General features: G+C 69.5%; 40 protein-coding genes and 1 pseudogene. 25 read left to right on the top strand and 16 right to left on the bottom strand.

The window, feature by feature from the left end; genetic code table 11:
* Positions 1 to 563 precede the first annotated feature (563 nt).
* Both HV826_RS15510 and HV826_RS37215 read left to right on the top strand, forming a co-directional pair.
* On the top strand, positions 564 to 1,145 hold the full coding sequence (locus tag HV826_RS15510) for an imm11 family protein (protein ID WP_176417789.1): 582 nt from the start codon (positions 564 to 566) through the stop codon (positions 1,143 to 1,145).
* Positions 1,146 to 1,266: 121 nt separating this feature from the next.
* Positions 1,267 to 1,515: a hypothetical protein gene (locus HV826_RS37215; protein ID WP_255217244.1), complete on the top strand. Its 249-nt coding sequence runs from the start codon at positions 1,267 to 1,269 to the stop codon at positions 1,513 to 1,515.
* A gap of 110 nt (positions 1,516 to 1,625) precedes the next feature.
* Here the strand turns inward: HV826_RS37215 and HV826_RS37210 are convergent, their stop codons facing one another.
* Complete coding sequence (locus HV826_RS37210) at positions 1,626 to 1,979, bottom strand: hypothetical protein (protein ID WP_255217243.1); 354 nt, start codon at positions 1,977 to 1,979, stop codon at positions 1,626 to 1,628.
* Between the two features lie 964 nt (positions 1,980 to 2,943).
* Between HV826_RS37210 and HV826_RS15500 the strand changes: the two genes are divergently transcribed.
* The 9 genes from HV826_RS15500 (at position 2,944) to HV826_RS15460 (ending at position 24,499) form a co-directional block, all read left to right on the top strand.
* Positions 2,944 to 3,357: a PaaI family thioesterase gene (locus tag HV826_RS15500; RefSeq protein WP_163778356.1), complete on the top strand. Its 414-nt coding sequence runs from the start codon at positions 2,944 to 2,946 to the stop codon at positions 3,355 to 3,357.
* A gap of 172 nt (positions 3,358 to 3,529) precedes the next feature.
* Positions 3,530 to 7,162 carry an AMP-binding protein gene (locus HV826_RS15495; RefSeq protein ID WP_176417788.1) on the top strand — a complete coding sequence of 1,211 codons (3,633 nt, stop codon included), beginning with the start codon at positions 3,530 to 3,532 and terminating at the stop codon, positions 7,160 to 7,162.
* A 66-nt stretch (positions 7,163 to 7,228) separates the two neighbouring features.
* Positions 7,229 to 8,047 carry a fatty acid desaturase gene (locus tag HV826_RS15490; protein ID WP_176417786.1) on the top strand — a complete coding sequence of 273 codons (819 nt, stop codon included), beginning with the start codon at positions 7,229 to 7,231 and terminating at the stop codon, positions 8,045 to 8,047.
* Positions 8,048 to 8,094: 47 nt separating this feature from the next.
* A complete protein-coding gene (locus tag HV826_RS15485; RefSeq protein WP_176417784.1) occupies positions 8,095 to 8,937 on the top strand; it encodes a hypothetical protein in 843 nt (280 codons plus the stop codon).
* 81 nt (positions 8,938 to 9,018) lie between these two features.
* On the top strand, positions 9,019 to 11,772 hold the full coding sequence (locus tag HV826_RS15480) for a type I polyketide synthase (RefSeq protein WP_176417783.1): 2,754 nt from the start codon (positions 9,019 to 9,021) through the stop codon (positions 11,770 to 11,772).
* Positions 11,773 to 11,800: 28 nt separating this feature from the next.
* Positions 11,801 to 15,085, top strand: a complete 3,285-nt coding sequence (locus tag HV826_RS15475) for an aminotransferase class III-fold pyridoxal phosphate-dependent enzyme (RefSeq protein WP_176417781.1) — start codon at positions 11,801 to 11,803, stop codon at positions 15,083 to 15,085.
* On the top strand, positions 15,082 to 15,456 hold the full coding sequence (locus tag HV826_RS15470; RefSeq protein WP_176417779.1) for an acyl carrier protein: 375 nt from the start codon (positions 15,082 to 15,084) through the stop codon (positions 15,454 to 15,456). Before HV826_RS15475 ends, HV826_RS15470 begins: the two co-directional genes overlap by 4 nt.
* A 47-nt stretch (positions 15,457 to 15,503) precedes the next feature.
* On the top strand, positions 15,504 to 17,084 hold the full coding sequence (locus tag HV826_RS15465; protein WP_176417777.1) for a long-chain-fatty-acid--CoA ligase: 1,581 nt from the start codon (positions 15,504 to 15,506) through the stop codon (positions 17,082 to 17,084).
* Positions 17,085 to 17,116: 32 nt separating this feature from the next.
* On the top strand, positions 17,117 to 24,499 hold the full coding sequence (locus HV826_RS15460) for a type I polyketide synthase (protein WP_176417776.1): 7,383 nt from the start codon (positions 17,117 to 17,119) through the stop codon (positions 24,497 to 24,499).
* A 142-nt stretch (positions 24,500 to 24,641) separates the two neighbouring features.
* Here HV826_RS15460 and HV826_RS15455 read toward each other — a convergent pair whose 3' ends face one another.
* Positions 24,642 to 26,747 (bottom strand): serine hydrolase, encoded by a 2,106-nt coding sequence (locus tag HV826_RS15455; protein WP_176417813.1) that lies wholly within the window; start codon positions 26,745 to 26,747, stop codon positions 24,642 to 24,644.
* 318 nt (positions 26,748 to 27,065) lie between these two features.
* On the opposite strand from HV826_RS15455, the gene HV826_RS15445 reads away from it, so the two are divergent.
* Positions 27,066 to 27,833: a glutathione S-transferase N-terminal domain-containing protein gene (locus HV826_RS15445; RefSeq protein ID WP_176417774.1), complete on the top strand. Its 768-nt coding sequence runs from the start codon at positions 27,066 to 27,068 to the stop codon at positions 27,831 to 27,833.
* A 17-nt stretch (positions 27,834 to 27,850) separates the two neighbouring features.
* Here HV826_RS15445 and HV826_RS15440 read toward each other — a convergent pair whose 3' ends face one another.
* A complete protein-coding gene (locus HV826_RS15440) occupies positions 27,851 to 27,988 on the bottom strand; it encodes a hypothetical protein (RefSeq protein WP_255217242.1) in 138 nt (45 codons plus the stop codon).
* Positions 27,989 to 28,086: 98 nt separating this feature from the next.
* Here HV826_RS15440 and HV826_RS15435 point away from each other — a divergent pair, with 98 nt between their 5' ends.
* On the top strand, positions 28,087 to 28,524 hold the full coding sequence (locus tag HV826_RS15435) for a YciI family protein (protein WP_176417773.1): 438 nt from the start codon (positions 28,087 to 28,089) through the stop codon (positions 28,522 to 28,524).
* A gap of 9 nt (positions 28,525 to 28,533) precedes the next feature.
* On the opposite strand, the gene HV826_RS15430 is transcribed toward HV826_RS15435, so the two are convergent.
* Entirely contained in the window at positions 28,534 to 29,982 is a 1,449-nt protein-coding gene (locus tag HV826_RS15430) for a glycoside hydrolase family 43 protein (protein ID WP_176417771.1), read from the bottom strand.
* Positions 29,983 to 30,301: 319 nt separating this feature from the next.
* Between HV826_RS15430 and HV826_RS15425 the strand changes: the two genes are divergently transcribed.
* Complete coding sequence (locus HV826_RS15425; RefSeq protein WP_176417769.1) at positions 30,302 to 31,477, top strand: hypothetical protein; 1,176 nt, start codon at positions 30,302 to 30,304, stop codon at positions 31,475 to 31,477.
* A gap of 12 nt (positions 31,478 to 31,489) precedes the next feature.
* On the opposite strand, the gene HV826_RS15420 is transcribed toward HV826_RS15425, so the two are convergent.
* On the bottom strand, positions 31,490 to 31,954 hold the full coding sequence (locus HV826_RS15420; protein ID WP_176417768.1) for a hypothetical protein: 465 nt from the start codon (positions 31,952 to 31,954) through the stop codon (positions 31,490 to 31,492).
* 170 nt (positions 31,955 to 32,124) lie between these two features.
* On the opposite strand from HV826_RS15420, the gene HV826_RS15415 reads away from it, so the two are divergent.
* Positions 32,125 to 33,372 carry an MFS transporter gene (locus tag HV826_RS15415; RefSeq protein WP_176409532.1) on the top strand — a complete coding sequence of 416 codons (1,248 nt, stop codon included), beginning with the start codon at positions 32,125 to 32,127 and terminating at the stop codon, positions 33,370 to 33,372.
* A 93-nt stretch (positions 33,373 to 33,465) separates the two neighbouring features.
* Here the strand turns inward: HV826_RS15415 and HV826_RS15410 are convergent, their stop codons facing one another.
* Together HV826_RS15410 and HV826_RS15405 are read right to left on the bottom strand one after the other, a co-directional pair.
* On the bottom strand, positions 33,466 to 34,941 hold the full coding sequence (locus HV826_RS15410; protein WP_176417767.1) for a discoidin domain-containing protein: 1,476 nt from the start codon (positions 34,939 to 34,941) through the stop codon (positions 33,466 to 33,468).
* Positions 34,942 to 35,259: 318 nt separating this feature from the next.
* A complete protein-coding gene (locus tag HV826_RS15405; protein ID WP_176417766.1) occupies positions 35,260 to 36,009 on the bottom strand; it encodes a hypothetical protein in 750 nt (249 codons plus the stop codon).
* A gap of 748 nt (positions 36,010 to 36,757) precedes the next feature.
* Between HV826_RS15405 and HV826_RS15400 the strand changes: the two genes are divergently transcribed.
* The 4 genes and pseudogenes from HV826_RS15400 (at position 36,758) to HV826_RS15390 (ending at position 43,583) form a co-directional block, all read left to right on the top strand.
* A complete protein-coding gene (locus HV826_RS15400) occupies positions 36,758 to 38,359 on the top strand; it encodes a PKD domain-containing protein (protein ID WP_255217241.1) in 1,602 nt (533 codons plus the stop codon).
* A gap of 167 nt (positions 38,360 to 38,526) precedes the next feature.
* Positions 38,527 to 40,212: an alpha/beta-hydrolase family protein gene (locus HV826_RS15395; RefSeq protein WP_176417764.1), complete on the top strand. Its 1,686-nt coding sequence runs from the start codon at positions 38,527 to 38,529 to the stop codon at positions 40,210 to 40,212.
* Positions 40,213 to 40,227: 15 nt separating this feature from the next.
* A pseudogene (locus HV826_RS38090) lies at positions 40,228 to 40,563 on the top strand (hypothetical protein); the annotation flags it as partial.
* Complete coding sequence (locus HV826_RS15390) at positions 40,536 to 43,583, top strand: protein kinase domain-containing protein (RefSeq protein ID WP_368670933.1); 3,048 nt, start codon at positions 40,536 to 40,538, stop codon at positions 43,581 to 43,583. The pseudogene HV826_RS38090 and the gene HV826_RS15390, both read left to right, overlap by 28 nt.
* On the opposite strand, the gene HV826_RS15385 is transcribed toward HV826_RS15390, so the two are convergent.
* Both HV826_RS15385 and HV826_RS15380 read right to left on the bottom strand, forming a co-directional pair.
* Positions 43,577 to 44,017, bottom strand: coding sequence for a hypothetical protein (locus HV826_RS15385; RefSeq protein ID WP_176417762.1), 441 nt, complete (start codon positions 44,015 to 44,017; stop codon positions 43,577 to 43,579). The two genes, HV826_RS15390 and HV826_RS15385, sit on opposite strands and share 7 nt — an antisense overlap.
* 66 nt (positions 44,018 to 44,083) lie before the next feature.
* A complete protein-coding gene (locus tag HV826_RS15380; protein WP_176417761.1) occupies positions 44,084 to 45,709 on the bottom strand; it encodes a sigma 54-interacting transcriptional regulator in 1,626 nt (541 codons plus the stop codon).
* A gap of 271 nt (positions 45,710 to 45,980) precedes the next feature.
* On the opposite strand from HV826_RS15380, the gene HV826_RS15375 reads away from it, so the two are divergent.
* Complete coding sequence (locus tag HV826_RS15375; RefSeq protein WP_176417760.1) at positions 45,981 to 46,679, top strand: ion transporter; 699 nt, start codon at positions 45,981 to 45,983, stop codon at positions 46,677 to 46,679.
* A gap of 85 nt (positions 46,680 to 46,764) precedes the next feature.
* On the opposite strand, the gene HV826_RS15370 is transcribed toward HV826_RS15375, so the two are convergent.
* The gene (locus tag HV826_RS15370) at positions 46,765 to 47,259 is read right to left on the bottom strand and encodes a hypothetical protein (protein WP_255217240.1); all 495 of its coding nucleotides are present in this window, start codon (positions 47,257 to 47,259) and stop codon (positions 46,765 to 46,767) included.
* A 126-nt stretch (positions 47,260 to 47,385) separates the two neighbouring features.
* Here HV826_RS15370 and HV826_RS15365 point away from each other — a divergent pair, with 126 nt between their 5' ends.
* On the top strand, positions 47,386 to 48,267 hold the full coding sequence (locus tag HV826_RS15365; protein WP_176417759.1) for an aldo/keto reductase: 882 nt from the start codon (positions 47,386 to 47,388) through the stop codon (positions 48,265 to 48,267).
* 117 nt (positions 48,268 to 48,384) lie between these two features.
* A complete protein-coding gene (locus tag HV826_RS15360; RefSeq protein WP_407938401.1) occupies positions 48,385 to 49,443 on the top strand; it encodes a hypothetical protein in 1,059 nt (352 codons plus the stop codon).
* A gap of 293 nt (positions 49,444 to 49,736) precedes the next feature.
* On the opposite strand, the gene HV826_RS15355 is transcribed toward HV826_RS15360, so the two are convergent.
* From HV826_RS15355 to HV826_RS15340, 5 genes are all read right to left on the bottom strand, one after another.
* Positions 49,737 to 49,985 carry a hypothetical protein gene (locus HV826_RS15355; RefSeq protein ID WP_217918642.1) on the bottom strand — a complete coding sequence of 83 codons (249 nt, stop codon included), beginning with the start codon at positions 49,983 to 49,985 and terminating at the stop codon, positions 49,737 to 49,739.
* 180 nt (positions 49,986 to 50,165) lie between these two features.
* Entirely contained in the window at positions 50,166 to 50,723 is a 558-nt protein-coding gene (locus tag HV826_RS37205) for a hypothetical protein (RefSeq protein ID WP_255217239.1), read from the bottom strand.
* Between the two features lie 348 nt (positions 50,724 to 51,071).
* Positions 51,072 to 51,230, bottom strand: coding sequence for a hypothetical protein (locus HV826_RS37200; protein ID WP_255207972.1), 159 nt, complete (start codon positions 51,228 to 51,230; stop codon positions 51,072 to 51,074).
* Positions 51,231 to 51,416: 186 nt separating this feature from the next.
* Positions 51,417 to 52,589 carry a hypothetical protein gene (locus HV826_RS15345; RefSeq protein ID WP_176417757.1) on the bottom strand — a complete coding sequence of 391 codons (1,173 nt, stop codon included), beginning with the start codon at positions 52,587 to 52,589 and terminating at the stop codon, positions 51,417 to 51,419.
* A 446-nt stretch (positions 52,590 to 53,035) separates the two neighbouring features.
* Complete coding sequence (locus HV826_RS15340; protein ID WP_176417756.1) at positions 53,036 to 53,941, bottom strand: WG repeat-containing protein; 906 nt, start codon at positions 53,939 to 53,941, stop codon at positions 53,036 to 53,038.
* A gap of 192 nt (positions 53,942 to 54,133) precedes the next feature.
* Here HV826_RS15340 and HV826_RS15335 point away from each other — a divergent pair, with 192 nt between their 5' ends.
* From HV826_RS15335 to HV826_RS15325, 3 genes are all read left to right on the top strand, one after another.
* Positions 54,134 to 54,721 (top strand): hypothetical protein, encoded by a 588-nt coding sequence (locus HV826_RS15335; RefSeq protein WP_176417755.1) that lies wholly within the window; start codon positions 54,134 to 54,136, stop codon positions 54,719 to 54,721.
* 136 nt (positions 54,722 to 54,857) lie between these two features.
* The gene (locus HV826_RS15330) at positions 54,858 to 55,940 is read left to right on the top strand and encodes a hypothetical protein (protein ID WP_176417754.1); all 1,083 of its coding nucleotides are present in this window, start codon (positions 54,858 to 54,860) and stop codon (positions 55,938 to 55,940) included.
* Positions 55,941 to 55,965: 25 nt separating this feature from the next.
* Positions 55,966 to 57,120 carry a hypothetical protein gene (locus HV826_RS15325; protein WP_176417753.1) on the top strand — a complete coding sequence of 385 codons (1,155 nt, stop codon included), beginning with the start codon at positions 55,966 to 55,968 and terminating at the stop codon, positions 57,118 to 57,120.
* Positions 57,121 to 57,155: 35 nt separating this feature from the next.
* On the opposite strand, the gene HV826_RS15320 is transcribed toward HV826_RS15325, so the two are convergent.
* A partial coding sequence (locus HV826_RS15320; RefSeq protein WP_217918641.1) for a hypothetical protein occupies positions 57,156 to 57,671 on the bottom strand: 516 nt, incomplete at its 5' end.

Raw genomic sequence — 57,671 nt, 5'->3', positions numbered from 1 at the left:
CCTCCGGCGAAGCAGGACGGAAACCCCGCCCCCTGCCAGTTCGAGTTCATCCACCGCTTCGTCCTCGCCCGTCCTCCCGAGGCCGCTCCGCCTGGTCAAGGCCGGCCAGGTGCTGAAGCCGCCGCCGGAGTCCATCGTCAACGCGTGACGGTGGAAACAATCAAGGGGCCGCGCGGCTGACGACCCCCGCTCCACGTCCGAGGCACTCTCCGATAGCCGGGCGCCTTCGAGCTGCATCCAGACCTGCTCCGCGCCGGGAAGCAGCACCCTCCCCTGTGCCCCCAGATGAAAGGCGACGTCCGCCAGTCTCACCCCGGCAGTGCAGGAGTTGAAGCGCATCGGTTGAACTCTCTCACGCGACAACTACCTTGACGCTCACCGGTGGCAACCGACACCGCCCCCCTCGGGAAAGCCCGTCCCAACCGGCCCCACCCCGGCGTATCATCGTTGGGGCCTCGGCTCGAATCCAGGAGGCCCTAGTTCCCTCAATGCCGTTGAACGCCGACAAGCCGAAATAGCATTCGCTACCCAGGCAAGCACATGACCTTTCGCTAGCTCCCCCCATGGCAAGCAAGAACTTCTACATCATGCTGGCGGATCCCCCCTGGGCGGGCCCGACATCAAAAATCATCTCAGGCCCAGACATCCAGGTGAATGACGGACTCCTCCTGAGCAACGTACAACAGGGCTATTCAATCGTCCTGTCCGTAGACGAGAAGGCGAAGAATGTCTCCGAGTTCCCTCCGTGTGACATCCACGGCGCCTCTCGTGCCCTCCTGTTTTCTCAGCGGCTTGTCGAGCTGCTCACGGAGCTCGGGGTAGACAATGTTCAATACTTCGATGCAGATGTTGTCTATGAGCCTACCGGGCAAAAGCTCCCCTACAAGGTGGCGAACGTAGTCGGCATCGTGAACGGACTCGACCTGAACCAGTCGGACGTCGTGATATCCAGCCGTGGAAACGTCCTGGCAATCAAGGAAATGTGCCTGGACGAAGACAAGCTACAGGGCCAGAAAATCTGCCGCCTGCGTGAGGACATCATGCTGATTGTCGTTCACAAGAGCATCAAGGAAGCCGTTGAACAGGCGGCGCTCACCGGGTTCATGTTCGTTGCCGATGATGAATATGAGCCGGGCATGATTTAAACCGAGCTTCGTGAACCTCGAGCAGGTCGGAGAACAGGCGGGCGGAGCTCGCCCACGAGCAGGCCCGGGGCAGCGGCCTGGGTGGGAGCGGCGCCACCACCGCGCGCGCAGGCGTCGCGCCGTGACGCCGCGCCATGAAGTGCCAGCTCGTCCCGCGGGCCTGCGCCCCACGGTGCACCCCTTCGTGCCCCGCTCCAAAAGGTGGGTCTGCTTCACGCGCACCTCGCCCGAGGGCGTCACCTCCAGCAGATACTGCGTCAGGTTGGAGCCCTCTCCACACGCGAACCCCTGCGTGGCGACGATGATGAAGGCCCCGTCCGCGTTGGCCTTCACCGCGCCCTTCTCCAATTGGGTGCAGCTCACGTCGTAGCCCTCCGCGAAGACCCGGAGCAGCGCGTCCTGCGAGGTGTCGATTTCGCCCAGGAAGTCCTGGAGCGCCTCCTCAAAGGTGCGGGCATCCCCTCGCGTCGTCACGAGGTATTACGAGTAGCAGCCCGGCTCGCAGCGGGAGCGAAACCCCTCCTCGGAGGAGAGGGCCTCGAGCTCCGCGTTGCACGCCACCGGCTGCGTGGCGGTCTCGCACGGCCTCCCCGAGGACGCGAGGGGCTGCTCCCGGGGCGTGGTGTACAGGTCGGCGACGAGCCGCAGCTCGACGAAGTCCGTCTGTGCCGCGGGAGAGCGCCCTCCGACCGACGGGCTTCCATCATCGCAGGTGGGGAGTGAGTAGCCTTCCAGGGAAATACCCCCACAGCCACAACCGGTGAGCAGCAGCGGGGACGCCAGTGACGCACTCAGCGCTCGGGCGGAGAGCCAACGCAGTTGATCCGAGCTCACGTAGCACGCCTCTTTGGAAACGACCTCGCCTTCGAAAGCAATGACGATGCCAGGAGCGATTCATTCGAGGAACCCGGGGGGCGCCGGCTGAACCATGTCGGTGTTTTCCACGAGCGGACTCGGAAACCTGAGGTACTCGCGGTCCTGGCTTGCGCAAGTCGCGCGGCAGCGGCGGCCCAGCGGGCTCGACATGACGCCGCCCTCGCGCTGGCATGGCGACTCCGCGGGAGGCGGCCCACTCCGAGCCGCGACAATGCCCCGGCGGAGCCCTCCCTGCACCGAGGGCCACGCCCGCCCACCTGACGGGTTGAATCCCAACGCGCCAGGGGGCGCCACGGGGCCCGACCCCGTGGCTCGGATGCGACGCCGCCCAGGCGGATTTCCCCTCCCGGACCACCCGTCGCGGTTCGCAGGCATCAAGAATCCGGCCGCGCCCACGTAATGACATATATCCGGCGACCCCGCGGGTTGACCATACATCCAGACAGGCACGTCTGGGAAGAACCCACCCAGAGCCCTTTGTTCTAGCGAACTGACAAGGCCGGTTCGACAGGAAGACTTGGGAGGTGATGTAAAATGACAGACAAAAACGCACGTGCCGGGCCCTGGCCTGATGGACGACGGAGCGGTATCACTACGCCCGCTCGAAAACACCCGCGAACGGCTCCACGGCAATAACCATACGAATCCACTGATATCCTGATTTACTTGACAAATAAGAATCCACGATTAAATGTATCGAGAGGTCAGACGTCAGCTCAATCAGCGGGATAAAGGGATGAGCGCACGCGCATCCAACGGGGACCGCCCGAGGCCGGTGGCCCTGATGAGCGCCCCACGGTGCGTCCGGCCAGTCTTCTTCACCTGGCGGCCCAGGGTGTTCTGGTTGGTCTAGATTTGCAGGTACGCGCATGCCCTGCCTGTGATAGGCGGAGGGAGCCTCATATCCCAAAGGAGATCACACATGTCGAACCCACTCCACGCCCTGCTGATTGCACAGTTCACCGAAGCGCCGGTCAACAAGCTGCTGGGCGTCACGCTCGAATACAACGACCAGAACGAAGCCATCTGCCGCTGGAAGCGCAAGCCTGACTTCGACCATGGGATGCAGGACACGCATGGCGGCATCCTGGCGACGCTGCTGGACATGGCCGGCTGGTTCACGGCCGCCGCGCACAGCGGGGCCATCGTCGTCACGTCGGACATCAACGTGCGGCTCCTCCAGCCCGCGAAGCAGCAGGACCTGGTGGCCACCGCGAAGGTCATCCGTGACGGCTCCAAGGCCGTCATCGCGGAGATGACCGTGACGTCTCCGAAGGGCCTGGTGGCCATGGCCACCGCGTCCTTCGCGAAGATCGGCGAGCTGCCCAAGGGCTGACGCCCCGCGCCGGAGCCCGGCGGTCGTCCAGACCTTTCCTCGTCCACCGCGACGATGCCGCCGTGCCCACGCCGGGCGCGGCGGCGCCGCCGCCCCACATGGAGTCATGACGCACGTGCAGCCAGAACAACGGGTCATCGAAAATCCAGCAGGGATGGGTCTCGAAGGGGTCATGACGGATTCCGCCGACGCGCTCCGTTTCTCTCCCACGCTGGTCCACGCGCTGCGGCACTGGGCGAAGGTGCAGCCCCAGAAGAACGCGTTCACCTATCTGAGCGGCCGGGATCAACCGGAGCAGCCCATCACCTACGGTGAGCTGGCGCGCACCGTGTTCGGCGTGGCCGCGCACCTGGAGCGCGAGGGCTTCCGCGGCGAGCGGGTGCTCATCGTCATGCGCTCCGGGCTGGAGTACATCGTCGGCTTCCTGGCCTGCGTCGCCGCGGGCGCCATCGCCGCCCCGCTCTACCCGCCGGCGAGCGACAAGGACTGGGTGAAGCTGCGCGCCATCACCCGGGACTGCCAGCCGAAGGCGATGCTGGTGGCGCGCTCCGTGGACGCAAGCCACGCCGCGCAGCAGCCGGACTGCCCCGCGCTGGTCATCGGGGAGCTGATCGCCGCGCACGGCGGCGGCGACCCCACCGGCGCCGGGCTGCCCACGCCCCAGCCAGACGACCTGGCCTTCCTCCAGTACACGTCCGGCTCGACGGGGGACCCCAAGGGGGTGATGGTCACCCACCGCAGCATCGTCCACAACAACCGCATGACGGCCGTGGCCATGGGCAACACGCGCGACAGCGTCATCGTGACGTGGCTGCCGCTGTACCACGACATGGGCCTCATCGGGATGATCCTCCAGTCGCTGGGGCTGGGGGCGCGCACGGTGCTGATGGCGCCCAAGAGCTTCGTGCGCGACCCGGCGCTGTGGCTCCAGGCGGTGTCCACCTACCGGGGCACCTGCGCGGGCGGGCCCAACTTCGCCTACGACATCTGCATCGAGAAGGTGGACGACGCCGTCATCGGCACCCTGGACCTGTCGTCATGGAGGAGCGCCTTCAACGGCGCGGAGCCCATCAAGGCCAGCACGCTGGAGCGCTTCCAGCGCCGGTTCGAGCGCGCGGGCTTCCGGAGCGAGATGTTCTTCCCCTGCTACGGCCTGGCGGAGGCCACGCTGTTCGTCGCGGGCGGGCCACGCGGCAAGGCCCCCACCACGTTCGAGCTGCGGGACGAGCGGCGCGTGCAGACGCTGGTGGGCATGGCGCTGGACCAGGGCGAGCAGACGGTGCGCATCGTCGACCCGGAGTCCTGGACGCTCCAGCCCGACGCGCGGGTGGGCGAGGTCTGGCTCAAGAGCGACAGCGTCACGCGCGGCTACTGGAACCGGGCCAAGGCGACGGCGGACACCTTCCACGCGTACACCACCGACACCGGCGAGGGCCCCTTCCTGCGCACCGGTGATTTGGGCTTCGTCCACGAGGGCAGCCTCTACATCACCGGCCGCATCAAGGAGCTCATCATCGTCAACGGCTTCAACCACCATCCCCAGGACATCGAGGACACGATCCAGGCGCTGTCGGACGACCTGCGCGTCCACTGCGGCGCGGCGTTCAGCTTCGACGACGAGAAGCTGGCCGTCGTCCAGGCCGTGACGCGGGGACGGGAGGTGGCGCCGCGCTTCGAGGCGCTCACCGCGAGCATCCGCCGTGAGGTGCTGCGGGTGCATGGGGTCGCGCCCGCGTACATCGCGCTGGTCAACGCAGGGATGATCCCCAAGACGAGCAGCGGGAAGATTCAGCGCGGCGAGGTGCGCAGGGCGTTCCTCGACGGCACGCTGGAGGTCCTCCACGACTGGCGGCCGGAGCCTCCCCAGCAGGCCGCCCCCCTCCGCGCCGTCCCCGGGGACGCCAAGGCGCTCCGGCCCGTGGTAGAGGAGAAGCTCGCCTGGGTGCGAGACTACTGCGCCACGCGGCTCAACTCGTTCGTCATGGACGAGCGGCGCACGCTGCCGCCCTACGTCGTCCTCGACTTCGGCAATCAGGGCCTCCTGGGGATGCTCGTCCCGGAGGCGCACGGCGGCCTGGGCTTCACCACGCGCGAGTTCCTGCGGGTGATGGAGCTGCTCGGCAGCAAGGACATGACGCTGGCGCTGTTCGTGGGCCTCAACAACGTGCTGGGCGTGCGCCCGGTGCTGCGCTTCGGCGGAGAGCAGCTCAAGGCCCGGTACCTGCCGGCGCTGGCGCGCGGCCGGGAGCTGGCGGCCTTCTCGCTGACGGAGCCCGGCGCGGGGTCCAACCCCCAGGCCCTGGAGACGACGGCCCGGGCCTCCGGTGACGGCTACCGGCTGAGCGGAATGAAAATCTGGAGCGGCTCCGCGGCGTGGGCCGGGCTGCTGAACGTCTTCGCGCGGCACGTGGACGCGAACGGGCAACCGGCGGGCTTCTCCGCGTTCGCCATTCCGCAGGGCAGCCCAGGCGTGCGCCAGGGCCCCGAGGCGCTCACCATGGGCCTGAGGGGGATGATCCAGAACACCGTCCACCTGGAGGACGTGCCGGTGGAGCCATGGCAGCTGCTCGGCGAGCCCGGCGACGGCATGGCCGTGGCGCAGGACACGCTGTGCTACGGGCGGCTCGCCATCGCCTCCGTGTGCCTGGGGGCCACCCGGCTGTGCGTGCAGCTGATGCTCCAGTACGCCCAGGGCCGCCGCGTCTCCACGGGCCCCCTGCTCCAGAACCCCTACACCCGCGCGGTGCTGGGCGAGGCGATGCACCAGATCGCCGCCATTAAAGCGCTCATCGACCGCGTCGTGGGCAAAGTCGAAGCGGGCCAGGACGTGGCGCCAGAGGTGCTGGCGGTGTGCAAGTCGGTGTCCACGGAGGTGCTGTGGACCACAGTGGACCGCACCATGCAACTGGCGGGCGGACGGGGCTACCTCGAGTCCAACTTCATCCCGCAGCTGTTCCGCGACGCCCGCATCTTCCGCATCTTCGAGGGGCCCACGGAGACGCTGCACCACTTCGTCGGCACCTCGGCGCTGCGAGGTCGGCCGGTGCTGCGCGCCTTCCTGCGCGAGTCCCTGGACGAGGACACGGTGCGGACGCACTACGACGCCGTCCTCGCCGCGCTCCAGCCCGCCCGGCCGGGCGAGCGCGACACGTCCCTGGAGGACTGGCAGGGCCTGCGGTTCGGCGAGTACGTCGATGACCTGGTCCTCTACGCCGCCGCGGCTGGAAGCGGCGTTGACGCGGCGACGCGCCGCTGGCTGCACGAGCGGCTCCAGGCAGCCCTGGCCCGGGTCACCCAGGCGACGCGAGCGTTCCCGGAGCTGCCGGGCGCCGAAGCGCTGCGTGCCTTCGGTGAGGCGCTGGACCGCGACTTCGGGCGCCGGGGCAACGGCACCGCGATGCCCGACGTGTCGCTCGACGCGCTCTTCACCCCCACGTCCGCCGCGCCCACCGCCCCTCCGCCAGCGCCGGCGGCGGCGCCCTCCGCGCCCGTGGTGGCGGCCCCACCCGCCATGCACGTGGTGGCGGCGCCAACCCCGGTGGGGCGCGCGGAGGTGGAGGCCTTCATCCGCCAGTGGATCTCCGGCCGGTGCGCCAGGCCCGTGGCGTCGCTCCAGGGTGACGTGGAGTTCGCCATGCTGGGCCTGGGCTCCATCGACGCCATCGACCTGGGAGCCGCGCTGTCGGACGAGTACGCGCTGACCGTCGACCCCTCCGTCCTCTTCAGCTACCCGAACATCCGGGAGCTCGCCGGCTTCCTTCTGGGAAGGTTGAACAAGAGGAGCGGCGCGAAGGTGGCCGGGTAGTCCGGCCGCTGTTTCCTGGGCGGACCTCCGGGTCCGCCTTCAGTGAACCTGCTCACGAGGCATCCCATGCGGAATAAGCTGCTCCCCTTCCCGGCCGACGGCTGGGCGGTGGTCCTCATTGTCTTGACGTTCGCCGCGCAGCTCTCGCTCTACCTGTTTGTCGACAGCATCGCCTGGCTGGCGGCGGGCGCGTTCGCGCTGGTGCCGTTCTGTCTCTCGGTGGTGGCCTACAACCACAATCACATGCATGTGCGGACGTTCACGAACCAGCCGCTCAATCGCATCCTCGAAGTCCTCATCTTCCTGGAGACGGGCTCCTCGCCGTTCAGCGGCACGCTCAACCACATCGTCGGGCACCACGCCAGCTATGACAAACCCGAGCTGGACACGCTCAACTGGCGCCGACGCGACGGCACGACGATGGGGCGCCACGAGTTCGCCCTCCGCTGCGTGGCCTGGCATTACCCGTCCTGCTTCGTGCTGGGCCAGAAGAACCCGCGCCTCCGGGCGCAGTTCCTCACCTGGCTGGGGTTGGGGGTGGCCCTCCTGGGGGGGCTCATCGCCTACCGGCCCGTCCCGGCGCTCGTCGTGTTCGTGGCGCCCATGCTGCTGATGCTCTACGCGCTGAAGTGGTCCGCGTACGCGCACCACAGCGGGCTGCCCTACGGCGACGACTACACCGCTTCGAGGACGCACACGGGGCGCTTCTACAACTGGTTCACGTGGAACGCGGGCTACCACGCCGCGCACCACTTCAAGCAGGCGCTGCACTGGTCCCAGCTCCCCGAATACCACGCGACGCTGGCCCCCAGGATTCCCGCGGAGCTGCAGGGGGACGGCTGGGGCGAGGACCTGAAGCGACGAAGCATGACGCCGGCGGCCTGAAGTTCCATCCCGAAACACAGACAGCCCATTCAGCCAAGGAGCCCGAGATGAAGTTCCCCATCGAGAATCCGCGGGAGATTTCCCGCCGCATCGTGCGTGAGTCCGTAGACGCGGACCTCTGGCAGCAGAACGAGGACTTCACCCGGAAGCTCGAGCGCGGCATCAAGGATTCGCGCCTGTTCAACCATCCGGTCATCGCGTCGTTCGCCCGGAAGGAGTTCACGCTCCAGTCCATGGGCATGGTGCACTCAGAGGTGCGCTACGCCTTCGCGGAGCACTTCGGTGACGGGCTCATCCGCCTGATGGAGACCACCGGCGCGCTCGAGCGCCGGCTGGGGGCGAAGGCGAAGATGGCGGCGCGCTTCCTCCTCCAGCTCAACGTGCTGGAGGAGCTGGGCTACAAGCCGACGCCGCTGGGCAAGGCGGGCTTCTGCGGCCACCCGGGCTTCTCCCACTACTGGCAGCTCGTGGACACGCTGACGGCCGTGGGCCACCCCGAGGAGAGCTGGTCCTCCTACGTGGCGTCGCCGGAGTCGGCCGCGGTGCGCAAGCGGCTGCTCGACAGCTTCAGCGACCACCTGCGGCTGGCGGTGGTGCTCGCCGGCATCGAGACGGCGTTCATCCCCTACTACGGCCCGTGGGCGGACAACACCCTCGCCGTCTGCCCGACGGACATCTCGGATGGCTACCACAGCATCCACGTCGAGGATGAGTCCGGCGCCATCGTCGACACCGACCACTCCGAGGACAGCTGGTTCATCGTCCGCCAGGCGCTGACGCCGGACCGCTACCCGGAAGTGGAGTCGTTCCTGAACGACACGGTGGAGGAGTGGGCGCGCTTCGTCGACATGCTGGCGGCGAAGGACCGCGAGGTGAAGCGCGCGGCGTGACGTGACTCAGGCACCCGCGCCAGCGGCTTCGGCGCGGGCGCCCCCAGGGGCCTTCCAGGGACGAAAAGGATGGGACAGCGCATGGCATCGGCCGAGGACAGCAAGGTCGCCGTCGTTGGGGCGGCGGGACGGTTTCCAGGCGCCGCCAGCCTGGACGACTACTGGCGGCTCCTGGTGGAGGGGCGCGTGGCGGCGGCGGAGCCGGACGCGTCGCGCGGGGACCTGTGGAAGGCCGCGAAGGACCCACTGCTGGGCAAGCGCATCCTCACGTTGCGCGCCGGCTACCTGGACGACGTGTTCCGCTTCGACGCCGACTACTTCGGCGTGTCCCCACGAGAGGCCGTCAAGCTGGACCCCCAGCAGCGGCTGCTGCTGGAGGTGACACACGACGCGCTGGAGGACGGCGGAGTCACGCGGGCGGAGCTGCGGCGCGCGAACGTCGGCGTGTTCATCGGCGTGGGCAGCTCGGACTACATGAGCCTGGACTCCGGCCAGAAGCAGCACGTGGACGGCTACTTCGGCATCGGCAACTCGCACAACCTGCTGGCCGGGCGCATCTCCTACTTCCTCAACTTGAAGGGCCCGAGCCTGGCCATCGACACGGCGTGCTCGTCGTCACTCACCGCGCTGCACTTCGCGATGCAGTCGCTGCGCGGCGGGGAGATTGACATGGCCATCGTCGGCGGCGTCAACGTCATCCTGTCGGCCGACCTTCCGCTCGCGTTCTCCCAGGCGAAGATGCTGTCCCCCAGCGGGCGCTGCAAGACGTTCAGCGCCGACGCGGATGGCTACGGCCGCGCCGAGGGCGTCGCGGTGGCCGTCCTGCGGCGGGTGACGGAGGCGGAGCTGGAGCACCAGCCCGTGCGGTGCTTCATCGCCTCCACGGCCATCAACCAGGACGGGCGCAGCAACGGCATCGCGGCGCCCAACGGCGCCAGTCAAATCCGGGTGATTCGCGCCGCGCTGGAGCGCGCGGGCCTGTCTCCGTCGGACATCGCGTACGTGGAGGCCCACGGCACGGGGACGTCGCTGGGGGACGCCATCGAGCTGAACGCGCTCCAGGAGGTCTTCGGCGCAACGCCGGGCGAGCCGTGCTTCGTGGGCTCCGCGAAGGCCAGCATCGGCCACGCGGAGGCCGCCGCGGGCCTCTGCGGGCTCTTGAAGGGCATGCTCATCCTGGAGCACGGCGTGGTGCCGCCCCATCCGGTGGCGCCGCCGCACGCGCCCTTCTTCCACGCGGAGGACTGCGCGCTGAAAATCGCCGGGCAGGCGCAGCCCCTCCCAGAGGGCCGGCGACACGTCGGCATCAGCTCGTTCGGCTTCGGCGGGTCCAACGCCCATGTCGTGCTGGAGCGCCACGCCGCCCGGGAGCGTGAAGCGTCCGAGTCCGGACGCCCCGTGCTGCTGCCGCTGTCGAGCCACTTCGCGCAAGGGCTGAAGGAGGACGCGCTCGCGCTCGCGGCCCACCTGGCCACGTCGGCGGGGCCGCTCGAGGCGGTCTCCGACACGCTGATGGTCGCCCGGGAGCACCTGGCGCACCGCCGCGCCGTCGTCGTGAGGACGCGCGAGGAGGCCCTCCGCGCCCTCCGCGAGGTCCGGCCCCGCGCCGAGCCGTTGCCCGTCCAGCCAGGCGGGAGGCCGAAGGTGGCCTTCATGTTCACCGGCCAGGGCTCGCAGTTCCTTGGCATGGGCCAATCGCTGTACGCGTCCTTCGCGCCGTTCCGGGACGCGTTCGACCGCTGCGACGCGCTGGCTCGCGAGCAGGCGGGCGTGTCGCTGGCGCACCTCGTGTACGAGCCGTCCGCCGGGGGCGATGAGCGCCTGACGTCCGACACCCACGCGGCGCAGCTCTCCCTGTTCGCGTTCGAGTACGCGCTCGCGAGCACGTGGATGGCGCTGGGCCTGACTCCGGACTTCGCCATCGGACACAGCCTTGGAGAGCTGGTGGCGCACACCGTCGCGGGCTCGCTGTCCCTCGCGGATGGCGTGGCGCTGGTCCACGAGCGCGGGCGGCTGATGCAGTCGGTGCCACACGACGGCGCGATGGTGGCGGTGTCGCTCGACCTCAGGTCGCTGGAGGCACTGCTGCGGGAGTTGGGGGAGCCGCTCCACCTCGCCGCCATCAATGGCAGGCAGCGCGTCGTGGTCAGCGGGGAGCGGCCGGCCGTGGCGCGCCTGGAGCAGCGCCTGGAGCGGGCGCGCGTGCGGTTCCGCAAGCTGCGGACACGCCATGCCTTCCACTCCCCCGTCTTCGACGAGGCCGCGGCCCGGCTGGCGGAGCGTTCGCGGAGCCTCCCGCTCCACGCCGGGACGTTCCCCGTGGTGGGGAACCTCGATGGCGCGGTGGTGGCTCCGGGCTCTCTGGGCGGCGACTACTGGGGACGGCACATCGCCAGGCCCGTGCTGTTCGCCGCGGGGGCCGAGACGCTGGTCGGCCTGGGCGCGCGCGTGTTCCTGGAGGTGGGCCCGGACCGGGTGCTGTCCTCACTTGTCGCGGCGGACCACGGCGCGCGGGTGAGCGCCGTGAGCAGCGGGGTCCGCGGCCGGGACAGCGAGGAGTGCCTGCTCGCCGCGGTCGGGGCGCTGCATGAGCTGGGGCTGGACCTGGACTTCGCGCCGCTGTGTCACTCCGCGCCGCCTCGACGGGTGTCGCTTCCGGCCAGGCGCATGGAGAACAAGCGGTACTGGACGGCGAGCAGCGCGGAGGCGGGCGCGGCCGTCCCGGAGCGGAGCGAGCCGCTGGCGCCCGGCGAGGCGGAGCCGTCGCTCCAGGCCGTCATCGACCGGCAGCTCCACGTGATGCGCCAGCAGCTCGCGCTGCTGGGCGACCCGTAACCTTCCTTGAGTCCCGATGGGAACTGACATGAGCAACGAGACGTCCAGCAACGACGCGGTGTCCCGCATCCAGGCCCTGGTGCTGCGCGAGGTCGCGTACTGCCTCAAGCAGGCGCCGGAGAACGTCGATCCCCACCTGCCCTTCGCCGACATGGGCGCGGACTCGTTGATCCTCCTGGAGGTCATCCAGGAGCTCAACGCGCGCTTCCAGGTCTCGCTCACGGTCCTGGAGATCTACGAGAAGGTCAACACCGTGGACCGGCTCGCCCGCTTCATCCACGAGCACCGCGCGCACGAGGACGCCGCCCCCACCGTCCAGGCCCAGGCGCCCGAGCCCCTGGGCCTCCCCGAAGTCCCGGAGGTGGACCAGGCGCCCCGGCCCCGCGGCGGCAAGAGCCAGGACCTAGAGGACATCGTCCGGCACCAGCTCGACTTGATGGACCGGCAGCTGGCCCTGCTGAGCCGCAAGCCCGTGACGGCGGCGAAGGCTTCCGCGCCCCAGCGGTCCCCGCCCTCGGAGGAGCGCCCCGCCTCCGCGCCAGCCCTCGCCGCGTCAGCGCCCCCCACGGGCAAGCCCGAGGCCGACCGCTTCAGCGCGTTCTCCGTGAAGCTGGGCAAGGACGAGCGCGAGGAGGACGCGGAGAAGGCCGGCTACATCCAGCGCCTCACGGCCCGCGTGGCGAAGAAGGCGCCGGAGTCCAAGCGGCTGGCGCAGCACTACCGCCAGCCCCTGGCCGACAACCGCGTCTCCGCGGGCTTCCGTCCGCTCCTGAAGGAGATGGTGTTTCCCATCGTCGCGGAGCAGGCGCGAGGCGCTCACGTCACCGACGTCGACGGCAACACGTACCTCGACTTCACGATGGGCTTCGGCGCGCACTTCTTCGGCCACTCGCCGGACTTCATCACCACCGCCCTCCAGGCGCAGCTCGGGCGCGGGATGCCCATTGGGCCGCAGTCTCCACTGGCGGGGCGCGTGGCGGCGCTCATCTGCGAGCTGACGGGCCATGCCCGCGTGACGTTCTGCAACTCCGGCACGGAGGCGACGATGACGGCGCTGCGCCTCGCCCGCGCGAAGACGGGGCGGGACAAGGTCGTCATCTTCCGCAACTCCTACCACGGCACGTTCGACGCGTTCCTCGCCCGGGGCAACGCCTCCAGCGACGAGAGCCGCCCCGCGAGCCTGGGGACGACGGCCTCGCTGGTCCGGGACACGGTGGTCCTGGACTACTGCGAGCAGAGCGCGCTCGACTACATCGCGAAGCACGCGAAGGAGCTTGGCGCGGTGATGGTGGAGCCGGTGCAGAGCCGGGCTCCGGGCATGCAGCCCGCGGCGTTCCTGAAGCAGCTGCGCGAGCTGACCCAGGAGAAGGACATCGCGCTCGTCTTCGACGAGGTCATCTCCGGCTTCCGCTGCGCCAAGGGCGGCGCGCAGCAGTACTTCGGCGTCCAGGCCGACCTCTGCGCCTACGGCAAGGTCGTGGGCGGCGGGATGCCCATTGGTGTCGTCGCGGGCTGCGCCGCGTTCATGGACGGGCTCGACGGCGGCTTCTGGCGGTACGGCGACGCGAGCTTCCCCAGCACGCCGACCATCTTCTTCGCCGGAACCTTCTCCAAGCACCCGCTGACCATGGCGGCGTCGCTGGCCGTGCTGGAGCACCTCCAGGAGGCGGACGACCAGCTCTACCGCGCGTTGAACGAGCGCACCGAGCGGCTGGCCACCCAGCTCAACGCCGCGTTCGACGAGGAGGGCGCGGACGTGGCGGTGGAGTCCTTCTCGTCGCTGTTCCGCTTCGCGTCGAAGGGCAACCTGGACCTCTTCTATTACAGGCTCCTGGACGCGGGGTACTTCATCTGGGAGGGGCGCAACTGCTTCCTGTCCACCGCCCACACCGACGCGGAGCTCGCCCGCTTCGTCGAGTCCGTGCGGGAGATCGCCCGGGAGCTCGTCGCGCTGAAGCTCCTGCCACTCCGTGACGGTGGCAGGGCGCTCCCGCCCGCGGAGCAGCCGGTGTCGGACGCCCAGCAGCGCTTCCTTCAGCTCGTGCGGAGCGGGCCCGAAGGGTCCGTCACCTGCAACCTCTGCTACGGGCTGCGCTTCGACGCGGCGGTGGACCTGGAGCGGCTGTCACGGGCCGTCCAGACCGTCCTCGGCGGCCAGGACGCCCTCTGGTATTGCCTCGACGTGGAGCAAGGGACGCAGAAGCCGCGTCCCGTGGCGGAGCGCCAGGTCCCCATCGAGCAAGCCGACGTCTCGCGGCGCTCGACGGAGCCGGGCGTCATCGAGCGCCTGATGGCGGCCCAGCAGCAGACGCCGCTGGCCCCCGAGTCCGGGGTGAACGTCCGCGCCCACCTCACCCGGTTCGAGGATGGGGTGACGCTGTTCAGCCTGTGCGTGCACCACCTGGTCTGCGACGGCTGGGCGCTGGTTTCGCTGTTCGAGCGCATCGCGGCCCTCTACAACGGCGACACGGCCATGGGAGCGAACGTGCCCTACTCGCGCTGGCGCGAGCACGAGGCGCGCTACCGCCAGGGTGGGCAGTACGCGGCCGACCAGCGATTCTGGAAGGAAGCCATCGACGCCATCGCGAGCTACCAGCGGAGCCACACCTACGGCGAGCTCCGGCACCAGGCCACCGTCGGAGGCCGCCCGGGAGGCCGTGCGCGGCTGAGCCTGGGCGAGCCGCTGACGGCCCTGTTCAAGGCGCAGGCGAAGGAGGACGGGGTGACGCCGTTCACCGCGCTGCTCGCGGGCTTCCAGGTGTTCCTGAACCGGGCCTACCGGACGCGACTGCCGGTGGTGGGCATCCCGTTCGCGAACCGGACGACGCGGGAGCTCAAGCAGACAGTCGGAACGTGCGTGAACCTGCTGCCGCTGCTGCCCGCGCACGGCGCGGACGCGACCTTCGACGCGAGCCTCGCGCGGACCCGGAGCCAGATGAAGGAGCTGTTCAAGCACGCCGGCTTCCCCTACGCGGAGCTGTGTGAGCAGTACCGCGCCGTGATGCCGGAGGCCCAGGGGAGCCCGGTCGAAGTGACGTTCAACGTGGAGCCGGTGAGTCAGCTCCCGAGCTTCGGCGGTCAGCCGCCGGAGCTGGTCTCCGCGGTGAATGACTGGATTGAGTTCGACCTGAGCTGCAACGTCTTCGTGCTCCCGACTGACATCACCCTGGAGCTGGACTACGACACCCGCCTGTTCGCCGAGGATGCCGTGTACGGGCTGCTCAACCTGTACTCGAAGATCGTGGAGAACTACGCGAGGCGGGCCGACACCGCGCGCCGGACGAGCGGCCCGGCGGCACTGGGGGCCGCATGAACGCGCTCGTAGGGCTTCGCGACCGGCTCACCCTGACGCCACCGTCCGCGCGACAGGGGCTGCTGGTGGAGGCCATCCTCCAGGTCCTCTGCGACGAGCTGGGCTGCGACCCGAACGAGCTGCACCCGCGGTCCCGGTTCGAGACGCTGGGCGTCGACTCGAAGCGGGCGCTGGAGTTCAAGGAGGTCCTCGAGGAGGAGCTGGGCTGCGCGCTGCGCACGACGCTGCTGTTCGACTACCCCAGCCCGGAGAGCCTGGCCGGGCATGTCGTGGACGTGGCGTTTGGTGAAGCCACGCCGGAGGGCGCGTCCGAGCTCCAGGAGTCACCCGAGGAGCGGCTCCGCCGGAAGCTGACGAAGTACGACCTCTGAGCCGTTCCTCCGCATTCCACGCGGGCCTCACCCGAGAGAGAACTCCCATGCTGGAGCATTACGACGCCATCGAGACGCTGGCCGACATCCCGGACCTCCACGCCCGCGCCACACCCGGGCACACCGCGCTCATCGCCGATGAGCGCAGGGTGAGCTACGCCACGCTGGCCGACCGCAGTGACCGCGTCGCCAACGCCCTGGTCGCGGAGGGACTTCCGCGTCAGGCCCGGGTCGCGCTGCTGGGCACCGACAGCGAGGCGTCCTACGAGCTGCTGTTTGGCTGCGCGAAGGCGGGCATGGTGCTGCTCAGCATCAACTGGAAGCTGGAGGCGAGCGAGCTGGCCTACATCGTCCAGGACTCGGACGCCGAGCTCCTCTTCATCACCCAGCAGATGGTGCCCCTGGTTGAGGACGTCCTGCCATCATGCCCCAGGCTGAAGCGGCTCATCGTGCTCGACGGGTCCTCCGAGCGGCACGCCCTCTACCCGGCGTGGCGCGACGCACACCCGGCCCGGCGAGGAGCCCTGGCGCTCCAGAGCCACGAAGCGGTGGTGCAGGTCTACACGAGCGGCACCAGCGGGAGGCCCAAGGGGGTGGTGCTGTCGCACGGCTGCTTCCTGGACGTCATCCGCGAAGTGGTGCGCGCCGGGGACGAGCTCATCGACTGGAAGACAGGAGACATCACGCTGCTGGCGCTGCCGACGTTCCACGTGGGCGGCCTGTGGTTCGGAGTCCACGGCCTGGTCAACGGCGCGACGAACGTCATCATGAAGGCGTTCACCGGCGCGTCCGCGCTGGAGCTCATCGAAAGGCACGCCATCACCAAGGTCGCCTTCGTGCCGGCGATGGTGCGCTTCATGCTGTCGGAGCCAGCGAGCCGGACGGCGGACCTGTCCTCGGTGGACCAGCTCGTCTACGGAGGCTCGCCGATGCCCCGGCCCCTGCTGGAGCGGGCGCGCGCCCTGTTCAAGTGCCGCTTCACGCAGAACTACGGCCTGTCGGAGACCACGAACATGGCGGTGTTCATGCCCGCCGCCGAGCACGAGGACCCGGCCAACCCAAGGCTGAAGGCGGCGGGCCGTCCGCTGCGGGGCGTCTCGGTGCGCATCCTGGCCCCGGACGGCCGCGAGCTGCCTCCAGGCCAGACGGGGGAGATTGCCTTCAAGACCGCGGGGCACATGCTGGAGTACTGGAAGCTCCCGGAGGAGACGCGCAGGACGCTGGTGGATGGGTGGGTCCACACAGGTGACGCGGGCTTCGTGGATGAGGACGGCTTCGTCTACGTCACCGACCGCATCAAGGACCTGATCATCTCCGCGGGAGAGAACATCTACCCGGCGGAGCTGGAGCGCATCCTCGTGCAGCACGAGGAGCTCGCGGACGTGGCGGTGATTGGCGTGCCCGATGACCGCTGGGGAGAGCTGCCCATCGCCATCGCGGTGCGCAAGCCGGGCTCGGCCGTGACGAAGGCGGACGTGCTGGCGTTCGCGCGCAAGCATCTGGCGAGCTTCAAGATGATCAGGACGGTGGAGTTCGTCGACGCCCTGCCCAGGAATCCGAGCGGCAAGGTCCTGAAGCGCGTGCTGCGCGAGCCGTACTGGGCCGGCCGCGAGAAGCGCGTCAACTGACCGGCCTGCGGGCCAGCGGGAGCCAACACCCCATGTCGCAGAGCGTCCTGGACTCAGAGAAGGTCCTCCGCATCATCGAGCGGCTGGAGCACGAAGTCGCGACCCTGCGCAAGACGCAGGACGAGCCCATCGCCGTGGTGGGAATGAGCTGCCGCTTCCCTGGCGCGGAGAGCGCGGACGCGTACTGGGCGCTGCTCCACCGCGGCGAGCCGAGCATCACGGAGGTCCCTCGCGAGCGGTGGGACATCGACGCGCTCTACGACGCGGATCCGGACGCGCCGGGGAAGATGTCCACGCGTCACGGAGGGTTCCTGCCCCACGTGGACGCGTTCGACGCGCCGTTCTTCGGCATCTCGCCGCGAGAGGCGGCGCTGATGGACCCGCAGCAGCGCCTGCTGCTGGAGACGGCGTGGGAGGCGCTGGAGAACGCGGGGCTGTCACCGGACGCGCTGTACGGCTCGCCCAGCGGCGTCTTCGTCGGCGTGTGCACGTCCGACTACTTCCGCATGGCCCTCCAGCGCGTCGAGAACGTGAACGCCTACCTGGGGACGGGCAACGCCACGAGCGTCGCCGCGGGGCGGCTCGCGTACACGTTCGGCTTCACCGGGCCCTGCGTGTCGCTGGAGACGGCGTGCTCGTCGGCCCTGGTGGCGGTGCACTCCGCGGGCGAGAGCCTGCGCCGGGGGGACTGCCGCGTGGCGCTCGCGGCCAGCGTCAACCTGGTCCTCGCGCCGGAAATCACCGCGGCCTTCTCCAAGGCGCGGATGATGGCCCCAGACGGTCGCTGCAAGACGTTCGACGAGCTGGCGGATGGCTATGTGCGCTCGGAGGGCGTCGCGGCCCTCGTGCTCAAGACGGTGTCGGCGGCGAAGGCGGACGGAGACAACATCCTGGCCGTCATCCGAGGCAGCGCCATCAACCAGGACGGCGCGAGCTCCGGGCTGACTGTCCCCAACGGGCCGATGCAGGAGGCGCTGGTGCGCAAGGCGTTGGCGCGCGCGGGCGTGAAGCCGGAGGACGTGGCCTATGTCGAAGCCCACGGCACCGGCACGGCGCTGGGAGACCCCATCGAGGTGGGGGCGCTGGCGCGGGTGTTCGGCGCGAATCGCTCCAGGGAACGGCCGCTGCTCCTGGGGTCGGCGAAGAGCATCGTCGGTCACACCGAGCTGGCGGCGGGCATGGCCGGCCTCTGCAAGGTCATCCTCGCGCTCCAGGCGGAGACGCTTCCGGGCTACCCCACCCTGGGGGCCTTGAGCAGCCGCATCCCGTGGAAGGACCTGCCGGTGGAGGTGCTGAGGCAGCCCGTCGCATGGCCCCGGGGCCAGCGGGCGCGCATCGCCGGGGTCAGCGCGTTTGGCTTCAGCGGGACGAACGCGCATGTCGTCGTGGAGGAGGCCCCCCGGGCGGCCCCCGCGCCGCCGGCCACGCAGCCCACGCACGTGCTGTGTCTGTCGGCGAGGACACCGGATGCGCTGGCCGCGATGGCGGAGCACTACGCGAGCTGGTTGGAACGGAACCCCGAGGCGTCGCTCGACGCGCTGACCTGGACGGCGAACACCGGGCGCGCGCGGTTCACGCAGCGGCTCGCGGTGGTGGCGGACGGGGCGGAGCCCCTGCGTGACGCGCTCGCGGCGTTCGCGAAGACGCGCGCCGCCTCGGGCAGGAACGTGCGGACGGGCAGCGCGCCCGCGATGGCGGGCCGGCTCGCGTTCCTCTTCACGGGGCAGGGCTCGCAGTACGCCGGCATGGGGGAGGCGCTGTACGCGCTGCACCCGGTGTTCCGGGAGACGCTGGAGCGTTGCGAGGCGCTCCTCTCCGAGCACCTGGAGACGCCGCTCCGGGAGGTGCTGTGGGGCGAGCACCGCGGGCTGCTGAACCAGACGAAGTACACCCAGCCCGCGCTGTTCGCGCTGGAGGTGGCCCTCGCGCGCCTCTGGCAGTCGTGGGGCGCCCGTCCGTCGTTCGTCATGGGCCACAGCGTGGGTGAGCTGGCCGCGGCGTGCGTGGCGGGCCTGTTCAGCCTGGAGGACGGACTGAAGCTGATCGCCGCGCGAGGGCGGCTGATGCAGTCACTGCCGGAAGGCGGCGCCATGGCCGTGGTCCTGGCCGGGCGGGACACGGTGGCGCCCGTGGTCGCGGAGCAGGGGGCGCGCCTGTCCATCGCCGCGTTCAACGCGCCTCAGCAGACGGTCATCTCGGGCGAGCGGGACGCCGTCCTCGCGGCCTGCGAGCGGCTGGGGCAGCAGGGCGTGCGCAACCGTGGGTTGCTGGAGGTCTCGCACGCCTTTCACTCGGAGCTGATGCGGCCCATCGTGGAGGACCTGCGCGCGGTCGCCGGGACGGTGACGTTCCGTCGCCCGAGCATCCCGCTCATCTCGAACGTGACAGGCCAGGTGGGCGGAGAGGAGCTGGCCACGCCCGGCTACTGGGTGGACCACGTGCTCGCGCCGGTCGACTTCATGGCGGGAGTGAGGGCGCTGGAAGCGAACAAGGTCGTGGGCCTGCTGGAGGTTGGACCGAGCGCCACGCTCGTGAGCCTGGCCTCCGCCTGCGTCGAACCGGACCGGTTCGTCACGGCGGCGAGCCTGCGAGCCAACGCGCCCGCCTGGCCCCAGCTGCTGGAGGCCGTCGCGACGCTGTTCGCGCACGGGCTTCCCGTGGACCTGGGCAAGGCGGGCCGGTGTGGACAGCCCGTCCCGCCCCGGCTGGCGCTGCCGACCTATCCGTTCCAGCGGCAGCGCTACTGGCTCCAGCGCGAGGAAGGCAGCTCGGTGGCGATGGCGGCGTCGGGCGAGTCCCACCCGCTCCTGGGGCGGCGGTTGCGAAGCGCCGCCCTGCCCCCGGGTGACCACCTGTTCGAGAGCGCGCTGTCTCCCGGCGGCCCGGCCTACCTGCGGCACCACCGCGTCTACGACAAGGTCGTGGTGCCCGCCGCGGGCTACGTGGAGATGGCCCTGGCCAGCCTCCGGCGGCTGTTCCCCCAGGCGGCGCTGTCGCTCCGCAACGTCGCGGTCCAGGCGGCGCTCGTCCTGGCACCAGGCACCGACACCGTGGTTCAGACGCACCTCTCCAGCGTCGGCGACGACCGCTACCGCTTCCGGATCCTCAGCGCGGCCTCGCAAGACGCATCCGACTGGCGCCTCCATGTCACGGGAGAGGTCCAGGTGTCGCCACAGGGTGGACACGGTGGGGGCGCCTTCGACGGAGCCGACGCCCGCGAGCGCCTCGAGGCAACGGGAGAGGTGCTCGACACCGAGGCGTTCTACACGCGCTATGCCACGCTGGGCCTGGGCTACAGCGGAGCATTCCGCGCGGTGACGGAGCTGCGGCGGCTGACGGGCGATGGCACGCGGCCCCCGGAGCTCCTCGCGCGGATCCGGCCGGCTGGGGTGACGCGCGACGAGGCGAGCGCCTACGGACTGCACCCCGCCCTGCTGGATGGTTGCTTCCAGGCGGTCGGAGCGCTCGTTCCTGAGGTCGCGGACGTGGTGTGCCTGCCCGTCGGCATTGAAGCCCTGCACCTGTCACGGCCGGGCGCCGAGGAGGTGTGGGCCCAGGCCCTCCTCCGCCACGCGCCTTCGCCAGGGGACCCTCGCGTCATCGCGGACCTCCGGCTTCTCGACGAACAGGGCCAGGTGGTGTGCGAGGTGGAGGGACTCCAGGCGCTGCGAGTCGACCGGCGCGCGCTGGCGTTCGCGACGGCCACCTGGAAGGACAAGCTCTACTCGATGACCTGGGTGCCCCAGGCACTTCCTGAGACCACCGACGCGCCAGCACGGCGCTGGCTCATCCTCGGAGACCGAGAGGGAGCGGGGGCGCGCCTGCGGGCGATGTTGGAAGCCCGTGGAGACACCTGCCGGCTGTTGAGCGACGGGGATGTCGACTGGCTCGACAAGGCCGCTTGGTCGCGAGCGCTCGCGGACCTCGCGGCCGAGAGCCCCCTGCCCCTCGCGGGCATCCTCCACCTCTGGGCGCTGGACGAGTCGCTGTCGCGCTCGGTCGGAAGCGCGCTGGCCCTGGTCCAGGCACTGATGGACGTCCCGGGCCAGCGACTGCCACGGCTCTATCTCGTCACGCGAGGCGCGCAGCCCGTCGTGGAAGGCGAACGGGTGAGCGCGAACCAGGCGGCGCTGTGGGGGCTGGGACGAACCATCGCCCTGGAGCATCCGTCCCTCGGCTGTACCTGCGTGGATGTGGACGACGGCGGCCTGGAGACGCTCGCGGCCGAGGTCCTCCAGCCAGACGTGGAGCTCCAGGTCGCGGTGCGCTCCAGCAAACGGATGGTGGCGCGGTGGGCCCGGGCTTCAGCCCAGCCCAAGGGGCAGCTCGCGCTTCCCGGCGAAAGCTACCGGCTCCGGACGTCCGCGTACGGAGCGCTGGACCGCCTGACGCTGGTCCCGCTGGAGCGGCGCGAGCCCACGGCCGGAGAGGTGGAGCTCGAGGTCCACGCGTCGGCGATCAACTTCAAGGACGTCCTCTACTGCCTCGGGATGCTGGAGGCGTTCAGCAAGGAGGCGGGCATCCTCCGGGCCGTCGACCAGCCGCTCGGCTTCGAATGCGCGGGGCGGGTCGTCCGCGTGGGGCCGGGCGTGACGAGCCTCGCCGTGGGAGAAGAGGTGTTCACGATGGCGCCGTCCGCGCTGTCGAGCCACGTCACCATCGACCAGCGGTTGGTGCACCGGAAGCCGGGCAACCTCTCTTTCGCGCAGGCGGCCTCCATCCCCGCAGCCTTCATGACGGCCATCTACAGCCTCGAGAAGCTCGCGAAGCTGAAGCCGGGAGAGACGGTGTTGATCCACGCCTGCGCCGGAGGCGTCGGGCAGGCAGCGGTCCAGCTCGCGAAGGACCGGGGGGCCACCATCTTCGGAACCGCGAGCCCGTCCAAGTGGGAGCACGTGAAGCGCCAAGGCGTCGCGCACGTGATGAACTCACGCACCCTGGACTTCGCCGACGAGGTCCTTCGCCTCACCGAAGGCCGGGGGGTAGACGTGGTCCTCAACAGCCTGACGGGCGACTACATCCCCAAGAGCGCGGGGGTGCTCGCCCAGGGTGGCCGGTTCGTGGAGATTGGCAAGATTGGCATCTGGTCCCAGGCGGAGATGGCGGCCTTCCGGCCCGACGTGGCGTACTTCTCCTTCGACCTGGGAGACGTCGACGGGAACGCGGCGCTCCAGGTGGACCTGCTCACGGACACGGTGCGCGGACTGGAGGACGGCCGCCTCGCGCCGCTGCCCGTCAAGACGTTCTCCATCCGGCAGGCCGAGGCCGGCTTCCGGCACCTCGCGCAGGCGAAGAACATCGGCAAGGTGGTGCTGACGCTCCCCGTGAGCGAGCAGGCGACGGGAGCCGTCCGGGCAGACCGCACCTACTGGATTACCGGTGGACTGGGAGCCCTGGGGCTGCACATCGCCCAGAGCCTCGTCGCCAATGGAGCACGGCACCTCGTGCTGTCCAGCCGCTCCGAGCCCACCGAGGCCGCGCAGGAGGCCATCGCCGCCCTGCGAAGCGCCGGCGTGGAGGTCCTCCTGGAGCGAGCGGACGTCGCGGACGCGGGACAGGTCCAGACGCTCGTCCAGCGACTCACGAAGGGGCCAGCGCCCCTGGGCGGCATCGTGCACGCCGCGGGCCTGCTGGATGACGGCGTGCTGGTCAAGCAGACCTGGGAGCGCTTCGCCCAGGTGCTGGCGCCCAAGGTCGACGGAGCGTGGAACCTGCACCTGGCGACCCGCGCGCTGGAGCTGGACTTCTTCGTCCTGTTCTCGTCGATCGCCTCGGTGATGGGGGCGCCGGGTCAGGGCAACTACGCCACGGCGAACGCGTTCATGGACGGACTGGCGGCGCTGCGCAGGAGCCAGGGGCTCCCCGCGACGAGCATCCACTGGGGCCCCTGGGCAGCCGGAGGCATGGCGGAGACGAAGCGAGCCGCGAACCGGGCGCGCTTCGAGTCCCTGGGCCTCGGGCGCATGGCGGCCGGAGACAACGTGGAGGTCTTCGAGCACCTGCTCCACGCGGCGCCCACGAACGTGGCCGTCGCGGACATGGACTGGTCGAAGTTCCTGAAGACAGTCTCCAGTCCGGGAGTCGCGAGAGTCTACGCGCAGCTCGGCCAGGGAAGGCCCAGCGCCGAGCCCGCCCAGGCCGGAGCCCTGCTCGCGCGGTTGACGCAAGAACCCGAGGCACAGCGAGAAGCCGTCCTCATCGACTTCCTGCGCCGGCAGGTCGCGAGCGTCGTGGGGCTCGCCGCGCCAGATGCGGTCGAGGCCACCCAGCCCCTGCTGGAGCTGGGCTTCGACTCGCTGATGGCGGTCGAGATGAAGAACCGGGTCGAGTCCAGCCTCGGCTGCACGCTCAGTCCTGCGCTGTTGTTCGACCACCCCACCCTGGCGCTGCTTGGAAGGCACCTGCTGGTGGAGGTCCTGAAGCTGGGTGGGGGAGAAGACACCGGTCCACGCGCGCCAGCCCCACCCGGAGACGAAGCAGCGCCGGACGCCGAGGCGCCCCTCTCCACGCTCCGCGAGTCGTTCCACACGACGAGCGCGGGGACGAAGCTCTGCGTCTGCACCTGGGGACCGGAGGACGCGCCGTTGGTGGTCTGCGTCCACGGCCTCCTCGACCAGGCCGCGAGCTGGGACGAGCTGGCGGTGGGGTTGGTCGAGCGCGGCTATCGCGTCATGGCACCCGACCTGAGGGGACACGGCCGGTCCGGACACCTCCCCGCGAATGTGGCGCTCACGGTCCTCGACTTCCTGCTGGACCTGACGCAAGCGACCGCGGCGGTGAAGCGTCCGTTCACGCTCGTGGGACACTCGATGGGCGGAGCCGTGGCCACGCTCTTCGCGTCCGCGCATCCCGAGCGGGTCGAGCGCCTGCTCCTCGTCGAGCCCGTCATCCCGCACCTGCGCGACGAACAAGGGGCCCTGGACCTCTTGAAGAACGACCTGCGCTTCCTGACGGAGCCCCCCGCACACACGCCCTACCCCGACCTGACGACCGCCGCGCGGATGCTCACGCTGAGCCATGGGGGGCTGTCACCCGCCCGCGCGAGGATGCTCGCGAGGCGCATCACCGAGCCATGCGAGCAGGGCCTTTGCTGGTCCTGGGACGTCCGGCTGCGAAACCCACTGGGCATCGACCTGGGCTTCTCACGCGAGCGCTACCTGGCGCTCCTCGGAGCGCTCACCGTGCCCTCCCTGCGACTCCACGGCACCACCAGTCAGTTCGCCCAGACGCCCGTGCTCGTGCCCCCGGACCTCCCGATGCCTCTGTCGCGGAGCCTCCACCTCCGGGGAGGCCACAACCTCCACACGGACAACGCGGCGGAGCTGCTCCACGAGATGCTGGCCGAACTCGCGCAGCGGCCTGACGCAGAGCCCGACGCGGGGCCGGGGCCGGCGCGGGTCCAGCCGGGGACGTGACGCAGCGCACCCCACCCGGCTCACGGCCCGAAGGCCGCGGCCCACCGAGCCGCCCGCCCCGCTGCGCCACGGACCGGCGGAGGCCCCTCGCGAGCCCCGCCGGTCCTACGCGCCCTCCCGGAAGGTCCGGTGGAGGCCCTTGTCAAAACAGGTTGTGCGCGGGCCAGGTGCTGACGCCGTTCACGACGTTCCACATGAGGCCGTCGAGGTTGATGTCAGGCGTGCCCGAGCCGGAGCGGTTGTTGGAGTTGGTCATGACCGACCAGGTGAACTCCTCGGAGCGGCTGGGCCCATAGCGGTCATCGGTCCGCACCAACAGGGCCAGGGTGCCCGGGACATAGCCGCCGTGCCACCAGTTGGGGAGGCTGTTCACCGACCAGCCCTTGGCGTAGTTGACGGAGTTGCCCCCCGTGCTCAGCGCCGTCGTGCGGGTCGTCATCGTGGTGATGGTGCTCGCGCTCAGCAGGTCCGGGACGGTGGAGAACCCATCCGCGCGCACGGCGACGCGCAGCAAATCGATGGGCGTGGCGACCCAGCCGCCGTGCGCATCCATGCGACGCACCGGCATGCCGTACGGGTTGAAGGCCCCCGCGCCAAGCTGGTAGTAGACGGGCTCGTTCGGCAGACGCGCGCTCAACGTATCGCCCCCCACTGCGAAGCTGGTGGCGCCGCTGGGCGTGAACACGTTGGCGCGCATATAGGCGTCATAGGTCATGCCAGTGACCCGCTCGATGATGCGGCCGAGGACGCTGTAGCCGAAGTTCGAATACTGGTACGTCGTCCCAGGCGCGAACTCGAGCGGCACGTTCTGCAACACCCATTGGATGAGCTGCGCGTGGTTCATCCCCGTGTTCATGAACATGGGGTCGCCCGTGCCGTCGGCGCCGTCGTTGTCCCAGCCGCCCGCGGTGTGCTCCAGCAGGTGCTGGACCGTGATGTTCAGCACGCGGCTGTCCGCGTAGGTGCTCTGCGCGCCGAACGTCTCACCCAGCAGTCCGCCCCTGCCGAAGACGCGGTCCGTCAGCCGGAGCTGGCCGCTTTGAATCAGCCGCATGATGCCAATGGAGGTCATCGGCTTGGACACGCTGGCGACGCGGAAGCGGTGGGAGGTGTTGACCGGGGTGTTGTTGCTCCGGTCGGCCAGGCCATACCCCTTGGCGAACACGAGGCGCCCCTTGCGGGTGATGGCCAGCGACAGGCCGACGGTGTTCGTGCTGGCCATGGCCTGCTCGACGGTGTCGTCAATGTGCTGCAGGTCGGCCGCGCTGAACGTCAGGTTCTGCCAGAGCAGCGAGAACTCGGGCTGGCTCCCATTGTGGTGCGCCGCCACCAGGACGGGGCGATAGCCCTGGTTCTTGAGGTCCGTCACGGCCTGTTGATACGCGGCCGCGGTGAGCCCATGCCGCGCGGCCATCGGAATTCCCGACGAAGCATGGAAGATGGCCGCGTACCGGTCCGTGCCACCCACGTTGTAGCTGCTGACCTTCGCGAGCTGGTAACCCTGGGACGCGTTGGTGTTGAACGTGGACTGGTACTGGGCCGCGGTCATCCCGTGGTAGGCCCGCCAGGCCGGGCCGCTCGTCTTCTCCCAGATGGCCGCGTAGCGCTCCGCGCCACCGGACGTGTAGCCACTCACGTGCACGAGCCGGTAGCCCTGCCCCGCCCAGGTGTTGAACTCCGTCTGGTACTGGGCCGCGCTCAGGTCATGGCGGGCCACCCACGCGGCACCGTTGTCCGCGTGGAAGATGACCGCGAAGTAGGCCACGCCGCCGACGCTGTACCCGTTGACCATGGCCGGGCGGTAACCCTGCGCATTCTGATTGACGACGGTGGTCTGATACTGCGCGGAGGTCAGCCCGTGGAAGGCCCGCCAGGCCGGACCGCTCGTCTGTTCCCAGATGGCCGCGTAACGGGCACTGCCCCCATCTTCGTAACCGCTGACATAGGAGAGGCGATAACCTTGCCCCACCCACGTACTGAACTCCGTCTGATATTGGGCGCTGGTGAGCCCGTGGCGGGCAATCCAGGCATCATTTGGACCGGCCAGTGCCTGGGACTCGGCGCTGGCAGAGGCGCTGGACTCATCCTCTGGAACCCCGCATCCCACCAGGGATGCGGCCAGCACTGACAGGACCGCCAGAAGCGGCTTCGCTCTGAAAGACTTCATGCTCGAGAACTCCTGCGTGACGTAGGTACTCCCGGCAGGAAACGAACCCCGCGCGCATTTCCCCTCAGCCGCGGACAACAAAAACAGGTGCCCCACGCGCGTCGCACGAACCCCACGTGCATTTCAGCAGGCGGACCCACACCCCACGGCCAGGGGTGGCCCTCGCGCCGGGGCCAGCCTCGCGCTCGCCGTGAGCAGTCCCGGATTCCCTGGGGTAGCTTCCGCGGCGTGGGTGAGAAACGCCCGCCAAGTCACTGAGCGCCGCGGCTCCCCTTCCGCTGTTGGAGGTCTGATGATGAAGCCCCCGCACCTCACCGTGCTCCGGATGCTGCCTGCACGCTGGCTCGCGGGTGCCCACCCGCCCCAGGCGCCGCAGCAACTGCGCACGGAGGCGCCGCGATGACGTGGACCCTGATTGGCGAGGCCGCCTCTCCCTGGTCCGAGAAGGCCCGCTGGGCGCTGGACCACCACCGCCTCGCGTATACGTACCGCGAACACTACCCGCTCATCGGCGAGCTCTCGCTGCGGCTGCGCGCGCGGCGGCTGAAGGGCCGCGTGAGCACCCCCATGCTGCTCACGCCCGAAGGGCCGCTCATCGACTCCTTCCACATCGCCCGCTACGCGGACGCCCACGGCAGCGCGCCCACGCTCTTTCCAGCCGAGCACGCCGAGGAGATCGCCGCATGGAACGCCCGCAGCGAGGCCGCGCTCGGCGCGGCGCGGGTGCGCTACCTCGACCGGCTCGCGAACGACCGCGCCGCGAAGCTGGAGCAGCAGCCGCCCGCCTTCCCTGGTTTCGTGCGCCAGCTCTCGGTGCCCGCGGTGGACTTCGCCATGGCCTTCCTGCGCAGGAAGTACGGGATGCCGGACAGCACGGCGGCGGAGGCCACGCTGGTGCTCGAGCTGGAGGCGCTGCAGCGTGCGCTCGCGGGCGGCAAGCGCCACCTCGTCGCGGACCGCCTCACCTACGCGGACCTCGCGATGGCGGTGACGCTGCAGTTCGTGTCACCCGTGGACGTCGGCCACCTCGCGCTAGGCCCCGCCACGCGCGCGGCGGGCGTCCACCCGCGGCTCTGCTCGCGCTATCCGGACATCGTCGCCTGGCGCGACGCGCTCTACGCACGGCACCGGCGCAGCGACCAGCCCGCCGAGTCCGTCCGGGCGTAGCGTGCCGGCCCCCACCTTCAGCGTCCGGCGTCGAAGCCCCCGGGCACGTCGGACACGTTGATGCCGAGTTCCTCCACCGCGCAGCCGCCCTCCCGCACGAGCACCGTGGGCAGCCGCAGCTGCGCGAGGCGCCAGCCCCGCGCGCCACCAACCACTGGTGGTGGGCTTGCCCTTCACGCATCGGCCGGAAAGTGGCGCCGAGTCAGCCGCTGCCTCTAGGGTTCCGCGCACCTGCTCCCCGAGGACCTCCGCCATGACGCTCACGACCGCCCTGCTCCTGCTCACCCTCGGCGCCGCGCCGGCCCAGCCCGCCTCGAAGAAGTTCGAGTTCGACAAGCACTACCTCGTCCTGCTCGAGCGCGTGCCTGGCGCCAAGAAGCTGCCAGAGGCCGCGCTGGCGCAGCTGCAGAAGGAGCACCTCGCGCACCTCACGCGCATGGGGGAGAGCGGCAAGATGGTGCTCGCGGGCCCCTTCGGCGAGCAGGACGACGTGGGCATGCGCGGCGCGTGCATCTACCGCACCGCCACCAAGGCGGAGGCGAAGCAGCTCGCCGAGCAGGACCCGATGGTGAAGGCGGGCCGGCTGCGGGTGCAGGTCATGGCCTGGTACACGGAGAAGGGCTACCTGGCGTTCCCCCTGGCCCCGCCCGCCGAGGAGGCCAAGGACGCGGAGAAGGACGCGGGCAAGTAGCCGAAACCGCTACGGCATGGGCCGCGAGCCCGCGGATGGCGCGGACGGCACCGCGGGCCAACCATTGGACCACGTGATTGCATCCACGAGCATCACCCGCGCCGTGTGGGCGCTGTTCCACGCGTGGTAGACCATGTACATGCCTCCGCCCGGCCCGGTGACGACGGAGTTGTGTCCCGGCCCCGTCCAGCCGCCCCCCGTCTTGAGAATCGGCGAGCCCAGCTTGGTGTACGGGCCCAGCGGGCTCGTCGCCCGCGCGACGCCCACGGCGTAGGTGCTGTTGTAGTACGCGTTACCGCTGTAGAAGAGGTAGTAGTACCCGCCCCGAGCGACGACCCACGGCGCCTCGACGACGCCGCCCTCCCACGAGAGGTCGTTGCGGATGAGCGTCTGGCGGGTGCCCACCAGCGACAGGCCATCCGCCGACAGCGCCTGCCCGTAGATGGGCGTCGGCTGCCCCACCGCGTTGCCGTCCGCCTTCCACACCAGGTATGGCGCCCCGGTGGTGCTCGTGAAGAAGGTGGCGTCAATCATCCCCATCGCCGAGTCATGCACGAGCGGCCGGCCAAGGTCCGTGAAGGGCCCGAGCGCGCTCGTCGACGTCGCCGCGCCGATGGACAGCTTCCCGTCCGAGTGCCGCGCGGTGAAGTAGGCGATGTAGCGCGTCCCCACCTTGTGGATCTCCGGCGCCCAGAAGTCGCCCCTCGCCCAGGTGGGCTTCGACGCCGACGGGAAGATGGAGCCCGCGCGCGTCCACGTCACCAGGTCCGTCGACGTGCGCAGGGCGAACGCATTCGCCGCGCCGCCCGACGTGCACGCGGCGACGTACCGCGTCCCATCATGGATGACGCCCGGGTCCGCGCAGTCCCCGGGGACCACCGGGTTCTGGTACAGCCCGCCGCAACCCGTGTAGCGGAAGGACATGCCGCACGCGCCCGTGCCACTGAAGTACGGCCGCCACCCGTTGGAGAGCGCCGCGTACGAGTTGCTGCCCGCGTTCGTGCAGGTCCGGTCCCAGAACACGCGCCCGCTCACGTCGTCGTACTGCGCGGTGTGTCCCGACGGGCGCAGCCACGACGCGGCGTAGGTGACGCGCGTCGAGCACGCGGCGGCCCCGGCACAGTCCGTGTCGAGCGCCAGGACACACGCGTTGTTGCCGGTGAAGTACGGCTGCCAGCCGTTGGAGAGCACCGCGTACGAGTTGCTGCCCGCGTTGATACAGGTGCCATCCCACGTCACCAAACCACTCGCGATGTCGAACTGCGCGGTGTGCCCCGAGGGGCGAATCCACCGCTCGCCGTAGGTGATGCGCGTGCTGCACGCGAGCGGCGCGCTGGCGGTGCCAGCCGGAGCCTCCTCCGCGAGCGGGGTGTCGATGCGTTCGTCGCCACAGCCGGATGCGAAGGTAGAGACGACGCACACCACCGTGAGCGCCAGGATGCGAGGGGACTTCCTCATGAACCACCTCCAGATGGAGGGACGTGAGCTAGCACGAAATACAAGAAATATCAGCAATGCGCGATATCCATGTCCTATCCATGACCTCTACCCGACCCGACATGACAGCGCTTGGATTTCCACCCGCATGTCTGGGTAGGCACGGGGCTCTGTATCCAGATGACGGGGACGGGCCTGATGGCTCTATTCTAGCGGGATGGCGTATTTCATCTCCGGGGGCGAGGCTTTTCCATCGCGCTTCGTCTCGCAGTTGCTTGGAGCCGTTCTTCTCGCCGTGCTGTCCGGCTGCCGCGCCAGCTATGTGCAACAGACCGCACAGATGCGCGTGCTCGCGGACGTCGGACGGTACGACGAAGCGCTGAAGGAGCTGGACGCCGTCACCGCGCGTGAAGCGCTGGATCCGCTGCTCGTCGCGGCGGACCGGGGCGGGCTGCTGCACCGCGCCGGAGCCTGGGAAGCCAGCAGCAGGGCCCTGGTCCAAGCGGGGGAGCTCGCGGATGAGCACGAGCGGGTCAGGTTGTCGGAGGAGTTCACCGGGGACATCCCCTGGCGCATGGGCGCCCTGGAGCGCCAGACACTGCACACGCTCAACGCCCTGAACTACCTGCAGCTTGGGCGGCCCGAGGAGGCGGCCGTGGAGGCGCGGCTGACGAACGCGCTGAACCTCCAGCGGCACCTCGAGCTGCGCCACCACGTGACGATGGAGCGGCACTTGAACGCCATCCCCATCGACGATGAGCTGCGCCCCTACCTGGTGCAGAGCGCCATCGGCCTGTACGTGAGCGGGCTGGCGCATGAGCTGGCGGGGAACGAGGACTCCTCCTTCATCGACTACCTCGCCGCCTGGCGAATCACCCGGAGCGCTCCACCCGGAGCGCCCTCCAGGTTGACCCACCTGGAGCCCAGGCTCCTCGCAGAGGCACGCCGGCTCGGGCGCCCTGAGCTCGAGGAGCTGGAGCGGCTCATCCTGGCACCTGAATCGTCGGCTCCGGCGGACGACGCGGGCGACCTGGTCGTCGTCGTGGAGGCCGGAAAGCTCCCCGAGCGTTGCGTGCTCCAGCGCTGGAAGGAGGGCCGCGTCTGGAGCGTGTGCCCGCGTCCCTGGCCCCACGGGCAGGCCCGAATCGAGGTGGCGTCGGGGAGCTGGGACGCGGAGACCGTCACGTCCCTGGAGAACCTCCTGCTGCGCCGTGGCGCCCTGGGCGTGAGCACCGATACGACGCGCCAGCCCAACCTGTGGGCCAGGGCCGGGTCCGTGGCCCTCTTCGTGCTCGTTCCGCCGCTGGGCGGCTATCTCCTCCTGCGAACCGCCTCTGAGCGCGCGACGCAGCTGGAGCAGGGCTGGCTCAGCCTCCCCTCCGAGTTCCAGGTGGCGCGCCTGTCGCTTCCCTCGGGGCGACACACCGTGCGAATCCGCAGGAGCGACCATCAGGAGACACGCGAGGTCGACATCGCGCCTGGGCGCACGCAAGTGCTCGTCGTGCCGATGCGCTGAACCCCCGAGGCGCTACCGGGCGCGCTGCCCCGCCCGCCTGGCGCCCTCCCGGAACCTCGCCGCGTCCGCCGGAGCGAAACGAGCGAGCAGCTCCAGCTCCGCGTTCACCTCCCGGACGCCGATGTCGTGGGGGTGGACGGCGGGCCCGTGCCCCACAGCGAAGAACTTCACGTAGCTGCGCCCACCCGATTCCCAGCCGCGCATGAACAGCTCGTCGAGGGACGTCTCGTCCCCCCGAAGGCCCCGGCGGAGGGAGACCACCGCCGTCCGGACGCCGTCCTCTGTTCGCGACTCGTCGCGGACGGACTCCGCGAGCTGCTTCGCCTCCTCCCAGAGCGTGTCCAGCGGAACGGTGTAGGCGTAGTCGTAGAGCCGCTGTCGTAGGTACTCCTCCTCTCCCATCGCGTGGCGCAGGCCACCACACCCCGTGGAGCAGCTGACAGCGACGACGAGGAGCCCGCGCAGGAGAAGTCCCATGGGCCCTCACTCAATCCCGTGGAGCCTTCACTCCGCAAGGGAGGTGGGCCTGCCCGAATCCGGGACACGGCCGCACCGGCAGCAGGGCCGCGAGCCCCTGGCCCCCGGGCCCCTGGCTCATCACCGATGACGCCCTGGTTCGAGGCGCCCCAGCGGCTACAGTGCGCGCCATGAACGCCTCTTGGAAGCGCAACACGGCCCTCTTCCTGGGCAGCCAGGCCCTGTCGCTGCTCGGCTCCTCCCTGGTGCAGTACGCGCTCCTGTGGCAGGTGACCCTGCAGACACGCTCGAGCGTCATGATGACGCTCTACATCGTCGCCGGCTTCCTGCCCACGTTCCTCCTCTCGCCCTTCGCGGGCGTCTGGGCCGACCGGTATGACCGCCGCAAGCTCATCGTCCTCTCCGATGCGATGATTGCGCTGGTGACCCTGGCGCTGGCCGTGATGTTCACCTTGCGCGGCACGGAGCTGTGGCTCTTCTTCCTGGCCGCGGCGATCCGCTCCGTGGGGACGGCCGTTCAACACCCGGCGGTGAGCGCGCTGTTGCCGCAGCTGGTGCCCGAGGACCAGCTGATGCGGGTCAACGGCATCCAGGGCACCGTCCACTCGGTCAACATGCTGGGGGCGCCCGCGCTCGCCGGCTTCCTCATGTCCGTGGCCCCCCTGCAGGTGATCTTCTACATCGACGTGGTGACAGCGGCCCTGGCCATCGCCCTGGTGGCGCTCTTCGTCCGGGTAGCGCCGCGCCCCCGCGCGCCGGAGCAGGAGGGCTCCTCGCAGCTGACGGAGATTCGCGACGGCTTCCGCTACATCCGCGGCCACGCGCACCTGGTGCCGTTCTTCAGCTACCTGGGCTTCATCCTGGTCCTCATCACCCCGGCCGCGTTCCTCACGCCGCTGCAGACGGCGCGAAGCTTCGGGGACGAGGTGTGGCGGCTGACGGCCATCGAAATGGTCTTCTCGGTGGGGATGATGCTGGGTGGCGCCGCGCTCGCGGCGTGGGGGGGCTTCAGCAGCCGCATGCGGACGATGATCTCCTCCAACCTCATCATGGGCGCGTGCACCGTGGCCCTCGGCGTGGTGCCCCACTTCGGGGTGTACCTGGCGACCATGGGCATCTTCGGCGTGGCGCTGCCGCTCTACAACACGCCCGCCACGGTGATGCTCCAGGAGCGCGTGGAGCCGGCCTACCTGGGCCGCGTCTTCAGCGTGATGACCATGCTCTCCACCGCGCTGATGCCGCTGGCCATGTTGCTCTTCGGGCCCCTGGCAGAGGTGGTCTCCATCGAGCGGCTGCTGCAGGTCACCGGCGTGCTGGTGATTCTCGTCGGACTGCTCACGCCGCTCCACCGCCGGCTGATGTCCTTCGGCGAGCCCAAGCAGCAGCCCCCCGTGGAGTCCCGGGAGCTGGCCAACTGAGGACGTGAGGGGCACGCGCCCCCTCCCATGAACGTGGCTGGGGCCCTCTCTGTGCATGGAGTCGCCGGGTCGGTCCTCCTCAAGCTTCGAGTGCTATTCGAAGACCTGGACCTCGGCGAGGCTGAGCGGCCCTCCGCCCAGGAGCTGGACCTTGACGTAGCGGCCCGTGCGCCGCACGGGAATGCGCGTCACGGTGCCTGCCTGGCCCGGATGCGGGAACTCGTGCCAGGTCGTGCCGTCCGCGGAGACCATGAGCATGAAGTTGGAGAGGCGCTCCACGCAGCAGTCGGTGCGGTTGTGGAGGACCACCGAGCCAATCCACCGCTGCCCCTCCAGGTCAACCATCCACCAGGGCTGTGGGTCCTGCGGCGCGCCCAGGGTGTGGGTGACGGAGAGGTTGGGGAAGACACCATCTGTGTTCCCGTCAACCGCCTTCCAGGCCTGCGCGTCATTGAGGAGCGAGGACTGGGTGGCGGGCTTGTTCAGCGCCAGGTTCTTGAAGGGAACCTGGACGAACATGCCAGTGGGCGTGCCATGTCGATCCATCTGCGTGAGCGAAAGCGCGGTGTCGTCCACCATTGCGTCCAGGTACGCACCGGAGATGGCCGCGCCCGACACGAACGAATGGAATCGCTCCGGCCCGGAGATTCGTCCCGCGGGCCGATAGAAGAACTCCTGGAAGGGCGAGCCGGGGCCGCGATGGTGGTGCCCCGTGAAGATGGCGATGACGTTGTAGTTCGCGATGGCATCCCAGTAGGCCACGCGCTGCGCTTCGGTCCACCAGTACTTGCCGTCCTCCTCGCCGGTGGAGAGCGGATCAAAGCCGTAGTGGTGGATGAGGACCACCGGACGTCCCGAGGCCCCTACATTGAATGCCAGGTCCATCATCAAAAAGACAAGCGAGTCCTTGGGAGAGTTCTCGGGACGGGTGGGCGAAGCCTCGGTCCCCGGGAAGAGGTTGAGCTGGACGAAGTGGATGTCATGCCAATCCCAGGAGTAGTGAGGATTGCCATGCAGGGACAGGACGGTGGCCCTCTTCCGGTCGTGGATGTCGTTCTGGATTTCCCCGCGGTCGACGCACGCGGAATCCGCTCCAGACGGGAGTCCACAGGCAAACTTCTGGGCGAACGTGGCTTCGTGCTGATCGTGGTTGCCGATGCCATCGTAGACGAACCGGCTCATGCCCGAGATGGCACTCTTGTACCAGGCGAACTCGTCCCGCGTCCGGGTGTTCTGCGTCAGGTCTCCGGCGACCACCATGCCCCTGATTTGCGGATTGTGGGTGATGGCGCTGACCATCGTCGACAGCGTTTGATTCGTGGCGATGTTGTCACCGCTGTTCTGGTACTGGGGGTCCCCCGTCACCAGGAACCGGACATCTCGCTTCGTGAAGCCCACACCATAGTTCGACTGATAGATGAGCTGATGGTCGTGCGTGAAGGACTTGCAGTAGTAGTTGGGCGGAAGGCGCAGATGGGAGCGATCCTCCTGCTCGACGGACGCATACCCCCCTGCTTGCAACGGCACCACGCAGTTGAAGGTGCCCACCTCGAACTGCGCACGGAGCATGGCACCTTGTGTGCCGGCAGGATTGCAATCCGTATTGCTCCAGTGACAGCACGCATTGGCACCCGTCGAAACGCTGGAGCTGAAGTCTCCGCCAAGGACTTTCACGTTCGCCGTCGTGTTGACGCTGTTGTAGAGGCAGAACGCCGAGGCGACGCCAGGCGCCAGCAGGAGCAGCGCCATGGAGAGAATGCGTGAGGCGGGCAACGAGAGGTGAAGAGGACAGCGCTTTTCGAGCATGAAGTTTCTCGAGGTCGAGGAGGGGGGGCGCCCGGCGGGGGGCACGCGGCTTGGGTGGCACGCGTGCCCGGGGCCGTCTCGCTATGGCGCGCAGTAGATGGCGCGCTCGAACTTGCCCGTCACGTCGACGATGGAGTCAGCGCGAACCACGTACTCACTTCCACCTACACGCGTGTCGGCGTTGCACCAGTCATACGTGTAGCCCAGCCCGGTCCAGGGGTAGTGCGTGCTCTGCCAGAACCCATAGCTGGAGGCGTAATAGGCGTTGATCCAATCCTTGTGCTCGGAGGTGGCCGAGGCAGGAAACTGCAGGCCGCACGAGGTGTCGTCAATCTCCGCGTCCGGGCAGGGCCGGAACATGTCCCCGGGCCGGACCCACAGCTCGACGATGTAGCGCGCGTTGTCGCCCTCCGTGGCCGGGGGCAGTCCCAGGTACTGGTTGAGGCGAGCGACGAGCTTCTCTTCGGGCACCGTCTTGCAGAACGTCTGGAGCTGAGGCGCGGGCGTGACCCAGACCTCACGGGAGAGGGTGTTCTCGCCCAGCGTGTAGCCCGTGTACGTGGTCCAGATGGCCATGCGCACCGCCGTCTGGGACTCGTTCCAGATGAGCCTCGGATTCGACGGGCTGATGTCCCACAGCGCCGTGGAGATGTCCGCGGAGGTGGGCTCGGCCGCGTTGCGGACGGCCTCCGCATAGGTCTGTGCGTCGCAGGCGAGCTCCTCGGGCGGATTCGGAAGCGGGTCCTGCGTATCGTCACCGCAGCCCGTGAGGGCCAGGAGCGCGGTGGTCGCGGTGAAGGTTCGCAGGGGACGCGAGAAGGCGCTGAACATCGTGAGGTCTCCGTGAAAGGGTGGATTCACGGAGAGTCTAGACGAACCACGAAGAAACGAGAGCCTCGTCTCTCCGTAAATCGCACAGCGCCTGAGCGCGCCCGTCATTCAGCCGCGGACGCACCGTCCTGTGCCTCGCTCAGGCACGGCTCGGCATACACGACCTCCACGTATGAAGTGCGCCTGCCAGTAAGCACCGCCAACTGGCCGCACGCACAATAGGTCTCCCCAACCCAGGTCGTGTGACTCGCGTCGCTGTAATAGTTATACAAGGCATTCTCGACACAGAGAAAGTCAGTGTCATCGCCCTCTACCTGGGGCGCCTCTGACTTCCCTGCCTCGGGAACGCCCTCACCAGCGCCCAACAGCAGCCCCATCGACATCAAAAGCACAGCGGAAAGTCCGGCCATTGCCTCTCCCAGCAGAGTGAAATGGGACCGTACGCAATTCAAGACGAGACAGCAATCACAGCAAACCGCAATCGACACTACTCAACACTCACACCTCACGCAACCCGTCCCTCACCCGGTTCACGCCCATTGCAGACACCTGTACTTGAACCTTCTCGCCTGACTTGAATCAACCCAAAGATTGACACGAAGGAGCCATCACTCCCAGTGTGAGGCCGCCGCCGCCAATGGCGACCCGGAGAGCGCGTGGGTCTGCGCGAGCGCATTGTCACTCACACATCGACGCGAATCGCCTGCCATCGTCCCACTCACAATGCACAACGCAAAAGGAACTTTCCATGCCGAAGTCGAATCAATCCGCGCCGTCTGTCTTTCTCCGCGGCCTGTTGCCAGCGCTCGCCGCGCTCGCCCTGGCCGTCGCCGCGCCGGACGCCAGCGCGTACTCGGCGATCTACGGCGGCGGCCCGTTCTACTCCGGCGGGACCGCGGTGATGAACGATCTGCGCGGCTCGGGCTTCACCACGGTCATCCTCTGGAGCTTCCATATCGAGGAGAACGGCGACCTCATCTACAACGACATTCCGGTGGTCAAGAACGGCGCCTACATGGGTGATCCGGCCTGGCCGGCCCGCCTGGCCACGCTCAAGACCGCGCCGACCTCGGTCAACCGCATTGAAGTGTCGACGGGCGCCTGGGGCGTTCCGGACTTTGAACGCATGAGCAGACTGGTCAACGGCACCGCCCCCGGCTGCGGCACCACCATCGTCTGCGGCACCGGCACCCACAGCATCCTGTACAGGAACTTCCAGGCGCTGAAGACCGCCACCGGCGCCGACGCGGTGAACTTCGACGACGAGAGCGCCTACGACCTGGCCCCGACCACGGCCTTCAGCCAGATGCTCATCGGGATGGGCTACAAGATCACCTTCGCGCCGTACACCCAGCAGACGTTCTGGCGGAACCTCAAGAACAACCTCGGCAGCGCGGTCGATAGAATCTACCTCCAGGTCTACGCTGGCGGCGCCGGCAACAACCCCGCGAGCTGGAACACCGCGATGGGCATGACGGTCGCTCCGGGCCTGTGGTCCAGTCATGGCAGCGGCTGCGCGTCGGGCGACAGCCCCTCCGTGGTGCAGACCCGGATGAGCAACTGGAAGGCCAGCGCGGGCATCAGCGGCGGCTTCATGTGGTTGTACGACGACATCCAGAAGTGCAGCGCGCAGGGGACCAGCGCGCAGTACGCGGCGGCCATCAACACCGCCGTCAGCGGCAACACCCCACCGGTGGCGAACTTCAGCGTCACCGTCAGCAGCCTCACCGCGACCTTCAGCGATGCGTCCACCGACGCAGACGGCACCATCACCTCACGCGTCTGGAACTTCGGCGACGGCAGCACCTCCACCGCGACCCACCCTTCGCGCACCTACGCGAGCCCTGGCAACTACAACGTCACCCTGACCGTCACCGACAATGGCGGCGCGAGCCATGGCAACTCCCAGACGGTGTCGGTCGGCTCGGGCTACGCCAACCTGGCGCTGAACAGGCCCACCACCAGCTCAGCGCCCTGCAACAGCAGCGAATCAGCGGCCAAGGCGGTCAACGGCAGCGTCTCGGGTGGCACCACCGACAAGTTCTGCTCGCTGGCCTCGCCGGCCTGGATGCAGGTCGACCTCGGCTCGGCGCGGACCGTCAGCAGCTTCACGCTCAAGCATGCGGGCGCGGGGGGTGAATCAACGAGCTGGAACAGCCGGGCGTTCACCATCCAGACCTCGAGCGACGGCTCCACGTGGAGCACGCCCGTCACGGTGAGCAACAACACCGGCAGCAGCTCGACCCATGCCATCACCGCGGCGTCGGCGCGCTACATCAGGCTCAACGTGACGACGCCGACGCAGAGCGGCGACCCCGCGACGCGCATCTACGAGTTCGAGGTTCGCTGACTTTCGAACACGAAGCGGGCCCTGGTCGCCGCCAGGGCCCCAGGAGCCGGGCGTGCCGAGCGCGTGCTGCCGGGGGCCGCTCCAGGGCCTACCTTCCGTGTGCCGTCTCTCGACGCCTGCTCGGCAGCACCGTGGCGGGCATCGAGGTCCTTATCGCGGGGGTCGTCATGGAGCGCCTCTTCACTCGCGCTGTCCGGCCCGCGCTGGCGCTGGGTGCCTGGCCCCGTTGGCTCCGCTACACGTTGCCGGGAGCGTGGGGCGCCCTGCTCTTCGCGTGCCTGGCCTTCACGCCCTCCCTGTTGCCGCGCAGCGGGCCCTTCCAGGGCTTCGTCAGCGGCCTCAGCGCGGCCATGGGCTACGGGCTGGGGGTGCTGGGCGCCTGGCTGTGGCGCGAGTTCTCCCCACGTCCGGCGAGGACGCCGAGTCCTCGCGCGTGGCGGGGCTTCTTCGTGACGGCGCTCGTGGCGCTGTCCGGCGCGCTGCTGCTGGGCTGGCACTGGCAGCAGCGCATCCGGGAGCTCATGGGCGTTCCCCACCCGGGCAACGCGGGCTACCTGCTCGCACCCGTCGTCGCGGCGGCCTTCTTCATCCTGCTCATCGCCGCGGGACGGGGGCTGCGCGCGGTGTACCGCCGGTTGGACGCGCGGCTCGTCCGGCATATCGGCCCTCGCGCGGCCCGCGCGACGAGTGGACTGGCGGTGGTGGTGCTCACCGCGCTGGTGGCGAGCGGCGTGCTGTGGGATGGGCTCATCGCGCTGGCGGACCAGACCCTGAGCGTGCGGGACGCGACGACCGACGAGGGCGTGTTCCAGCCCCGCACCGCCCTGCGCTCCGGCGGCCCCAGCTCCCGGGTGAGCTGGGAGTCGTTGGGACGAGAGGGCCGCAACTTCGTCGGCGGGGGCCCCTCCATGGCCGACCTCGCCGCGTTCGAGGGGGCGGCCGTGAAGGAGCCGATTCGCGTGTACGCCGGCTACGCCTCCGCGCCGGACGCCGAGGCGCGGGCCACGCTCGCCGTCGAGGACCTCGAGCGCGCCGGCGGCTTCGACCGGGCCTACCTGCTGGTCGTCACCACCACGGGCAGTGGCTGGGTGGTGCCCGAGGCCGTGGACGCCTTCGAGTACCTGACCCGGGGTGACTCCGCGATTGTCGCCATGCAGTACTCCCACCTGTGGTCCTGGCTCTCCGTCCTGGTGGACCAGGAGCGGGCGCGTGAGTCGGGCCGGGCGCTCTTCGACGTCGTCTACGAGCGCTGGTCCAGGCTCCCCGAGGGCCACCGGCCGAAGCTGCTGGTGTTCGGCGAAAGCCTGGGCTCCTACGGCGGGGAGACGGCGTTCAGCGGCGAGCGGGACCTGGCCAATCGCACCGATGGCGCGCTGTTCGTGGGGCCGCCGAACTTCAACACCCTGTATCGCGAGTTCACGGACCACCGGGACGCGGGCAGCCCCGAGGTAGCGCCCGTCTATCGGAACGGACGCATCGTTCGATTCAGCCGGCGCCCTGGAACGGACCTTCCTCCCGCGTCCGCCCCGTGGGGGGACTCCCGGGTGCTGTACCTGCTCCACCCCTCGGACCCCATCATCTGGTGGAGCCCCCGGCTCTTGTTGCAGCGGCCGGACTGGCTGCGGGAGCCTCGCGGCCACGATGTCCTGGGCGCGATGGTGTGGCTCCCTTTCGTCACGTTCTGGCAGGTGACGGCCGACCTGCCACTGGGGATGGAGGTGCCCGCCGGCTACGGCCACGTGTACACCGGCGAGCACGTGGACGCCTGGGTCGCGCTCCTGCGCCCCGAAGGCTGGACCGACGAGCAGACGGCGCGGCTGCGGGGAGTCCTGCGCGCCCGCGGAGGCCGCTAGACTCACGCTCCGAAAATGGGCACGGGAGCGCGAGCCAGCAGCGAAGTCGTGGGCGAAGGAGCAGCGGGTGCGTCCACCCTGGACGGCGCCCCCTCACCGCGCGCCGCCTCCCACGAGGCGCCCGTCTTCCCCGTGCCCGGCTGGGAGCGCTACCAGGGGGTGCGCTTCCTCGGCCAGGGTGGCATGGGGCAGGTCTTTCTCGCGTATGACCCACGGCTGCGCCGCCATACCGCGCTCAAGTTCGTCCGGGGTGGAGACTCCGGGCTCACCCGGCGCATGCTGTCCGAGGCCCGCGCCCAGGCCCGCGTCGACCATGAGCGCGTCTGCCAGGTGTACGAGGTGGGCGAGGTCCAGGGACACGCCTTCATCGCCATGCAGTACGTGGACGGCCTGCCGCTGAACCAGCTCACGGACGCGCTCACCGTGGAGCAGGTGCCCTGCTGCTGCGGGACGCCGCCGAAGGCGTCCACGCCGCGCATCGGGCCGGCCTCATCCACCGCGACCTCAAGCCCGGCAACATCCTCGTCGAGCGCACCGGGGACGGCCGCCTCAAGCCCTACGTCATGGACTTCGGGCTGGCGCGCGACCGGACGGAGCAGGGCCTCACTGCCACCGGCGCGGTGCTCGGCACGCCGCACTACATGGCCCCGGAGCAGGCCCGAGGAGAGGTGTCCCGGCTGGACCGGCGCGCGGATGTCTACAGCCTGGGCGCCACGCTCTACACGGCGCTGACGGGGCAGCCGCCCATTCCGGGCGACAACGGGCTGGAGGTGCTCAGCAACATCGCCACCGTCGAGCCCCGCCCGCCGCGCGCGCTCAACCCGGCCCTGCCCGTGGACCTGGAGGCCATCGTCCTCAAGTGCCTGGAGAAGGACCGCGCCGCCCGCTACGACTCCGCGCGAGCCCTGGGCGAGGACCTGGACCGGTTCCTCGCGGGCGAACCCGTGCGCGCGCGCGCCACCGGCCCGGGCTACCGGCTGCGCAAGGCGCTGCGCAAGCACCTCGTCGTGGTGGGCGTGGCCTCCGCGGCGCTGCTCACCGTGGCGCTCGCCGCCGCCCAGGTCGCCCTCACCCGCCAGGAGGCCCTCCGGCGCGAGCACCTCTCACGCCGGTTCACCGAGCGCGTCGAGCGCATCGAGGCCCTGGCCCGCTACTCCGGCCTCTCGCAGCTCCACGACATCCGCGCCGACCGCGAGGCCCTCCGCGGCCACATGCAAGCGCTGGAGGCGGAGATTCACGAAGCCGGCGCGCTGGCCGTGGGTCCGGGCCACTACGCCCTGGGACGCGGCGCGCTGGTGCTCGGCGACGTGGCCCAGGCCCGCGAGCACCTGGAGGCCGCCTGGAGCCAGGGCGTCCGCGAGCCCCGCGTCGCCTGGGCCCTGGCCCTGGTGATGGGGCACCTGTACCAGGAGCAGCTCCTGGAGGCCGAACGCCTGCGCGTCCCGGAGCAACGCGAGTCGCGCAAGCAGGACATCCAGCGGAAATACCGCGCGCCCGCGCTGGAGTGGCTGCGCCAGAGCCACGGCGCCGACGTGCCCTCCCCCGAGTACGTCGCCGCGCTGCTGGCCTTCTATGAGGACCGGCTGGACGAGGCCCTCACCCAGCTCGACGCGATGAAGGACCGCCTCCCCTGGTTCCATGAGGCCCCGCTGCTCCGGGGCGACATCCTCCAGGCCCGCGCCACCCGGCGATGGAACCAGGGGGACCGGGAGGGCGCGCTGGCCGACTTCGAGGCCGGCCGCCGCGCCTACGCCGCCGCCGCCGCCACGGGAGAGAGCGTGCCCGAGGTCCATCGCTCGCTGGCGCGGCTCGAGTACACCGCGATGGTGATGGAGCTCTACAGCCGGGGGGAGGTCCTCCCGGCATTCACGCGCGGGCTGGAGGCCGTCACCCGCGCGCTCCAGGCGGACCCGGACTTCGGGCTGGCGCGCGTCCTGGAGGCGCGCTTCCACAACCGGCTGGCGGAGCACCGCATGAGCCGGGGCGGTGATGTGGAGGCGTCGCTCGACAAGGCGCTCACGGCCGCGCGCGCCGCCATGCAGCAGGTGCCCGAGCCACCCCGCGCGCGCATGGAGCAGGTCCAGAGCCTCTGGCGTCGCGCCCGCGCCCTCCAGGCCCGGAGCCTGGACCCCAGCGCCCCACTCCGACAGGCCAGGGCGTTGCTGGAGAGCATCCCCGAGAAGGACCAGGACTACGAGTTCCACGCCACCCGGGGCCTCGTCTTCAAAATCCAGGCGGACTACGACGACGAGAAGGGCGAGGACTCGCGCGGCCACCGCGCGGAGGCCATCACGGCCTATCGCGAGGCCATCCGGCTGGACGAGCGGCTGCCGGACGCGTGGATCAACCTGGGCATCGCCTACCTCACCCGTGCCACGCGGCCACGCGCCGAAGCGCCCCTGGAAGACCTGGAGCAGGCCCGCGTCGCGCTGGACACCTCGCGCAAGCTCAACCCGCGCAACTACGTGCCCTACTTCCTGGGCGGCACGCTGCACCTGGAGCTCGCCCAGCGGCGCAGGAATCAGGGAGGAGCCGAGGGGCCCGACCTCGCCACCGCGCTGGCGTTCTTCGACGGCGGCCTGCGCATCAACGCCCGCATCGCCCAGCTCCACAACGGCCGCAGCGCGGTCCTCCTGGAGCAGGCGCGAGCGGCGTGGGACTCCGGCGGCGCGCCCCTGCCCCTCCTGGAGCTGGCCGTGCAGGCCGCGCGGCAGGCCATCCAAGTGGCGCCCCAGCAGGGCTTCGGCCACCACAACGTCGGTGAGGCGCACGCCGAGCGCGCCACGTACCTCGCGCGCTCTGGCGAGGACCCACGTCCCGACCTCCAGGCGGCCGAGGCGGCCTACCAGCAGGCCAGCGCGCTGATTCCAGGCGGCGCGCACTATCCGGCCAGCCTGGCCCGCGTCCATGTCCGGCGAGCGGCCTACGCGCTGGAGCACGCGGGCGAGCCACGCGCGAGCCTCGACCGGGCCGAGGCCGCCCTGCGCCAGGCCTTCGAGCGCGGCCCCCGGGAGCCCCTTGCGTGGCTCGTCCAGGGCGAAGCGCGTGGGCTGCGGGCCCGCTGGCTCGCACGCCAGCAGCGCGCACGCGCCGAGGACTTCGAGGAGGCCACACGCTCTTTCGAGAAGGCGCTCGAATTGGAGCCCCAGCGCCTGGACTACCGCGTCGCCTTCGGCCACTTCTGCCGCGAATGGGCCGCGTGGCGGAGGACAGCGGGACTGGAGCCCCGCCCCGCCCTGGAGCGGGGCCTCACGCTGGCGGACGAGGTCCTGGCCGCGCGCCCTCGCTGGGAGGACGCGCTGCGCCTGCGCACCCGCCTGCGTGACGCGGCTGGGAGCCTGGAGACCTCGGGCGGCCCCTCAGCTCACTGACACACCTTGCCGCCCGGGCCAGGGTCTGTCCCCACCTCCAGCGTCCCGGTCCGCGAGTCATCCGGCAGCTCGGGGCACCCCTCCACGGCGGTCACGGTGTACGTGCCCACGACGATGAGGGGCATGTCCTCCTCCTTCTCGGGGAGCAGCGACAGGGGCGGTTCTATCTCGGGTCCATCCACCTTGATGACCACCTCCGTCTGACAGGTATTGAGGAACCGCACGGTGCCTCCCTTTGAGAGGCAGTGGTCCGGGGTGAAGTGGAGTCCGTGGGCATCGACCTGGACCTTCACTTCGCGATGAAAACAATCGCAGGAAGCGGACTCCGGCAGCGTCTCCTGCGCGGCCTCGGAGGTGTCGCCGACCATGAGCCCCGCGAACGGAAGCCCTAGCACCAGGCCCGGCACCATGACGCGGGTCAGGACATGCCGCATTCGACTGCGCACCACCTCACTTGGATTCATCACAGGGCTCCCAGGTAGACCTCATGCACAGCGAGCCTAAACGAGTCCAAGCTCCTTCACGCGCCGCCCCAACGCTCGCTTCGACACCTGGAGGCGCCGGGTCATCGCATCGAGGTCACCCTTGCAATCGTGGAAGCAGCGGGTGATTTCCTCGGCGCTCAACGCTCCAGCGGTCCGCAGGGTCGGGCTTTTCTCTATCAAGTCATAGATGGAGGAGCGGTGGATGCCGAGCTGATCGGCCGCGGCCTGGAAGTCCCAATCATTGTCACGGAGGGCGGTCAGCAGCTCCGCCTCGAGAATCTCGGAGGGCTTGCGGCGGGAAGTGGCCCGGGGGTGCGCGGGAGCTGGAGCGCTGGCGGGCCGTCCCGGAGGTGCCACCTTCGCCAGGGCCAGCACCTGTTCGAGCTCCGCGTCGAGCCGCAGGCACGGCTGGCCACGGTTGCCGATGACGAGCTGCCGCACCACGTTGCGCTGCTCGCGGATGTTCCCCGGCCACGGGTGGCCCATCAGCCGCGCGGCCAGCGCCGGCGGAAGCCAGGGCTCCACGTGAGGCTCCGGGGGCTCCAGGCGCCACGCCTCCGCCAGCGCCTCCAACTCCGCGCGAGCGAAGTGGCGGAACAACAGCCCGATGTCCTCGCGCCGCTCCCGCAGCGGCGGCACGCGGATGGAGTAGCCGGCCAGCCGGTGCAGCAGCGGCGCCTTGAAGCGCCCCGCCTGAATCTGTTCCTCCAGGTGCGCATCCGTCGCGGCGACGAGCCGCACGTCCACGGTGATGGGCGCGCGGTCGCCCACCGCGTAGAGCTGCCCCGTCTCCAGGACGCGGAGCAGCATCACCTGGACCTCGGGAGGCGCCTCGCCTACCTCATCCAGGAACAGCGTCCCCTCATGGGCGGCCTGAAAGAAGCCGGGCTGGTCTCTCACCGCGCCGGTGAAAGCCCCCTTGCGCGCGCCAAACAGCTCCGCGGCCGCCAGCTCGCGAGGAATGGCGCCCAGATTCACGCTGACGAAGGGCTTGTCCCTGCGCGTACCTTGCTGGTGGATGGCCCGGGCAATCAGCTCCTTGCCGGAGCCCGTCTCGCCGCGAACGAGCACCGGCACGCAGAGGTCCGCCACCTGGGTGATGTGCTGGCGCACGCGCTGGAGCCCCATGCTGCCGCCCACCATGTCCAGCGCGTCCTCGTCCTCCCGCGCCGTGGGGTCCGCCAGGTGCAGCACCAGCAGCACGCGCCCGGCCAGCTCCAGCGCTACCCCCACGGCCACCTCCGCCGACGACAGCTCCCTCGGCTCGCGCAGCACCTCGCCGCCAATGACCACGCGACTCCCTTCGCTCGGCTCCAGCCGGATGCCCCCCTCCGCGCCCGGCGCGAAGGTGAGCGGCTTGCGGCTCAGGTAGGGGTCGGCCAGGTGCAGGCCCAGCGCGCCTCCGGGCCGCATGAAGTCCGGCGCGTTGCGGGGCAGGCGCACCTGGCGGCCCGCCATCAGCGCATCCAACAACAGCCGCTCACCCACGCGGCGCATCTGCGGGTGCGAGGCGACGGTCAGCGCGGGGACGAGCCGCGAGCCCTCCGTGGAGAGCGGGCGTTGGGAGGCATCGGCCGTGGAGTGGTCCCACGCCGGGGGACGGGGCTGGGAAGGCACGTCCCGGAGCAAAGCAGACTTCATGCCCCCGTGGGCGCCTGGCCACGCGGGAAGGTGGATGTCCAGGGCACCAGACGGGCGCCGGTCCAGGTTGCCGTGGGTGTTCATCCCATGCCCGCTGCGTTAGCGTGGAGCCCCATGCGAAACGAGGAATCCGTCTCGGGGGCCGATGAAACGCGGCAAGTGCGCACCGTAGAGGAACAGGCCGGCACCGCGTCCCCCAGGCTCGCCCTGAGGGACCTCCTCATGTCCGTGCTGGCGCTGGCCAGCCTCGTCCCCATCCCTCTATGTGGAGATGTCGGGGCTGCGCTGGCCGGAGCCGCGCTTTCAGGTGCTCGCGGCCATTGACCTGGGCTTCATCTGCATCTTCCTGGGGGACTTCCTCTGGGGCCTTTTCCGGGCGGAAAACCGGACCGCGTTCCTGCGCAGCCGCTGGTTCGAGCTGCTCGGCCTGGTGCCCTTGTACGCGGAGGCGTTCAGCCTGCTCCGCGTCACCCAGTTGCTACGACTGGCGCGCGTGTTGCGGTTGCTGCGAGTGGTGTCCTCATACCGCCGCATCCGCTCGATCGCCGTGCTGGACGCGCTCCTCAACCGCTACAAGCTGGGACACACGATCCTCATCGCCTCGGCGGTGGTGCTGGGCATGGGCACCGTCGTGTGGATGCTGGAGCGGGACACCAACCCCGCGTTGTCGACGTTCCAGGATGCGATCTGGTGGGCCATCGTCACCGCGACCACCGTGGGATACGGTGACATCACCCCGCAGACGGGGCTGGCGCGCGTCTGCGCCACGGTGCTGATGCTGATGGGCATTGGCCTCATCGGCATGGTGGCGTCCAGCCTGAGCAATGCCCTCCTCGCGGCGGACAACGAGACGGCCGAGCTCTCCGCGCCGAGCCTGGCGTCCGAGTTGGAGCGGCTGACCGCGCTCCGGGAGCGCGGCCATCTCACGGAGCAGGAGTTCACCGCCGCCAAGCGCAAGCTGCTCACCTGAAGCGAGCGCGTGACACATCCCTGGGCTCGAGGAAGGAGCCCCAGCCCCCAAGAAAGTCCGAGCGGACGAGGCGAAGTGGGCGAGGTCATTCGTGGACGGAGACTCGGACTCCATGAAGAGCTCCCAGAACACGCTCGACGCCACCGTGAACGGGACCGAGCCTTAGAAGCCGAAGCCGCTCGAACGCGCCGCGGTGTACGCCAGCGCGCCCTGGTAGGGGTGCCCGAGCGTCGTCCCACACCCAGCCATCGGTGACGTTGCGACGCATGGTCTCCAACGAGATGTCCGCGTAGGGCTTGCCGAGGAGCTTCGCCGTCCCCCAGAAGATGCCGTGGAAGGCGCTCATCTCCACGATGGGCACGAGGAAGCTGCGCCCACCTCCGTCCGGCGCGCTCCAGATGGCGCGGCGAGGCGGGTGCACGAGCTCCGGAACGAGGAGCCGGGGCTCCGCGGGAACGGCCTCGACGCACTCCTCGGACGCCAGGGGGGCGTCCGCGGGCGCCGCGCCTGCATCGCCTCCTGAGACGAGCCCGAGCACGAAGAGGAGACCTGCGACGCGTTGCACGGAGAACGGCTTCATGGCGTGCATCGGGCGCTAATGGTCCCCGGGAGCGAGTGCACGCACCAGCCGCCGAGTCACTGTCCCTGTGACATGCTGTGAACTCCACTTGACGCGTGGCTCCACCAGGCCCTGCGAGGAGGTTCCATGGAGCGTCGCCCCCTGGGAAGGACGGGACTGCAAGTGTCCGTGCTCGGCTTTGGTGCCGGACACGTGGGGGGGCCGGCGCTCGCGGAAGCGGAGGCCGCCGCGCTGCTGCACGGCGTCCTGGATGCGGGCATCAACCTCATCGACACGGCGCCCGGCTATGGGGCGTCGGAAGAGCGCATCGGCCGGCACTTGCGGGGGCGCCGCTCCGAGTTCGTCCTCTCCACCAAGTGCGGCTACGGCGTGCCAGGCGTGGAGGACTGGACGCCCGAGTGCATCACCCGTGGCGTGGACCAGGCCCTCATGCGCTTGCGCACCGACGTGCTTGACGTGGTGCATTTCCACTCGTGCCCGCTGGAGGTGCTCCAGCGCCCCGGGCTCGTGGAAGCGCTGGTCCGTGCAGTCGAAGCGGGCAAGGTTCGCGCCGCGGCCTACTCCGGTGACAACGCCGCGCTGGAGTACGCGCTCGAGACGGGTGCCTTCGCCGTGGTCCAGACGTCCGTCAACCTGTTCGACCAGCGCGCCATCGAACGGGGCGTCGCGTGGGCACGAGCGCGGGGCATGGGGGTCATCGCAAAGCGTCCTCTGGGGAATGCGCCCTGGCGCTTCGCGGAGCGTCCCAGCGCGCATGACCTCGGTGAGTACTGGCACCGGATGCGGACGTTGGCGCTCGACTCGCGCGGCCTGGACTGGAGCGATGTGGCCTTGCGCTTCGCCGCACACGTCCCTGGCGTCTCCACCTGCATCGTGGGCACCGGGCGGCTGGAGCATCTGCGGCGGAACATCCAGGCGCTGGAGGAGGGCCCTCTGCCCTCCGACTTCGTGGAGGCCCTCCGCGACGCGTTCCGTCGGTGTGGTGCGGGTTGGGATGGGCTGATTTGAGGCTGCACGCCAGCGGTGCCCCACGGAGGGGACGGCTCGATGCAGCCTTTCATGTGTTCCGGGGTGTCCGCCCATCCAGAAGAAGGCCGGGCCCCCTCGCATCTCCGCGAGGAACCCGTGACAATCCACGAAATGAACCTGCGACTCTCGATACGCTCCCTGTTGATACTCTCCCTCGCAGTCGCTCCCGCACTTTCTGGCTGTGGTCCCGATGACGTCGTTCCGACGCCGGACGCGGGCCTTCAGTCCGACGCGGGCACCGAGCCTGACGCGGGCACCGAGCCTGACGCGGGCACCGAGCCTGACGCGGGCACCGAGCCCGACTCGGGCACTGAGCCCGACGCAGGCACCGAGCCCGACTCGGGCACTGAGCCCGACGCGGGCACCGAGCCTGACGCGGGCACCGAGCCTGACGCGGGCACCGAGCCTGACGCGGGCACTGAGCCTGACGCGGGCACTGAGCCTGACGCGGGCACTGAGCCCGACGCAGGCACCGAGCCTGACGCGGGCACTGAGCCCGACGCAGGCACCGAGCCCGACGCGGGCACTGAGCCCGACGCAGGCACCGAGCCTGACGCGGGCACTGACCCGGACGCGGGCACTGAGCCCGACGCAGGCACCGAGCCTGACGCGGGCACTGACCCGGACGGGGGTACCGAGCCGGATCCATTCTCCGTCTGCGAGGGCGAGTGCCAGGAGACCGCAATCACGATTCAAATGGGCGGAAACCAGCGCGACTTGACCAGCGCCTACTTCGGCTACGAAGAGCCGGAGAACTCTGAGGATCCGTGGGAGCTGTGGATCGAGCTCAACAACGGCGCGCCGGGTGAGTGCCCTACCGAGATTTCGCCGCTCCCACCGCAGCTTGTCAATGTCTACTCAGTAAGGGTGCCGGTGGACGCAACGCCGCAGGTGGGCTCCGCGCCAGGCGAGCCGCGAGCGACGCTCGTCGACTTCGAGGGCGTGCTAACGACGGCGTACTTTCTGCACAGCACGAGCCTCACATTCACGCCCGTGGCGGCCTCGCTCTGCCCTACCTGCGTCCTGGACGGCACCCCTCCCGAGTCGCACTTCGTGGCCTTCGACGTGAACGGCATCTACGAGAATGGCGCCCTCACCGGTCACGGGTACGCCACCTACTGCCCCACGCTCGACTCCTTCAAGCGCAGGAAGTGACCGCGGTCCGGCTCTCCTGACGGTGAGCCGGACCTGCCCGGGCCCCTGACACGGGGGCCTGGGCGCACCGGTCGGAAGTCCATCCGCGATGGGTGGAGCGCTCGCCACAGCACGAGGAGCACCGCATGCCGCCGGTTCCGGGGGCGGAGCAAGCCCCCGTGGTACAGCCGGAACTCCCGCTGCTGTAGCAAGACGATGCGTCCGCGATGTACCGGATTGTCCCCACGCCCGGAGCCACTCCGGGGAGCCCGCTTTGAAGGCGCCCGGGCGCGGCATGTCCTGTCGGTAGGCCCTCAGCCCCAGCGGTCTTGCTGGAGCTCCTGAAGGCGAGCCTTGATCTTCGCCTCACGTTGACCATCCGTCCTCGCCATGGACAGGTGGCGCATCGTGACCTGCTTCGCCACCTTGTCGAGTTCGTCCGCGGGCAGCTTCGGGTTGTCGCGAATGAACGACTCCATCTCGCTCATGATTCTCTGTTCGAGCTTTGCGATGCCGGGCTTGTTGATGCCAGTCACGTATCCGGACTGGATGAAGGACTCCATGAGGCTGGCCGCCGTCACCTTCCAATCCGGGGCCGCGGCAGTCGCCTTCGTCGAGTTCGACGTGGCACTCTTTGCAGAGGAGGATGAGCCCATGCCCAGCAGACTTCGCACGGCATGAAAGACAGGCTGTCGGGTCGTGATAGCCACGGCGCACCCCAATGCATACGAGTTGGAGGAACTCTAGGGCAGACATTCGGCGGGAGGACTCGCGGGAACCCCATACACCGCCTGACATTGTGAAATCCCAAACGCTGTCTGACCCAGCCCGCAGGGCACTATCTGAAAGCGCACGGCGCGGCGGACTACACCGCGCCGCGTGCAGGTCCTTGATTTCCCAAGAGCCAGTGTGCGCCAACGGCCCAGCCAGGGAACACCCGGCCAGGCATTGGCGAAACCTGCTCGTCGATCGCCGCGAGACGCCGCGTGAGCGCCGGTGTGAACGGCTCCGCGATGCGGGTCCAGGTGCTGCTGAGCCCAATGTCCGCAGGCCTCCTGCTCCGACTTGGAGCGCAGCGAGAGGAAGAACACCATCTGCCGCCATGCATAGGCGGCGTTCTTCACGTTGCGGAGCCGGTGCTGGTATCGCGAGACATCGCGCAGGAGCAACCGGAACACGCGCTCGAAGCACCGGCGGGCCAGTTCGGGCAACCGCGGGCGCAGCGTTCGCGTGAGACCCAGCGCATCGAACAGGACGGCGAGGTTGTGCGTGGTCAGGATTTTCGCCTGCTCGATAATCATCCCGTTGCCGCTGTCCCGTGAGCCTGATGCCCCTCGGCTTGGGCACGTGCCAGGCAGCGTTGGGCGAAATGGCTGCCTTGAACGAAAGCCGCGGCACGCCGCGCCGCCTCGTCGAACTTCGGCGAGAACGCGTTCATGAAGATGTCCGCCGCCAGCTCCTGATGTCCAGGGGCAGGTGGACTCGCTTGAGTTGCTTCGTGGTTTTCGCCACGGACTGGAGATGGACGTGGAGCCCGTCTTCGGGGGAGGACGCGTGTAGGGGACCGGGTAGCACCGCAGTCAGGAGAAGAAGGGCGCCAGCTCCTCAATCATCGTGCGTGCCTGCTCGGCGGCGCCGTGGCGCGGCAGTCATGCGGCGACCAGGAGGACACCTTCCTCGGGGACGTCGACGCGGTAGGCTCCGGTGACCAGCATGTCCCCGAGCAACGTCAGTCCCTCGTCACTGAGGAAGTACGCGTTGAGTGCCGCGCGCGGGTTGTGGCTGGCGCTGAGGCCAAGCTCCTTCAACCACGCTTGCTCATGCCCCGCGGTCGGGCGAATGCCTTCTCTGGGCGAAGGCTGCCCGTCGCTTCCGGTACACGGAGGGCACCGGAGGAAACAGGAGGCGAAGAAAAAGCCCAGCATCCGCTCCGGAACGCTGAGCTGCTGAGTGTGGAGGCGGCGGGAATCGAACCCGCCGCTCCGCGAGGCCTGTCAGGCCCTGTGGAAGGCCTTGGCGAAGAAGTTTTCGACGCGCGACTTCTCCGGCGCGATGGCGTTCGCGGGCGAGGCCACGCTCGTGGCGCCAGCGAGCGCGGGGCGCAGACCCGCCGCGATGCCCGGCTGCATGTGGTGACGCAGGTCGAGCGCCACGTCGGCCTTCACGTGCGTGCCCAGGCCCGCGGCGGCGTTGACGTCCGCGGAGTGCTTGAGGAAGCCATTCTCCAGGCCGAGCTTGCCGCCCGCCTGGGCCGCCGCGCCCGCCACCACGCCCCCGGTGACCGAGCCGTGCAGCCGGCCCACGTGCCCCCCCGCGGTGCCGTACGCGCCCGCCGTGGCGGACGCGCCCACCTGCCCTGAGAGCAACGCCGTGCCCGTCTTCGGGTCCAGGCTGGCCACGCCCTCGGCGTAGGCGGAGGCAGAGGCCTTGGCCTCACCCTTCACGTACCCGCCCACGTGCCGGTTGAAGTCGTGGCTCGCGCTCGCCGTGACGCCCACGCCCGTCTCCGCCTTCGCCGTCAACGCGGCCGTGTAGGCGTGCTCGTTCCTGTCGAGCGACACACCCGCCTGGGCCTGCCCCTTGAAAGAGTTGGCCTCGGCGGAGACCTGGCCGCTGGTCACGCCCAGCCGGCCCGCGTGCGTCTTCTGCATTTCGTAGCCGGCGTACGGCCCACGCAGCTCGGCCTGGGCCGAGTAGTGGCGCACGCCACCGCCGCTGTAGCTCGCGGTGGAGGCCTGCATCGAGCCCACGTTGCCGCTCACCGTGCCGCCGAAGGTGTCCTTCTGGAAGGGGCTGCCCGGCTTGTCGACGAACATCGTCTGCTTCGCGGCCGCGGGCGCCGTGAGCCTGTTGTCCCCACCGCTCACCATCACGTCCGACGCCCGGCCCGTGCTCAGCTCCCAGGGGCTGTAGGAAGGCGCCCCCTCGGGCATGCCCGGGTGCTTCAGGGGCTTGGGCTCCGTGGCCGCCGGCGCATTCGCGCCAGGCAGGGTCCCCGTGGGCCTGGTGGCCGTCGCGGCGGGAGGAGTCGCCGTGGGCCGGTTGGTCGTCGCCGTGGGCGTCGAGGTGGGGAACGTGGAAGCGCGCGCCGGCAGCGTGGACTGGGGCGGCTTGGAGGAAGGGAACGTCGCGGAGCGGGGCGGGGTCGAACCGATGCGGCGGGCCATGGGAGACTCCTCGGGAGGTCGGTGAAGGGGTCAGGACTGCGATGACCTGCCCCACTGCAGCCGACATGCCACGCCCATGTCGAACGATATGGCCAATGCGCCCCTGTGGTTTCAAGGAGTTGGGAGGAGGGGCCTCGCGAGTGGTGCACGGCCCCTGGTGACGGCAGACACCAGGGACCGGACGGCGGTCATCAGACCTCGGGGACGACGCGCGTGCGCCCACCACGCCTCCGTTCAGCGCCGGGGCGTGCGCGACTTCTCGCTGCTCGCGCGGCGCGCCCGGACAGGCGGCGCGGGCGCTTCTGGCTCGCTGTCGGGCAGCGCGTTGAGTTCCCCGTTGAACGACTCCCGGTAGTCCGTGGCCCAGAACAGGGAGGCGAAGACGGGAAAGACGAACAGGCCCCCGGCGATGCCGCCCGAGGGGCGCGCCCCGCGAGCGAGCGCCTTCAGCCGTTCAGCACCACGGCCAACCCGTGGGAGAAGGGCTGGGCGGAGGCGAAGCGAGGAGGGATTGCCCAGCTTCCGTCCGAGCGCACGTAGCCGAACAGGTCATCCTGCTTCACGACCGCCAGCCCTTCCGAAAACGTACCTATGACCGCCTGGAAGCGGGGCTCGATGACCACGGCCCCCGTCCGGTCGATGAAGCCATAGCGGCCCTTCACCTTCACGGGCGCCAATCCCTCGCGGAACACGCACTCCGACAGGTACGTGTCGCCCCAAGGCGACAACGTGGGCTCCAGCACCCAGGCGCCGGACTCGTCCACGAAGCCGAATTTCCCACTCTCCACGACCAGCGCCAGCCCGTCCGAGAAGCGCCCCATCGTCTTGAAGCCAAAGCTGACGAGGCACTCGCCCTTGGGGTCGATGAGCCGGCTCTGCTCCGTCTTGGGACGGTCCTTCAAGACGACGTGCGCCTTGCCATTGACGAACTCCCGGGCAAGCCCTCCGGCGAACCCGTCCAGCACCACCTCGCCCTTCCGGTTGATGTACGCATCGGAGCCCTTCGCCCCCGTACGCATCACCGGCGCGAGCCCCGCGCCGAAGCGCCCCACATTCACATACGTCGCCCCGGCGACGACGTACTTCGTGAAGTTCGCCTTGAAGGCCACGGGCAACACGAGCTCGCCTGTTTCGTCGATGAAGCCCTCGTCCGTCAGGGCCAGCCCATCACAGAAGCCGGTGAAGGCGCGCTTCACCTGCAGCTTGGGCTGCCCCTTCACGTTGATGAAGACCCAGCCCTTCTCGGCCGGCATGCGGGCCCAGCCCTCGTTGAAGCTGAAGGGCGTGCCATGGGGGCTGGGAATGACCAACTCCCCCTTCGTATCAATGAAGCCGTAGCGCGTGGCGGGCATGGCGCGGACCCTAACGACCGCGGCCGCGACCGTCTACACACATGGCCGCATGTACGAGTGGCGGCAGCGAGTGGGGCCGGACATCCCCGTTTGTCCGTACGCCGCTGGCGACCGGCACGCGCGCCTGCGGCCTGGTACGAAGTGCGGTGCCTGCCTGGCGTGCATCCCGCCGGCGCGGCGAGGATGCGCGGCATGGGTGATTTCTACGCGGACGTCCTGGACCACGTCGGACGCCCACCCCGAGAGTTCGGCTCCGTCCACCTGCACGTGGAGCCCGTGATTCGCAATCCGCTCGGGCAGGCCACCGCCGTCGTGTGGCTCCAGGCCGCCTTCGAGCCCCCCGCCGCCACCCCGTCGTCCGTGCTGATGATGGGCCGGCAGAAGCAGGGCTCCGAGCACCGGATGCTGGGCCAGTTCCCGCTGCCACCTCTCGAGGGAGGCCGCGTGGTGCGGTGTCGGCTTCCGCTCGAGCTGCCCCCGGATTTCGATGAGGTCCACTTCCAGGTGGCGTCGAGTCTTCACCCCAATGCCGGGCGCGTGCGGCCCGCGTGGAAGCGCTTCGACACCCTGGAGATTCCGAAGGAGAGCGACATGAAGGCGGTGTCGAGCGAGGTCTCCATGGGAGCCGACCTCGGGGAATCGCTGCTCGACACCGTGCCTGTCATGGCGCCGCAGGTCCTGAAACCTCTTCGGACCTGCTACGCCTGCGGCTTCGATGGCCCGCGAGAGGAGTATGAGCGCGCCACGATGTGTCCCCGGTGTGACGCGGCGTGGATGTAGGCACGTCAGGGGAACCCGCTGGCGCTTGGAGATGCTGAGCCACTCAGTCGGACCGTTCGTCGCGGGGCTCACGGCCGTGGGGGGGCCATTCCCCATACCGGCGATGGGGCCTCCCCGGTTGAGGTAGAACGGGCGCATGCTCCACTCGCGTCGTCTCGTCCTGGCCCTCGGGTCCGTTGTCGCGGTCGTCACCGCCTGCAGTTCGTCGGATCCAGTCCCGGACCGTCCGAACATCCTGCGCTTTGAAGCAGCCCCCGCGACCATCGCTCCGGGAGTGCCCGCCGAGCTGTCCTGGGAAGTCACCGGCGCGAAGGACCTCTCCATCGATTATGGCGTGGGTGAGGTGAGCGGGAGCTCGGTGCAGGTCCGCCCGACAGCGACGACGACGTACACACTCACGGCGACCAACGAGAGCGGCAGCACCACCGCGAGCACCACGGTCGCCGTGAGCACGTCCGATGGGACGAACCTCTCCGGGAGCCTCACGACGCGCACCCTGACGCGCGCGGGCTCGCCGTATCAGGTGACCGGTGACCTGACGGTGCCCGCGGGGAGCCGGCTCACCATCGAGCCCGGCGTCCAGCTCATTTTCATGGGACACCACAAGCTCGCCGTGCATGGGCGAATCACCGCGCAGGGCACGTCGGACAGCCCCATTGTCTTCACCGCCAGCAATCCCTCCCAGGGCTGGGCCGGACTGCGGCTGGCGGCGACTTCGGACGCCGGGGAGGACTACCTCGAACACTGCATCTTGGAGTACGGCAACAAGGTCGACGGCGAGAACGGCGCGGGCGCGGAGGGCTCTTATTCCGAGAACGCCGGTGGCGCGCTTTGGATTGGCTCACGCGCGAACGTGAACCTGAACCACAACGAGTTCCGCTTCAACAAGGCGCCCGCGTTCGGCGGCGCGCTGATGCTGATTGCGCCGACCAGCTCGGGGGTCGCCACCGGGAACATCTTCCACGGAAACGAGTGCACCGGTCCGCGAACCCAGTTCGGAGGCGTGGGCGGGGCGGTCAACACCGCGCACCTCCCGGCCAGCAACCAATGGACGTTCCGCGGCGGAGAGTTCCGCAACAACAGGGCACCGGAGGGCGGAGCGCTCTACTTCTTCGACAGCAACGTGGTCCTCGACGGGATTGCGCTGTCTGGGAACACCCCCCAGAACTGGGCGACGCCGGAGCCACACCGGCTGACGGTCATCAACACGCCGAGGTAGCTGGGGCTCGCGCCACGTCGCCTCGATGCCGGCATCGCCGTGCCCCACCCCATCGTCGATGTTGAGCAAACCCGCGCCTGCTGACATCCTGACACACGTGAGCAAAGACTCAGCCAAGGCCACCGCATTTCTCATCCGCGCGTTCTGCGCGCCCACACAGGACGCGGAAGCCACCCGATTCGTCCGTGCCTTCGGGCAAGCGCGCTATCTCACGCGGCTGGAGACGGACCCCTCCGTCGATGCGGCCTACGGAAGCACCGCGAGCCGATTTCGCAGCCGGTGGAGGACCCGCGTCCGTCGCGACGCGCGCTTCATCGCGGCCCTGGGCAATGCGCCCATGCCGGACGTCACTCGCGAGGACTCGAAGCGCGTCGCCACGGTGGTGAACGTGCTCAGGTCGCTAGAGAGCCCCGCCAGCAGGGCGCAACTCAGAGACCATTTGAGGGGAAAGCGCCCGTGCGCGACCGCTGGATTCGGGGTCCTTTCGGACTGGAGCGGCCCCCGCGTCGAGTACGCGCTGGACGTCCTGTGGCAAGCGGCCATCACCACGGCCCCACGGCGACCGGGCCTCAACATCGACGACCTTCCCGCCAACGAAAAGCAGGTCCTCGACGATGCGTCCGCCGCCTGGCTGCGCGCGGGAAGCAAGGCCTCGGCGGCTCCCGCGGGAGCCAGGCCCAAGCCGCGCGCTCAGCCCCCGGAGTTCTCCATTCCGCGTTGGAAGGAGAACATCCGAAGCATCGACAACCGCGCCTTCGCTGAGGCCTGGCTCGACGCCGCGAGGCACAATCGCAGCGCATCGACGCCGATGGGCATCGCACATGCATTGTCCGCGGTGGCCCCTCATGCGGTTCCGCCGGTCGCGCTGCTCAAGCGCAGGGGCAAGCTCGTTGAACCGCACGGCATCCTGAGGCACGTCGTCCTGCATCCCGACAGCCGCTGCCGGAGAATCGTCTTCGCGGCCCTGGGCTCCTTCAAGAACACGCCCTTTCTCCCGCACTTCAAACGCGTCCTCGAGGACGGCACGGGCGAGGACCGCGTCGTGGCCTTGGCCGGTGCCCTGTTGGTCAGGCCCGCGGACAAGCGCGGCGAAAAGAGCCTCTCGACGTGGCTGAAGGACGCGGACCCTGCCCTTCTTGCAAAGGCGCACGCCTTCCTTCGGCGTCATCACCTGGCCTGAGCCATCAGCGCCAAAGGCTGTCGCCGCCCCTCTCGTCACGAAGAGATGAGCGACCCCTCCTGCGCGGCGGCATACAGCGCGTCCACGTCCAGCACCTCGTCCAGCGGAATGCTCACATCATCGTCGTCCTCGTCCTCCAGCTCGACTTCGAGCAACACCGAGGCCGGGAGCAACCGCTTCAATCCCACGAGCTGCGCGGGCGTGACTTCCTCTTCCACCACGAGTCCGTCCACGGACTTCACGTCGAGCGAGCGCCCGAGCTGAAGGACCGTCAACGGAGCCCGGAGCCCTCCGCGTACCACGAGCGGCTCCGGGTCATTGTTGGCGAAGACAAGCTGGGACGCCTCGAGTGCACCACGCACACGGAGCACCCCCTGGACATTCGCGACCTGGCAGCGGAGCGAGCCGGCAATGACCGCGGCGCTCCCTACGTCTCCGTCACCGAACTCGCCCCCTACCTCCACGTCCCCCGCGACAATGAGGATGCCGCGGTTCAGCACGTCCTTCTCCACCTGGAGCCCGCCCGGGACCAGACGCACCTCCCCCTCCCC

It is taken from the genome of Myxococcus sp. AM010 (assembly GCF_013372585.1).
Lineage (GTDB): Bacteria > Myxococcota > Myxococcia > Myxococcales > Myxococcaceae > Myxococcus > Myxococcus vastator.
Note: the sequence above shows the minus strand (reverse complement) of the source record. Positions and strands in the feature narration are given on the sequence as shown.

What these genes read in the sequence shown, in the direction of transcription:
- HV826_RS15510 (WP_176417789.1), top strand. Translation starts at nt 564, where the DNA reads ATGGCAAGCAAGAACTTCTACATCATGCTGGCGGATCCCCCCTGGGCG.
- HV826_RS15500 (WP_163778356.1), top strand. Translation starts at nt 2,944, where the DNA reads ATGTCGAACCCACTCCACGCCCTGCTGATTGCACAGTTCACCGAAGCG.
- HV826_RS15495 (WP_176417788.1), top strand. Translation starts at nt 3,530, where the DNA reads ATGACGGATTCCGCCGACGCGCTCCGTTTCTCTCCCACGCTGGTCCAC.
- HV826_RS15490 (WP_176417786.1), top strand. Translation starts at nt 7,229, where the DNA reads ATGCGGAATAAGCTGCTCCCCTTCCCGGCCGACGGCTGGGCGGTGGTC.
- HV826_RS15485 (WP_176417784.1), top strand. Translation starts at nt 8,095, where the DNA reads ATGAAGTTCCCCATCGAGAATCCGCGGGAGATTTCCCGCCGCATCGTG.
- HV826_RS15480 (WP_176417783.1), top strand. Translation starts at nt 9,019, where the DNA reads ATGGCATCGGCCGAGGACAGCAAGGTCGCCGTCGTTGGGGCGGCGGGA.
- HV826_RS15475 (WP_176417781.1), top strand. Translation starts at nt 11,801, where the DNA reads ATGAGCAACGAGACGTCCAGCAACGACGCGGTGTCCCGCATCCAGGCC.
- HV826_RS15470 (WP_176417779.1), top strand. Translation starts at nt 15,082, where the DNA reads ATGAACGCGCTCGTAGGGCTTCGCGACCGGCTCACCCTGACGCCACCG.
- HV826_RS15465 (WP_176417777.1), top strand. Translation starts at nt 15,504, where the DNA reads ATGCTGGAGCATTACGACGCCATCGAGACGCTGGCCGACATCCCGGAC.
- HV826_RS15460 (WP_176417776.1), top strand. Translation starts at nt 17,117, where the DNA reads ATGTCGCAGAGCGTCCTGGACTCAGAGAAGGTCCTCCGCATCATCGAG.
- HV826_RS15445 (WP_176417774.1), top strand. Translation starts at nt 27,066, where the DNA reads ATGACGTGGACCCTGATTGGCGAGGCCGCCTCTCCCTGGTCCGAGAAG.
- HV826_RS15435 (WP_176417773.1), top strand. Translation starts at nt 28,087, where the DNA reads ATGACGCTCACGACCGCCCTGCTCCTGCTCACCCTCGGCGCCGCGCCG.
- HV826_RS15430 (WP_176417771.1), bottom strand. Translation starts at nt 29,982, where the DNA reads ATGAGGAAGTCCCCTCGCATCCTGGCGCTCACGGTGGTGTGCGTCGTC.
- HV826_RS15425 (WP_176417769.1), top strand. Translation starts at nt 30,302, where the DNA reads ATGCGCGTGCTCGCGGACGTCGGACGGTACGACGAAGCGCTGAAGGAG.
- HV826_RS15420 (WP_176417768.1), bottom strand. Translation starts at nt 31,954, where the DNA reads ATGGGACTTCTCCTGCGCGGGCTCCTCGTCGTCGCTGTCAGCTGCTCC.
- HV826_RS15415 (WP_176409532.1), top strand. Translation starts at nt 32,125, where the DNA reads ATGAACGCCTCTTGGAAGCGCAACACGGCCCTCTTCCTGGGCAGCCAG.
- HV826_RS15410 (WP_176417767.1), bottom strand. Translation starts at nt 34,941, where the DNA reads ATGCTCCGTGCGCAGTTCGAGGTGGGCACCTTCAACTGCGTGGTGCCG.
- HV826_RS15405 (WP_176417766.1), bottom strand. Translation starts at nt 36,009, where the DNA reads ATGTTCAGCGCCTTCTCGCGTCCCCTGCGAACCTTCACCGCGACCACC.
- HV826_RS15400 (WP_255217241.1), top strand. Translation starts at nt 36,758, where the DNA reads ATGCCGAAGTCGAATCAATCCGCGCCGTCTGTCTTTCTCCGCGGCCTG.
- HV826_RS15395 (WP_176417764.1), top strand. Translation starts at nt 38,527, where the DNA reads ATGGAGCGCCTCTTCACTCGCGCTGTCCGGCCCGCGCTGGCGCTGGGT.
- HV826_RS15385 (WP_176417762.1), bottom strand. Translation starts at nt 44,017, where the DNA reads ATGCGGCATGTCCTGACCCGCGTCATGGTGCCGGGCCTGGTGCTAGGG.
- HV826_RS15380 (WP_176417761.1), bottom strand. Translation starts at nt 45,709, where the DNA reads ATGAAGTCTGCTTTGCTCCGGGACGTGCCTTCCCAGCCCCGTCCCCCG.
- HV826_RS15375 (WP_176417760.1), top strand. Translation starts at nt 45,981, where the DNA reads ATGTCGGGGCTGCGCTGGCCGGAGCCGCGCTTTCAGGTGCTCGCGGCC.
- HV826_RS15370 (WP_255217240.1), bottom strand. Translation starts at nt 47,259, where the DNA reads ATGAAGCCGTTCTCCGTGCAACGCGTCGCAGGTCTCCTCTTCGTGCTC.
- HV826_RS15365 (WP_176417759.1), top strand. Translation starts at nt 47,386, where the DNA reads ATGGAGCGTCGCCCCCTGGGAAGGACGGGACTGCAAGTGTCCGTGCTC.
- HV826_RS15355 (WP_217918642.1), bottom strand. Translation starts at nt 49,985, where the DNA reads ATGGAGTCCTTCATCCAGTCCGGATACGTGACTGGCATCAACAAGCCC.
- HV826_RS37205 (WP_255217239.1), bottom strand. Translation starts at nt 50,723, where the DNA reads ATGATTATCGAGCAGGCGAAAATCCTGACCACGCACAACCTCGCCGTC.
- HV826_RS15345 (WP_176417757.1), bottom strand. Translation starts at nt 52,589, where the DNA reads ATGGCCCGCCGCATCGGTTCGACCCCGCCCCGCTCCGCGACGTTCCCT.
- HV826_RS15340 (WP_176417756.1), bottom strand. Translation starts at nt 53,941, where the DNA reads ATGCCCGCCACGCGCTACGGCTTCATTGATACGAAGGGGGAGTTGGTC.
- HV826_RS15335 (WP_176417755.1), top strand. Translation starts at nt 54,134, where the DNA reads ATGGGTGATTTCTACGCGGACGTCCTGGACCACGTCGGACGCCCACCC.
- HV826_RS15330 (WP_176417754.1), top strand. Translation starts at nt 54,858, where the DNA reads ATGCTCCACTCGCGTCGTCTCGTCCTGGCCCTCGGGTCCGTTGTCGCG.
- HV826_RS15325 (WP_176417753.1), top strand. Translation starts at nt 55,966, where the DNA reads ATGCCGGCATCGCCGTGCCCCACCCCATCGTCGATGTTGAGCAAACCC.